Here is a 57,671-nt window from a genome sequence, read left to right on the forward strand (position 1 = left end):
ATAGATGGTGCCATGAGTGAAATATTAGGAGTTTACAATGATTATTTTATTGCGACATTGTCTCCTAGCATATTAAAAAAATACACAATACGACGTAATAATCTTCGCATTATTGCAGAAAAAATATCAGAAGAGGATAATCCTATATTGTGTTTATTCAAATAATCTGCAAGTGACAGCAGTATTTGTTCTAAATAATACCCTTATTATATCACATTTTTATTTTATTAACTCAAATTCATTCTTATGACAATGAAATATATTGTGCTCTCATTATCAATAATATTATTATGCTCATGTTCTAAACAAGAGCCAATAAATGATATTAAAAAACTTGTATTTAATGAAGATGTTAATCCAAATATATTCAACACTCTTACATACAAGTTCATTCCATTGGAAACAAATGATAGTTGCTTATTCAGTGAAATCAGAGAAATAAAAATTGTTGATAACAAAATATATATTATTGATGACAAAAGAAGTAAATTATTAGTATTTGATATATCCGGTAAATTCATCACCCAAATTGGCAATTTAGGAAATGGACCTGGAGAATATGTGGCACCTTCAAACTTCAATATTGACAAAGAAAAACAAATTATCACTATTGCAGATGTAGGTCTAAGCAAACTTTTATATTACGACTTGAATAATTATCAATATATAAATAGTCTAAAAGCATTCTATTTTTCCAATTGCTGCTGGTTGCCAGATGGAAATATAGCTTGGGCAAAAGAAAATTGTTATGATTCAGGTAAAAGGGATCCACATTATGTAAAAATAACAGATTCTAATTTAAACACTATCAATTTATTATATCCTACGGATTTTAAACCTGAGTACTTAATGGTTGCCGGATCTTTTTTTTACACATTCAACCAAAATAGTTTTCTTAATTTACCTTTCATTCCAACAATCTATAAAATAACTCCTCAAAAAATAACCCCAGTTTATGAATTAGATTTTGGCAAACAAAAATTCGCATCAATGGAATGGTTAAAAAGGGAGGCTGAAAAAAATTATTATGGAACAATATCCAAAACAGAATATATATCTGCACAAACAATAAAAGAAACAGATGACTATATTTGTGTTGTATATTATGCACAAGGTCTAAATGCATATATCGGTTTTTATAATAAAAAAAATGGAGAATCTTTTAAACTAAAAGGCTCTGATTTCGCAAGATATACTAATTTACATGGACTTAGCCAAGTCAAAGGCACATATGACAACTATTTTGTATTCATGATACAATCCAGCATATTAACAACATACAACAGTTATCCATCAGAATTAAAGCCTGTCGTTGAAAAAATAAAAGAAGATGACAATCCAATAATTTGCCTATTAAAGTTCAAATAAAAATCACATACTTAAATAAACACTATTCATATGAAATATATATTATTATTTTATAGCAGGCAACAAAGGCATGAACTCACAGGATTCACGTTACTGGGGATTATTGCCCGAAGAATATATTGTAGGGAAAGCCTGGATTATTTGGAAATCAGTGGATCCATATACTGATAAATTTCGATGGAATCGTTTTTTTAAAGTCATTCATTAAATCTAAAACAATGAAAAAAGCATTTATAACAGGAATAAATATACTATTAGCAGTTTTTCTTATCGCCTGCAGTTCGCCGGAAGAAAAACGCCTGGAACAAGCACTTGCCTTTGCCGGAGACAACCGGGGAGAATTGGAGACAGTTTTGAACCATTATAAAGATAACACGGAGAAACTGGAAGCTGCCCGTTTCCTGATTCGCAATATGCCCAGATGGTATGGATATGAAGGTTGGCAGCTAGATTCCATCAAGCCGGTGTTGATACAAAAAGAAAAAGGAGAAACCGTTCCTAAAGAGGTAATAGCAAAATGGCAACGGGTTTCTTTCTATTCACTGCCGAAAGTATATGACGCCAAAGTGATCACAGCCGATTACCTGATCGAAAATATCGACCTGGCCTTCGATGTGTGGAAAAGGTATCCATGGAACCGGGACCTGGGTTTCGATGATTTCTGCGAACTGATCCTCCCCTACCGTATCGGGGATGAGCCGTTGTCATCGTGGCGGAAATTGTATCATGACCATTATACAGCTATACTCGATTCATCCTATCAGGGCGACGATGTGATAGAAGCCTGCAAAACTGTAGATAAAGATTTGAAAAGGGTCTATTATCGATGGAATACGGATTTTAGTATCCCCCATCAGAGTGCAGACTTTTTATTCTATCACCGTGTCGGTTTCTGCCGGGAGGCTTGCGATGTTACGCTTTATGCCATGCGAGCCTGCGGCATTCCGGTTGCAAGTGAATATTTCGTTTATTCACCCGAATATCAGCACCCCCATTTCTGGACTACCTTACGCGATACGACCGGAAAGTTTATACAGTTCGGTTTCAATGAGTTCGAAGCTTCCCGAACGAATCCGGGGACAGACGGCAGAAAGAAAGGGAAAGTCTATCGTTACTGTTTCGGTATGCAGGAAGAACCTTTCACCGGAATCACAAGAGATGAAAAAGTCCCTGCTCTGTTCAGAGACCGCTATATTAAGGATGTGACAGCTAATTATTTCGGAGAGAATGAAGTAAACCTTTCCGTACAGGCCGGTTATGATGAGTTTATTTACCTGGGGGTTTTCAGTCCGGGCGGCTGGATTCCGGTCGATATGGCACTCAATCACAAAGGAAGCGTGACTTTCCGCAACCTGGAACCGGATGTTATTTACCAGCCTTTGATCTCGGACGGGCAAAACCACCGGGCGGCTGGTTATCCGTTTATTTATAAGAATGAAACAGCTTATTTGCTAAAACCGGATACGATTTCCATGAAAAAAGTTATACTGAAAAGAAAAATGTCGCTTATGCCAACTATTGCCGAATTTCTTTATCGGGCCATTATCGGGTCGAAAATAGAAGTGAGTACAGATCTTTCTTTTACCCAACCGGATCTGGTATATCAGTTCAATGATACACTGGATTACAATTATTACAAACTGACACCTCCGGATATTAACAAGAAATACAGATACATAAAATATATTGCTCCATCGGGAAAACGAATGGAACTCAGTGAACTTTCTGTTTTCAAGGATTCCTTATGCAAAGAACAGATTCCATTAAAACGAATGAACGACATAGAACCTGTACAGGCATTGGATCACATAACAGACGGAGATATACTCAGCTATTTTCAGGCAAGAGATACTTCTTGTTTTATCACATATGATCTGGGAAAAACGACAACGATTGGAAAAGTCGTTTTCTCACCACGCAACGATGACAATTATGTCTGGCCGGGAGATGAATACGAGCTCTTCTATCAGGACGGAGTAAACGGGTGGAAATCGCTCGGGATTCAAACCGCTACCGGCTGGGAACTGGAATACCGTGTTCCGGACAATGCGTTGTTATGGCTGCGCGACCGGACCAAAGGACGGGAAGAACAGGTTTTTATTTATAAAGAGGGGAAACTGTATTTTACGGTTGATTTATGAAATACAGACAATATATAAGTTACTCATTACTTGTTATCAGCGGAATTTTTCTGCTGTGCACCGTTTTTGCCACAGACACAGGACTGGCTAACGGGGTGGTCACAGGGAAAATTCTTTGGTTTCATCTGTCGATGTTATTTCTGGCGACATGCAGCCTGCTGGCTGCCGTGCTGACAAGACCGGGGAAACTGTTTGCTTTTTCATATCCTAAACCTCTAAGTGGTTCTATTTCAATGACAGGTATTTATTTCAAAAGAATACACGTTATTGCTATCTATACGTTTTCAGTGCAAAAGAATGGTAACCCATACAATGGAAAAACGCTAGTCGGAGCTTATCTGATTGAATGTAATGACTTAAATACCTCCGTTGCCGATAGTTTATTATTAAGAAATAAAAACAGATCAATTAAAATATTACAAAAAAATACTCTTTTCTAAATCTTTTGCACGTGAGAAGTGTATTTCTATAAAAGAAAGGAGATATATTAAAATCACTTAAAATCAACATTCAGAATGATGGTGGTATCCAATGGATACTAATATTATTCAAACATCTGAGCTGAATAAAAGTAGGCAAAGATAGAGAACAGAAACTGAATAAAAATTCAATATAATATCAAAAATATGAAAAATAAAATCCTTGGTGTAGCCATTATCGCAGCACTCACTATAACTGCTAGCTGGAATTTCCAGCAGAATCAAAAACAAACTAAGTTATCTGACCTAACTTTAGCTAATGTGGAAGCATTGGCTAGTGGTGAAGATACATCAGGAAAAATATGCTTCTATCCAGGTACTACAACTTATGATGAGTTTATACCATGTGATGCAGAATACCCCAATATAGGTAAATGCAAAGAGCGTAAATGGGGGTACTATTCTAAAGACAAAGCTCAATGTTTTGAATAAGTAATGCTTCACAATTTAGAGGATGGGGCCGTGTCTAAATTCACTACCCTGTCATCCAGGACTTGATTCATCATCGCATCTCAGACTGATAATCAATGCTTGGAATAACAAGTAGGGGTAAGTCTCCATAACGAAACAGAGTTTTGACACACCTCCACCCTTTAATTTCAATTAGATATTAATATGAGAACAATTAACATTATCATTTCGGTTGTATTTCTTAGTCTATTTATTTGTTGTAATTCCAATAATTGTGACAAGAAATATTTTAATGGAGATATTCAATATTTTGAAGAAAACAGTACAACAACAAAAGTAGTCAAGAGTAAAATTCTCACATTGAAAGGGAATAATACCGGCATGATAGCTGTATATGATTCACTGTTGATTTGTTGGAGTCCTAGTTATCAAAATCATTTCTTTAAGATTTTCAATGTGGATACAGGGGAAGAAATTGGAACCTTCTGTAACAAAGGGCGGGGCGACAATGAGGTAATATCCGTCGGTTGTATAATGCAATTATTTAAAAAAGGAAATGATATAATGACTTTACTTTATGCCTCTAATGAAGGTAAATTATTTTTATGGAATATCAGCCAATCTATAGAAAAAGGCACGACAGTATATGATGCAATTGTCCCATATAACAATGATCGCATATTCTTCGAATTTTATCAATCAGATGATATACTTTTTGCCTATAAACCTGCTGAATATTTGAACGCGAACGAAGCTGCTACTCCATATTATGAAAAACGTACGATTTCCACGAACAAGTTAATACAGGATTATCCCATTTACAAAACAAAGTCTGTACAAAACAATAATGTAAACGAGAGAAATTCTGTAAACTTCTTTTTTTATACATGGGATGCAGTGAAACCTGATGGCTCTAAGATTGTCCAGGTTATGAAACATCTTCCGCAAATAAATATCTTAGACATTCCTACAGGAAACCTTACGGGATACAGAATGAAAAACAGTCCTGATTTTTCTCTTTTGGAAACGAATATGGAGTCCATGGATGTGTTTTATAATTGTGTACATGCAGATGACAACTATATTTATGCAACTTATTGGGGGAGAAAACCATGGGATAACCATCTTGGCGTTGAACTTCCGAAGTTTAATATGATACATGTATTTGACTGGAACGGTAAACTCCTTTATAAACTTACAACTGATCGCTCTTTCTATCGTGTATGGCTAGATCCAGTAAGAAAACGATTATATACAATAAATCTGAATAATGACGAAGTGTATTATTTAGACTCAGAAGATATTATCTTTCATTAGAGAAAATCCTACTTTTTCAAGTAACATAGACAGTAACGAAGAGACAACTACATTCTCGCTACCGAAGGGAAAAGCGAGAATCCGATCATATAATTAAAAATATGGTATCTGAAACAGCAATCCCCTCGTAATCGTGGACGTAAGTACCATCTGCGGATGCACGGCAGCCACTTATGAGAAACGGCCTGCAAAATCCGGAGAAACTCTCCGCGTGAGAATCAAGATGACACCGAAGGATATAGGTTTCTTCGATGAAGTCGTGACAGTCAGGTACAACAGCATGAACAATCAAACTGTCAAAGTAAAAATTAAGGGGAATGTTCGGTGATCGAGCAAGTGGGAGTTTGCTGCACGACGGCAAAATTGTACAAGCAAACTCCCGGAGACCCCGAAAAGGAGGTGTATGATGGTAATATAACCGGCAAAACAGAATGATACAGATATCATTCGACTATCTAAATCCGAATAAGGTTGACAAAGATAGAGAATTACCTGCAATGAAAAATAACGAAATAAATTTATAAATAAGATGAACAAGAAATTCTTTGGCGCAACACTCATAGCTGCACTCGCAATTACAGCAAGCTGGAACTACCAGCAGAATGAAAATAAAATTGAAATGTCAAATTTAGCACTAGCCAATGTGGAAGCACTGGCTAACGAAGAAGGATGGGGACCTATAGTAGAAAAAACTTGTTATACTGCTTTTAGTGGATATGATAGTAATATCTATTTAACATGTAGTCAATATTCAACTGACGAATCCGTAAAATATCCCTGTGGTGCAGCTACTTCACAAAAACCAGCTTGGGGTATAACACTGGTTGGTAAATGTTACCAATACATTTAATACTGGTAACATTTGTGCCAATAATGGTATTTGTGATTAATAACACCACATATTAACCTTTATCATCTAAGAAGTTATGGTATAATAACTTTTTAGATGATATTGAAACAATAGAGAAAATTAACGATTATGAAATATGCATTTTGTTTGTTATTCTGCTTTGCATTGATGGGATGTAAAAAGCAACAAAGTAATTCTTTCGATATAAAATACGTAAAAGAAGAGATGACGGAATATGAGGTATCGCCCCAAATATTACCGATTGATCTGTTAAATCCAACCGGCATCGTTTCACTGGATAGCTTTTTAGTTTTTGTCCAACGACATGAAAGTAAAATCTTAAGGATTTTCGATTTGGAAGGACGCAAGTTGTCCGATAATATTTTAAGCAAAGGAAATGGACCGGACGAAATCGTCTTATTCACACGTTTCAACCAGTATTATCAACAAAATAACCACTCTTTTATTTGGATACAATCTTTTCCTAATTTTATGGGTTTACTGGATATTAATAAGTCCGTACAAAACAATAGGGTAGTATTTGAGCGAAAAGTCAATTTTGTTTCCGGCAAATCAAAAGCCCTATTTGAAGAATCCAATGCCGTATTCGAATTAAGCGATTCTGTTTTTCTACTGACCAAAGACCCGATTCGGTCTCAAACCATAAAAGAGAATCCCAACCCTTTCTATGTAAAATGGAATTACCATTCCAACGAAGTATATGACACAATTTACATCAACGATTTGAAAGATATATCTTTAGAGAATCGTTTAATTTACAGTGCCTATCCGGCCATTCGCCCCTGTCACAAAGATAAAATAGCTTTGTTTTATACCTATATGGATGCCATTGTTATTATCGATCTAAACACGAAGAAGAAAACAAAATTAGGTTTATCGGACAATGGGTTAAATTCTCTTTTAGCAATAGAACAAAAAAATCAAATACATTACGAGGCTTTTGCCACAGACTCTTTGATTTGGGGATTAAGAAAAGACGAAGCTGCAAAAACCATACTGAATGTGTATGATTGGGATGGAAATTTTAAATATAAAGTTCGTTTAAATGCCAATGTATCCTACTGCTGTATCAATGAAAAAAATAAGACCCTGTATGGTATAGACGAAAACGATCAAATATTGGCATACAAGTTAGATTTCTTATAACAAAAATTTGCTTCAATATAGAATAGACTTTACACACAAAATCATGATACGGATGAAGTGTACTATATTGATTTAAATGAATTAAATTTATAATAATCAAATGAAATACTCACTATTTCTACAAACAATCCTCATCCTGTCTTTTTTCCTGACAGCCTGTACCTCTCCAGATGACCTACGCCTGGAACAAGCCTTGGCGTTTGCTGGGAACAACCGAGGAGAGTTGGAGAAAGTACTCTCATATTATGCCGGTGATTCTTTGAAACAGGCTGCCGCCCGCTTCCTGATTATGAATATGACCGGACACACGGGATATGATCCTTCCATTATCCCTCTCTTACAACCGGTTTACCAAAAGCATGTGGCCATTTCCCAAAAATACGATTGGAAACGACCGAATGACTGGAGGAAAGAGATCAATGAATTGTGGAATGAAGAAAGAGTGAAAATCAATTTATATAAGTATCCCAACATACAAGATGCCCAAACGGTTAAAGCGGATTGGTTGATCAAAGAAATAAATTTGGCATTCAAGGCTTGGAAAGAAAATGTTTATACAAAAAACGCCCCTTTTGAGGAGTTTTGCAAATATATCCTACCCTACCGATTCAGTGACAAATTCTGTCTCGATAATAACCGAAAGACTTTTTATGACCGCCATCATGGGATATTCGACGATGTGTCAAAAGATTTCAGGGAGGTAACCGATTCGTTGCACTTTTTGTATAGCGATATAATGAATAGTGCCGGTTATGCGGCTTCCATGCCGATATGCAATATCGCGGGATATGAACAGATCAAAAGAGGAATATGCGATATGCAAACCCAATTCAACGCGCACCTCATGTCTGCTTTGGGAATGGCTGTCGCCATTGACTTTGTACCAATGTGGGGAAACCGCTCGGAAGGACATAGCTGGAACGCATTAATTGTTGATGGAAAAACTCATCCCTTCGAACCGTTCTGGGATGAAGACAGATGGAAGTACGACAAACTGTACAGCAACAGTGATTTTATCGATCTGAAAGCATCGAAGTTCAGGCTGCCGAAAGTGTTCCGAAAATCATACGAATACTATCTGACCGGACCGATGGCAGACAAGAGCGAAAAGCCGAACAACATTCCTAATTTATTCAAAAACCCTTGGATACGAGATGTCTCTACCGAATACTTCCAAACGTCTGACGTAACGATAGACTTGTCGGAAAACATTCCCGAGAATACCTGTTATTGTTATTTATGTGTCTACAACGCCCTGAAAATGACCTGGCATCCTGTTCAATGGGGGAAAATAAACAAGAAAAAAGTCATTTTCAAAAATATGGGACGTGGCATCGTGTATTTACCAGCTTTCTACCAAAACGGAGAAGTCATACCTGCCGCTCCACCTTTTATTCTTGATAAAAACGATAAATGCAAACAGGTTACTCCCAACCGACATGAAAAAGAAGAGATCACGGTCAACACGATAACTCCTTTAAGTACCGGTCTCACCCACACACTTGTCGGTGCCCATTGGATCGGATGCTATATATCCGGTAGTGAAGAACGGAAGGATACTTTATGTACATTGACAGATTCGATAGATAGCTACTGCAATTATATCACATTTGATACCTCAAGAAAGTACCAGAAGATTTGTTTGGCTTTGCCGCAAAAGACCATTGCCCTCAGTGAAATTACGTTTTATGAAAAAAACGAGAACCGACCAGAAGAAATACCGGATATCCGCGTAACCGCAAATGTTTCGAAGGATTCAGTAAAAGAACTTTATAAAATCGTAGATGGTTTATCCGGAACCGGCTTTCTGGGTTCTTTCGATAAAGATACCCCTAAAGAGAAGATACTTACATTCGATTTGGGCAAAGAAACGGAAATAACTGCCATATCAATTATTCCCAAGTCGGGAATACAGGTGGATAACCGGACAAACTACACTTTGTATTATTGGGACAACAAGTGGATAGAGGAAAAAACAGTCAAAGGCAATGGGGAAAACATCACTTTCAAGAACATTCCATCCGAGGCATTGTATCTCATAAAATCCGACAAACCGGCAGATCCGTATTTTACAGAAAGAATTTTCACCTATAAAGACGGGAGGATATATTGGTGGTAATCAGAAATTTATCGCATTCCCGGTTTTAAAAGGATAAAACGCAATGATATTCTGGTTTTCAATTTTCCACATCCAAACAGTTGGGATAAAATTGAAATGCATATACTCAAATATTACATCAAACGGTGTGTCGGAATACCGGGAGATACCTTATCCATCCGAAACGGATTCTTTCATGTGGAAGGCGTACAAATGCCTCTCGGCAACATGGATTCACGTTACTGGGGATTACTGCCCGAAGAATATATTGTAGGGAAAGCCTGGATTATTTGGAAATCGGTCGATCCATATACTGATAAATTTCGGTGGAATCGTTTTTTAAAAGTCATTCATTAAATCTAAAACAATGAAAAAAGCAATCCTGAAAAGAAAAATATCATTATGCGGCGGTTACAAAGATTTTCCGCACCGGGGAATCATTGGTTCCCAGATGGAAAACAGTACTTTACGGTTGATTTATGAACTAGAATAAGTCTGATTTATTTTAAAGAAATATTTTCAAAACGTATAAATAATGAATACATTTACACCGATGATCTGATTTTAATATAGCAAACAGTTAGATTTAGATGAAAAGAGTTGACGTAATTTTAGCTATATTCCTGATAATAGCAACAGGGTGCGGAGGTAATAAAAAATCGAACAGCTCCAATAATAACACCAGCACAGTTGCTACACAGGACACTTTCATCACGGTTGATGTCAGTAAGAAATACCCCCTGAAGGAGTTAATTCTTCAGGATATTATGGATGTAGAATATATTCCGTTAGAGTCTACAGACGAATTTCTTTGCCAAGGCGTTGTACAAGCTATAGGCAAAGAAATTATATTAGTGAAGAACGTCATCAACGATGGTGACATTTTTATCTTTGACAGAAACGGCAAAGGTTTGAGAAAGTTCAACCGTAAGGGACAAGGCTCTGAAGAATATATATTTAACCTAAGTGTTTTCTTGGATGAGGATAAAGGCGAAATATATGTTGACGAAGTTATCAGAAACGTATTAGTATATGATTTATATGGAAATTTTTTAAGAAACATCCATAGAGACAAAGTTAAATGGATTAATGCAAGTAATTATAACTCAGATTTTTTGATCGCCAGAGAATCACCATCTGCCCAGAAAGGTAAAGATACAGATAATCAACTATTTGTGCTTATATCCAAACAAAATGGAAATGTTGTCAAAGATTTTCGAATCTATTTTGAAAAGAAAATAGAATGGGGAATAACCAACCATGCAGGAAATACAGGAGCTGCACCTCGCCCTTATCCTATCATCCCTTATCACGATGGTTGGCTTCTTATGGAACCTTCTTCCGATACGATATTCAGAATCTCACAAGATTATAGTTTATCCCCTTTTATGGCAAGGACACCGTCCATACAATCCATGAAACCTGCCGTATTCCTCTTGCCCTGCATTTTTACCGATCGCTACCATTTCATGGAAACAATAACAATGGAAGCCAATTTGTTAAGAAACGAAGGATTCCCGAAAACGCAGTTGGTATATGACAAAAAAGAAAATTCATTATTTGAATATACTATGCTCAATAATGATTTTCCTGAAAAAGGCCCTGTGAATTTTACAATGCAGGAAACCACTAACAGTGAAATCGCATTTTGGCAAAAAATGGAACCCCATGAACTTATTGAGGCTTATGCAAAAGGACAATTGAAAGGGAAATTGAAAGACATTGCAGCGGAACTGCAAGAGGATTCAAATCCTGTAATAATGTTAGTAAAATACAGAAAAGTTACCTTATGATACCCCAAAAAAGAAGAACTGATCTTTATTTGTTTAATTGGACTATAGTATTGATAGCAATCATTTCTTTCATTTCATGTAAAGATCACAAGACAATTTCCTTCAATCAAGATTATTCGATCGATACAGTAAAGGTGTCGATCGGAGACAGTTGTCTTCAAACATATACTACACAAAGAAACAGAGTCTATGGAAATAACTTCTATTGTTTCAATAAATTACAACATTGCATCGATATATTCGATCTATCGGCGAAACAACTCATTAACCAATTAAAGATAGACCGTGAAGGGGCAAATGGAATAACAAACATAGAGGCCTTTTGTGTTTGCGGTGATTCCATTTTCATTCAAAATGAAACGAACTATATACTAATGAATCATCGGGGAGAAATCATCAGGAAAATATCCAAAGACAAATTAAACAACCTTATCGATCAAAACATATATTCTTTTTTCCCTACAAGTATTACATTATCCAATTTTGAAAATCTCATATTCGATAAAAAATACAATGAATTAATAATACCCATCAATATAACAGATCCGTTGGCACTAAAGGATAAATCCTGTATTGCGACAATAGATATAGAAAAAGAGACTGTGAATTTACTTCCTGCGTATTTTCCTTCTACCGTAACAAATAAGTATTATGGGAAATTAGCGACTGCCCAGATATTAAGCAAAGGGGATAGTATTATATACAATTTTGCAAACTCATCATATGTATATATATACGATCGTACGAATAAACAGACCTATGAATATAATATAAAAAGTGATTATACCCCCAATTTATCTGAAAGCTTAGACAAAAACGCCAATATGGAAAGGGTATTTGACCACTATTTACATTCGCTGTTTTTTCATAATATGCAATACGACGAGTATAGAAATCTTTATTACCGCATACATACAGATAAAAGTAACGACAAATCGGCATTTAATAACAAAGAGACATTTCTTACTATCATAAATTCGCAGTTTGAGAAAATCAATGAAATAAAATTACCGTCCAATACTTATCCCGTATTCAATATAGCACCTAACGGGCTAATATTCGTTTTCATGAAAGGTCTGGATGAAGACTGTTTCAGTTATGCAGAACTAACAAACTCCAACATTTACAAAGTGCCCAGTCCATCGCAAGCGAATATTCTCCCCCTGGAAACTGCTGTTAAAAACAAAAACAGCCAAAACCCCAAAAAGGTATCAACTAAACCGGGAAAGGCTCCTGTAATGACTTCTGAGAAAATCGGTAACTTTATAAAAGAGAATATGATATATCCTGAATATGAATTAGAAAACAAGATTGAAGGATATGTATATGTTGTTTTAGAAAGTGATAGTACAGGAAATGTTATAAGTTACAATATATCTGAGATAGCAACAACTACCGATAATGAGAATTTTCGTAAAGAAGCGCTCAGGATAGGCCACTTAATCAAACAGATTTATCCCAACATCACTTTTGCTTTCCATGTACCTTTTCTTATTGACAACTACCTGGAGAATCATAAAAATAAAGTCAACTCATATGAGAATAACGAATAAATCATGTTATTGAGATGTTACCGATAGATGCTATTCCTCTTTAATCCTTCTTATTCCCATCTATTCCCTGATAAACCGTTTTGGTGTTTTGGAGAGGGGTTACATTTGTAATGTTTTCGAAAACAAGCAAATTAATTCTATTAACACTAAAAAATGTAAGATTATGTCAGTAAAGTATCGTTTAGTTGAGCGCAAAAATTTAGGGAATGATAAAAATCAAACTCCGGTAAAGCTATATGCACAACCTGTTTATTCCGATCTGGTCGGGTTTGAAGAGTTATTGGGTGAGATTAGTGAAGCCGGTATCCCCTCCAACCAGGTGAAAGGAGTCATCGACCGTATGAACTACCTGATAAGAAAACACCTGGCTGCCGGAAGACGGGTACAGTTCGGCGAATTCGGAAATTTCCGCTACGGGGTAGGTTCGACCGGTTCTGCCACGGAAGATGAATTTCAAACCAATATGATCAAAATTCCGAGAATCATCTTCAGTCCGGGTACTACCTTGCGTAAAGCCCGCAAAGACACCGGCTTTGAGAAAAAAGGAGAAACGGTTGTAAAAAACAACGGAGGTAACAGCGACAGACCGGAAATTGAATAAAGCAGTCGGCACGGTAAATTGAACAATCTAAAAGAGGGTATGCCAAAAAATCCCGGCATACTCTCTTTTTATGTTCATTTTGAGCACTTTATCCGGATATTTTATTTACATTTGTATACACTTATTCATCAGTTATTTGGTTATGAAAACATTAAGGGAGTTACACGCATTCTATTTCATTTTATGCTTTGTCCTTTGCTCCTGTCATACCCAGGATACATATCGCTGGAAGAATCAGGATGACAGAATGGTTCTCATGTCCGGAAAGACCATTGTAGGAGAACTGAATCCATCTGTAACCAAAGGAATGAACCGTACGGATCAGATTGAAAAACTCGATTCCTGTACCTTTAAGATCACCAGCCAGTATATTGCGCTGGAAAATATCGAACGAGCCAGGATCTGTCTGGATTTCGTGCACAGATCTGCTTCAGATTATTGGATGATCCCTTCCGTCTCCTACAACGGGAACAACTGGGGACGTGGAAAAGAACCCAAAGGCGCACAACAGAACGGAGAATGGAGAACGTATTCTTACCGCAGCACGCCCATACCCGGGGCAACCTACTCGGAAGGAACCCGATTTGCCGTTGCCATGTGGAGCGATGTTCCTCAAAATGAAAAAGAAAGTTTCTCCTGTTCGCTGATGCCGGACAAACAAACCACTACACACCGGCTGATATGGCCGGAAGAGGAAAAACCTGTTATGTATGCAGCCAGAGACCGGTACAAACCCGGATATCAAAAACAGGAAAAACTATCTGCAGGAGATACGATCACATTGACTGCCTATCTTACTGTCAGCAACCTCCAGCCGCACCATTACGCTATACGCCACTTTTTACGCGAAGCCTGGGACCGGGCAGACAAGCAGGGAACAGATATTTATCCTCCTGAAAAAATCTGGAACTTAGGTCTTCGGTATGCCAAAGAATATCTATGGGTGGAAGACGGAGCTTTCAGAGGCTTTACGATCGGTTTCTCGCCGGACAAAAGCGGGGGATGGAGCAAGCGGAAAGGTTATGAGATCGGCTGGTGCGGACAAAATGCTTCTTTTGCCAATTCCCTCCTTTTCGATTACATTAAATATAAGAATAAGGAATCCCTGGAAAAAGGATTGGCAACCCTCGACGCATGGGCCAAACTCTGCCAGCTACCCAACGGGCTTTTTATCACGAATTACGACCGCGTCTCCAATCAGAAAAATCTGAATGACAACATCGTTTTAGATGCCTGTAACCTGGGAACGGCAGCCCTTAATTATTTTGAAGCAGCCGACCTCGTGAAAGCATGCGGATTATACAGGCCGGAATACGAACGCCTGGCTTTCGGTATCTGCGACTTCGCCAAAAACGACCAGCAGACCAATGGCGTATATGCCCGGGGCTGGTACTCGAACGGAGAATGTTTCTACCGGGAAGGTACGATCGGCTGTTTCCTGGTCCCTCCGATGCTGGAGGCTTTCACAAGATCTAAAGACAGCACTTATTTTGTTTCGGGTACGAGGGCATACGATCATTATGTCAGTGAACTGAAAACGAAAGGATATTCTACCGCCGGTGCTCTGGATACCTGGTGTATCGACAAGGAATCGTCCATCTCCCTTCTGCGTTCGGCCCTGAAATTATACAAGCTGACAAATAACAAAGAATACCTGGACGATGCCGTTGCTATCTCCTACTATTTATCGACCTGGCTATGGCATTACAACGGTGTTTACCCGGAAGACGATAATTTCACCCAATACAATTATAAGACATTCGGTGGTACTTCGGTTTCCGTACAGCATCACCACCTGGATCCATACGCCCTGTTCTGGGTGCCGGAATGGTTGGAACTGGCTAAACTGACCGGTGACGGCCAATGGAAAGAAAAAGCAATCGCCATCTGGAATAACGGTTGCCAATTGATCTCCGACGGAACATTAGTGATCAACGGACGTGTCCGCCCCGTCGGTTCCCAGAATGAAGCCTATCTGCAAAGTCACTGGAACTGGGATGCAGCTCCCCGTTTTGACAGGATCAATTCATGGCTGGTCGCCTGGCCCGGAGCTTTCAGATTGGAAACATTAAGAAAGTTGGACGCTATCGATCTGCCACAAATAGAGTAGAATATTTGTAGAAAAAACAATTATTACCCTATTTTGATCGATAAATCCCCTATTTTGACCGAATAATGATACTGTGGTTTGGAAAATATAACGTAATTTTGACACGTAATAAAAAAATCACAGTATCATATCATGAAAAAATTATTCATCAGTGCCCTCGCTTTTCTGGCATTACCCTTATTTGCCCAAAAAGAGGCAAGTATCCGTGTGTATCCCCAACAGGGAACACAACAGATCAGTAAACATATTTACGGACAGTTTGCCGAACATCTGGGAACCTGTATATACGGCGGACTTTGGGTCGGTCCCGATTCTGATATCCCCAACACACAGGGATACCGTAACGATGTTCTCAATGCGTTGAAAAACTTACAAATCCCTAATCTTCGCTGGCCCGGAGGCTGTTTTGCAGATGAATATCATTGGATGGACGGTATCGGTCCGAAAGAGAACCGTCCGAAAATGGTAAACAACAACTGGGGCGGAACGATTGAAGACAATAGCTTCGGGACCCACGAGTTCCTCAACCTCTGCGAACTGCTCGGATGCGAACCTTATATCAGTGCCAATGTCGGTAGCGGAACCGTGGAAGAAATGGCGAAATGGATTGAATATATGACTTCGGAAGGCGACAGCCCGATGGCACGCCTGCGCCGCCAGAACGGTCGCGACAAAGCATGGAAGGTCAAATTCATCGGGGTAGGAAATGAAAGCTGGGGTTGCGGCGGCAGCATGCGTCCGGAGTACTATTCCGATCTGTACCGGCGTTACTCTACTTATTGTCGCAATTACGACGGAAACCGCCTGTTCAAGATTGCCAGCGGTGCCAGCGACTATGATTACAACTGGACGGAAGTGCTGATGCAAAACGTAGGCGGCCGTATGGACGGGCTTTCCCTGCATTACTACACCGTCGCAGGTTGGAACGGAAGCAAAGGATCGGCAACGGATTTCAATAAAGACGATTTCTACTGGACGATGGGCAAGTGCCTGGAAATAGAGGATGTGATCAGAAAGCACATTACCATCATGGATAAATACGATCCGAAAAAGAACGTCGCCCTGATGCTCGATGAATGGGGCACCTGGTGGGATGAAGAACCGGGAACGATCAACGGACACCTGTATCAGCAAAATACAATGCGCGATGCCTTCGTCGCCGCTCTTTCACTGAATGTATTCCACAAATACACCGATCGCCTGAAAATGACCAATATCGCCCAGATCGTCAACGTGCTTCAATCCATGATCCTCACGAACGGCCCGAAGATGTTGCTCACTCCGACTTACTATGTTTTTGAAATGTATAAAGTACATCAGGATGCCACATATCTTCCGATGGATCTGATCTGCGATAAAACGAAAGTACGTGACAACCGGGAAGTTCCTATGTTGAGCGCATCTGCTTCGAAAGATAAGAACGGCTCGATCCATATCACACTCGCCAATGTGGATACCGACAATGCACAAAATATATCCCTCGACCTGCAAGGCGAGAAGATATCCGGGGTAAGTGGCCGGATACTGACATCCGGTTCCATCAACGACCATAACACTTTCGAGAAACCGGACGCAGTCAAACCGGCAGTATTCAACGGCGCCAAAGTAGAGAAAGGCCGACTGAATATCAATCTTCCTGCCAAATCGATCGTCGTACTGGAAGTGAAGTAACTTTTTCATCGTATTTTACCATCCTGCCGGTAAATTCGTGCCGGCAGGATGGTTTGCGCCTCCTTTAAATTGTATACATTTGCGGGATAATAATCTCACTCGAATGAAACTCTTACCAAAAATACTACTGGCATGTTTATTAACGGGGCAGACCGTTCATGCTCAAACAGAATTCCGGATTTACGATACTATACAAGTCACCCACCACAATCTGCACTTCGATATCCGTAATTTCAAAGACCAGACATTATACGGCAAAGCGGATATATCCATCCGGAGTAAGATGGATGACCTGAAATATGTTCCTTTGCTTTTGCTACAAATGGAAATAGACAGTATTTGGGTGAATGGTTCGCTCCTTTCCGGTTATCAATACAATGATACTTTGCTGCGGATACCATTGGTTTCCCCTCTGAATGAAGGTGACAAATCGGTGGTTTCCATCGCATACCACGGTACCCCGGCCGCTGCCGAATTTGGAGGATTCTTGTTTAACGACAGTCTGCGAATGGCATATAATATGGGAGCATCGATCAATGATATCCCCCATAGCTACGGACGGGGTTGGTTTCCCGCCGTCGATGATTTCCGGTCGAGAAGTACTTTCGACCTTCATTTCAGAGTTGAAAGCGGCCTGAAAGCGATCGGGAACGGATTGCTGAAAGATACGGTCTCCAACGGGGACGGAACGACCACATGGCATTGGACTGTCAACCAGCCAATCCCGGAATATCTGGTCAATGTGGCGGTCGGTGATTACCGGAAAATCGAAATGAGCCACCGACAAGCCGGCAGAACACTGCCTATCGATATATACGTTTTACCCCAGGAGGTCGAAAATGCCAGGGAAGCCTATGCGATCGTCCCCGGAATACTGGAGAGCATGGAAAAACGATTCGGCGAATATGCGTTCGACCGGGTAGGATACGTATCCGTCAACAGTCCCGGAGGTGCTATGGAGCATGTGGGGAATATATCCATGCCGATGAATCCACAGCCTACCCTCGATTATCAGTTATATATCATTCACGAATTGATACACGGATGGTTCGGGAATAAAGTGACCTGTGCCACAGCCGGAGACATGTGGTTAAACGAAGGGATCACGACCTTCTGCCAGGAACTGGTATTTCAGGACCTGTTCTCACAACAGGAGGCAAAAAACGATTCTGAGGGTAATCTTTTGTTCGTTCTTTCCAGTTCCTTAAACTACGACGGAGGTTATTATCCTTTACAGGGAATGCCGCAGGAACACACCTACGGCATAGCGACGTACTACAAAGGAGCTGCCGTGATGCATACGCTACGTTATTATCTCGGTGACGACCTGCTGATACCTGCCCTGAAAGACTATATAGATACTTTTGCCTTCCGGCATGTCACAACCGACGAATTCAAAGACTTCCTGTCGGCCCATACCGGGAAAAACCTGGATGATTTTTTCAACCTGTGGATAAAACAACCCGGATTTCCGGCGTTCGAGATCGATTCTATCGTTTCCACACAGGTGAACGACGGATATAAGGAAACGATTTTTCTGGAACAGAAATTATGCCATGCCAACGAATACGGGCATAATGTACGTGTCCCGATCACTCTGTTCGACGAAACATGGAAAGAAAGCACGGAGATAGAAGTGACGGCGACCGGAGAAAAACCTTCGTTCATGACGCAAACTCCGTTCAAACCGGCCTATTGGGTCGTCAACAGAAACAACGATGTAGCATTGGCTTCTTTTACCCGGCAGTTATCAATCAATAATTCCGGCCAATATTCTCTGCCCGGGTATAACCTTGAACTGGAGTGTAAGCAGGTTAAGGACCCGGTAAATGTCTATTTACAACATTATTGGGTGGCACCGGACGCCATGCAGACAAAGTCGGATATTCTTTTATCGGATACTCATTATTGGTGCATAGCCGGTCATATCCCTGCTTCCTGTTCGTTAAGCGGAATGTTTTCGATCGATAAAAAGTATCTGGACAGAGAACTGTTGAAAGACGGCCCGGAAGAAGTGCTCGTCATGTACCGTCCTACCCCTTCCGACAACTGGCAGGAGCTTTCTGCAGGTTCGTTGGAACAGGGATATTTTATCGTTGCCGACAATCTCAAACCTGGGGAATATTGCCTGGCTGTTCGAGTTTTAAACAGAAATTAATCACAAATCACAATTGTGTATTATCAATTGTTTTCTACCTTTGTCGGCAGAATGAAAAATACACTATCTAATTAAAATAAAAGAATTATGAAACCTACATTATTTCTACTGGCCGCCGGTATGGGTAGCCGCTACGGAGGTTTGAAACAGTTGGACGGACTGGGTCCTAACGGGGAAACAATCATGGATTATTCAATCTACGATGCTATTCAAGCCGGTTTCGGAAAGCTCGTCTTTGTTATCCGTAAAGATTTTGAACAAGATTTTCGTGATAAGATCATTTCTAAATATGAAGGTCATATTCCTTGCGAATTAGTATTCCAGGCTATCGATAATCTTCCCGAAGGATTTACCTGCCCGGCAGAACGTACAAAACCATGGGGTACGAACCATGCCGTTATGATGGGGGCCGACGTGATCAAGGAACCGTTCGCCGTAATCAACTGTGACGACTTCTATGGCCGCGATTCTTTCCAGGTAATGGGCAAATTCCTTTCAGCACTGCCTGACGGTTCTGAAAACACGTATGCAATGGTCGGTTTCCGCGTAGGAAATACGTTGAGCGAAAGCGGTACCGTTTCCCGTGGTATTTGCAGCACAGACGAAAACGAGTTGTTGACTTCTGTTGTTGAACGTACCAAGATCCAGCGTCTGGACGGTGAAGTTAAATACATCGGCGACGACGGCGAATGGGTGGCTACTCCCGACACTACTCCGGTAAGTATGAACTTCTGGGGCTTCACACCCGACTATTTCGCATACAGCAAAGATTTCTTCAAAGTGTTCCTGAGCGATCCGAAGAATATGGAAAATCTGAAAAGCGAATTTTTCATTCCTTTGATGGTCGATAAGCTGATCAGCACCAATACGGCTACTGTAAAAGTATTGGATACGAACAGCAAATGGTTCGGCGTAACTTATCCGGAAGACCGTCAGGAAGTTGTCGATAAGATCCAGGCATTGGTCGATGCAGGTGAATATCCAGAAAAGCTGTTTTAACAACTGAACAATCATACAAAATTCCCGGTAGAGCTGTTATTTTTCAGTTATTCTACCGGGAATTTCTTTTTCTCACCAAAAATCTGTAATATTGTTCCAAATTTTGTAATCGCACACATGGGGATCAAAGAAAAAACAGACACGGAATTAGCCATCTTACTCACTCTTAATGATGAAGCGGCTTTCAGTGAACTATATGTGCGCTATAAAGACAAATTGTATTACTTCTGCCTCCATTTACTCAAATCAAAAGAAGAAGCCAACGATATCGTTCAGGAAATATTTATCCGTATCTGGGAATCACGTAACTTCATCAACCCGGACCTCTCTTTTTCTTCTTTTCTCTATACAATGGCACGCAACAGGATTCTTAATTATTTCCGGGATATCGATATCGATGAAAAGGTAAAAGAAATACTTGCCACACAAAAAGTTACGGAGGAAGAGGCGATCGACTCCAAAATAATCTACACTGAATATCAGGTGATCCTTCAGAATGCAATCAGCCAGCTTCCCCCGCAACGCCGGAAGATATTCAACATGAGCCGCATCGAAAGTATGTCTCATAAGGAAATTGCAGCCGAATTAGGTATTTCGGTCAATACCGTGCAGGAGCATATTTCAGAGGCGCTCAAATTTATAAAAGCCTATTTCAGCAAACATGCGGATATGTCCATAAGCCTGTTGCTGGCAGCTTTTATCCTGTATAAATAATACTTAGTTATTACTGAAAAAGTCGCCGGTTGTTTTAACTTCTTCCAGCTTTTCTTCTATCAGGGCCGTCAATTCCTTTACTATATCCGGATATTTGGTAGCCAGATTATATTTCTCCGAAGGATCGGCATTTATGTTAAACAGTAAAGGCAATTCACCTTTAAAATAATCCAGTCCCAACTGGCTGTATGTTTTCACATGCAACTTCCATTTGCCTTTCCGTACCGCCATCAACTGATGGTCGATACCAAAATAGAAGAATGGCGTTTCCGGTTTCGGAGCCACACCTTCGTATCCCAGGTAAGAGGCTACATTCTTTCCGTCGATGACCCGGTCTGTCGGAATAGCTGCACCGCCCATCCATACGGAAGTGGCAAAAACATCCATGGAAGTTATAACCTCTTCATTGACCTGACCGTTGAGATGGCCCGCCCAGCTAACAAAACAAGGTACACGGACACCCCCTTCCCAGGTACTGCCTTTACCGTCGCGGAAGATACCGGCCGATCCGCCTTCCTCGTTCCGGGGCAGCCAGGGCCCGTTATCGCTCATAAACCAAACGATCGTATTCTTATCAAGACCTTCTTTCCTTAGAGCAGACAAAATCTCCCCTACTCCCCAGTCGATCTCTTCCACCGCATCGCCGTAAGTACCCCTCTTGGATTTGCCGATAAAGGCTTTTCCGGGATATAACGGAACATGAGGCATTGCATAAGGGACATAGACAAAGAAGTTTTCTCCCTTATGCTTTTTAATGAATGATATCGCTTTTTCCGTGTAAAGCGCTGTCAGTTCCGACTGGTCGGGATTCATTTTGAGCGTATCATTTCCACACATCAAAGCTATATCCGGATATTTCGGGGGGATCATATCATTGCTGTACGGAAGACCTACATATTCATCGAAGCCGTTCTGCAAAGGCAAATATTCCTTCTTCGTACTTCCCAGATGCCACTTGCCATAGATAGCCGTAGCATATCCCTGCTCTTTCAGCAATTCGGCCATCGTCAGTTCGCGGGGATGAATACCTCTTTCTGCATCCGGGCTCAGTACCCAGCGGAAGCCGGCACGCACCGGATAACGTCCTGTCAATAAGGAATAACGGCTTGCTGTTGAAGCCGGGGATGCACTGTAATAATTCGTAAAGCGCATACCGTCCAGAGCCATCCGGTCCAGATTAGGAGTCTTTATATCCGGATGTCCCGTCACACCTATATCTCCATACCCCATATCGTCACAGTAAATAATAACGATATTCGGGCAAGTGGTCTTGTTTTCTTTAGCGGCTGCCTGGCACAAAGGTACCGGCAGCAATGCTAAAGCTATTTTTATATGATTATTCATTTTTGTTTTCTTTCCTGTCACTTTTCCTTATTACTTAAATACCTGTAACATCGGACGGCCGATCCATACCTGCGGCTGTTTCAGATTGAAGATATGAGCGATAGTGGCTGCCGTGTCAAACTGCATCATGCTTTCAGAAAATTCATAACCTTTCTTGATTCCTTTTCCGGAAATAATGAAAGCTGTTTCCATTTCCTGCATCGTCTTACCACCATGTCCTTTATTGATCCCCCCGTGGTCGGAAGTAACAATAAAGATCGTATCATCCAACATACCGGCATTTTTTACAGCTTCTACGATCTGAGCGATATAACCATCCAATACTTTCAGCATATTATAATACTCCGGGGTGTCATGGCCATCCGCATGACCGATATGATCCGGGTTATCAAAAATGACCGCACACAGGTTCGGTTTGGCCGATTGGATATAGTCGACAGCATAACGAGCCGTAGCATCGGGTTCTTTTGAAGCCTCGGCCACATGCTTGTCGTAATTCAGCGCCAGGGTGTCCACAACATAACGGATCCCTTTCCATTCGCAGACACAACCTATCTCAGCCTTCGGTTCCGATTCACGCAACAGGCCAAATACAGTCGGGAAAATACCGTCTTTACTCAATACCCGCGAAGGAAGTTCCGGTGTTCTCGATCCCCATTCCGTATATCCGTGTAATTCAGGACCTGCCCCCATAAACATGGATGCCCAGTTCACAGCACTGGAAGATGGCAGTACACTTCTTTTCTTCAACGTATAGGAACCATCCGCCATCAATTTCTTAACCGTGGGCATTTCCGCTTTCTCCACGCTATAGGCTCCCCAGCCGTCGAGACCGATCAATATGACATGTTTAGCCTTCCATTTGGCTGCAAACGAAACATTGGCAAATAAAAAAATAAAAGCAACGATATATAAATATTTTCTAGTATCCATATTTTATGTATTAAATAATAAAGGTTGTTTCTACGACAACACAGTCCGGAAACAACCTTTAAGAGAGTATTGATATTAATTATTCGGCAGTTTCCCAACCCGGGTTTTGTTTTAACTTAGGATTCAACGCTATTTCCTGAGTAGGAATAGGTTCCAGATAATATTTTTCCAGCCATCCCGACGGTTTTGCGAACAGGATAGAATATCCCTCATCAGCCCCATTAAGAATATTGAGCTTACCACCATAGTTACTGCTCTTCACCCATGCGCCTAATGGTTGTTTATTCACATATTCCCCTTTCTTCCAACGTTTCAGGTCACGGAAACGGAAACCGTCACCCATCAGTTCGATACGACGCTCACGACGGATTTCCCACAACACGGGATCTACGCTCTGGTCTCTGTTCAAATCGAAGGAAGCATCTATTTCCGATACATTCATAGATGGAATAACCGCACGAACACGAAGTTTATTGATAGTGGCATCAGCTACGGACTGAGAAAATTCACCTAATTCAAATTTAGCTTCAGCATAGTTCAGCATCACTTCTTCTATACCAAATAGCAGATAATCGACAGTAGAAGAACGCAACGCCATATTATCGACGTGACGGTTATAATATTTCCAGAAATAGAACCCTAAATGGCTAACAAGGAATCCCTGTCCGTTCGGGAAGTTACGGAAATGGGGAAAACCGGAAACCTGATACCCGACGAAGTTAGATACCGGTAAACTCTTGCCTGTCGCCGAGCCACCTATTTCTTCCATATAGTCAATATATTCACGATCACTGGCAACTCCGGTATGCTCCCAACCGAATGATGTACCGGCGGCACCTGTCAGGTTCACTTTATACGGAGGAACTACCGTCCAATATAAACGGCGGTCACGGTGACGGAACTGGGCATTCAGATCCTTATCGCCTTCATACACCTTACTGGTAGAAACCGGACGTCCGTCTGAACATAGATAACTGTCAACAGCATCTTTTGTCAGGTCGACGTACCATGCCGAAGAGCGGATCACGCGTGTGATACTATGCGTTACCATATCCGTTTCATATTGTTTAGCCAGGATCACCCCTGTTTTTCCAACCAATTCTTCCGAATTATAAAGATCATCATAATTAGACATGATAGCAGGATAAGTATTCATCAACTTTTCTGAAGCATCTGCACAAGCCCGCAGGTAAGTTTCGCTATCATTCAGTCCGTGATATTTACGCCATGTACCTTCAAACAATCCGAAACGGGAAATCAGGGCTCTGACAACATGAACATTGATCGTATTTGTCCCTGTACCATCCTCTTTGATATGTTCTTCTGCCCATTGCAGCTCTTCCAGAATATGTTTGGCGACTTCGTCTCTCGGAGTCCGCTCACAATAAAGTTCTTCCGTATCCGTATCATCCAGCACTCTGTCGATCCAGGGCACATCGCCATAAGCCGCCATCATATCGAAATAACGTAAAGCTCTGAAAAAGTAACCGACACTTCTCCAGTGGTCTTTATCGACATCACTCATGGAAGAACCATCGATATTCTGCAACATTATATTTACACGACGGATAAACGTAAAGCTCCAGGAATTGCTGGTCGCCGGTAATTTTTTTAACTGATATGCATAATCGGACTCTCCTCCGGAATTGGCATAAATTATATTATCCGTATCATACTCACTCGATATATTGGCCGGCGTATAACCACCATCCGTTGGAAATCCGTCGAAATATTCATACAACCCCCAGGCATACGTTTTGAAGTTATCATTCGTTTCAAATGCAGTCGCTTCAGTCTGCTGGTCCAAAGGGATTTTATCCAAAAAATCACTTGAACATCCCGTCAATCCCAAACCGGTTAAAGCGATGACCGGTAATACGATATATTTTTTCAAATTCATATTCTTTCTTTTTAATAGTTTCATAATAATACAGAATTACAAGCTTACGCTGAAGCCAAAGGCATACGAACTCATAAACGGATAGCCCAGTCCGTTCGCTTTACTTTCGACTGCCGGGTCGAGACCTTTAGGCATATGATCGAACGTAAACGGATTTTCTGCTGAAACATACACTCTCAGGTTACTGATACCAATTTTAGAGATTACACTCTGAGGGATTGTATATCCCAGTGTCAGATTCTTCACCCGCAGATAAGCTCCGTTAGTCAGATACTTTGTCTGGGCACGAACATTCGCTGCATAGTTCGTATTTCTCATACCTGTTTCATACAAACGAGGGAAGAAAGCTCCGGTATTTTCAGGAGTCCAGTAATCCAATTGATGTTCATAGATCGTACCAAATTCATAATAATACGGGAAGATCAAATCGTTTGTCAACCATTTGTCACATTTTCCGACTCCCTGTAAAAGGAAAGAGAAGCTGAAGTTATTCCATGACAAACCACCGTTTATACCATATTGGAAACGTAATGAGTTATTCCCGATAATCTTACGGTCGCCCGGATCATAAATCGTTTCATTTCCTGAATTGATGATACCGTTTCCATCCAAATCCTTGAACATCATATCACCCGGATTCGGTTTCACACCTTCCACATGAGGAATACCGTCTTTCAGGGTACCATTTTTCAGATTCGCATCCAAAGTTCCCTCTACAAAGTCATCGACCGTGTACAACCGATCAGTTACATATCCCCATATTTCACCTAACTGTTGTCCTTCCACATAGGTTTTATTATCAGAAGTACGAATCACACCGGCTACATTATTTTTAAACTTTGTGATATAGGCTTTGTAATCATACAGGTTGAAACCGATATTATAATGTACTTTACCGATCTGGTCACGCCATGCCAATTCCAGTTCGAAACCGGTAGATTTCAAATCGGCTACATTCTGTAAAGGAGCTGTTGCACCCAAAGTAGCAGGCAATTGCGATCCGCTGGTCAACATATCCTTCGTATCGCGGCGGAAAAGGTCGAAGTTGGCGGAAAGACGGTTCTTCAAGGCACTGATATCGAAACCGAGGTTTAAGGTACGAACCGTTTCCCATGTGAAATTTCCACTTACCAGACCCGGCTGCTTCAGAGTAATAGGCTGTGTATTATTATCCAACCATTTCGACTTTTCAGATTCCATACTTGGTACAAACTGGTAGGGATCGATATTCTGATTACCAACCGTACCGATTGATCCTCTGATCTTAAATTCAGGAATATAATCGCGCAACGGTTCCATAAAACTTTCTTCCATCACTCTCCATCCCACAGACAGAGACGGGAAGAATCCCCAGCGACTACCCGACGGGAATTTGGAAGAAGCATCATAACGTCCGTTCAGCTCAAGCAGGTAACGGTTTGCGTAGTCATAATTCAAACGTCCGAAAAATCCCATCACCGTATATTCGGTAAACTTATCATACGCTTTCTGTACACCCACAGACTGGGAAATCGAAGGCATATCGTCATTGATCATATTTGAAGTTTCAGCTTTCAGATAATCATAATGATTGGATTCCTGGTTATATCCTAATAATAAAGAGAAATTATTATCGGCAAAACTTTTGGCGTATGAGCCGTAAATGTTCAAAGCCGTATAATTTGTAACAGCACGTTGGCGGCTATACGTTGAATAATCAGAAGTGTATTCTTCCGAGAATTTATCAGCATTGGCAAAACGGATACGTTTTGAATACTTTGTCTCGGTTTCATTCAGGTTATCATATGTAAACTCTGCATTCAAAACCATGTCTTTGATCGGCGTTGCTATCAACTTGGCGAAGACACGCGTATCAGAGATCGCATTCGTGTTCTGACCGCCCAGACGAGTCAGGTTACCTGCTGTACCGGAATATAGATCTTCGTCATTGATCGTGATCATCCCTGTCGGGTTGTAAGACGGAGCCCACACCGCTTTGGAATAGTTGGCACCGCTGGGCATGCCTTTATCCGATTTATAGAAACTAAGATCCAACTGTCCTGTCAGCCAGTTCGTTATTTTCGAACTGATAAAACCTTTCGCATTATAACGTTTATAGCTATCCATATCGGTTGTCATGATACCATCGGAACCCGTATATCCCAAAGAAATACGGTATGAAGAACGTTCGGTACCCCCGCTCACAGAGAAATCATGTTTCTGCTGGAAACCTGTTTCCGACAAGAAATCCTTCATTATATCCGTTTGTGCCAACTGATAACGCATGCCACCTATATCTGCATATCCATCCGGATAAGCAGACGGATTAGAACCGTATTCATGAAGCAGATCCAGCCATGTATCCACAGTCTGACCGGAATAATATGTTATATAACCCATATCCGAATATGCCTGAACGGTCTGGAGCGGATTCGCTTTTACCGGCAAATTCGTCGGCTTTGAAAAAGAAAAATTATTACTGTATGTCAGCTGTACTTTCTGTTCTTTCTGGACCCCTTTGGTTGTAATCAGGATAACACCAAAAGCAGAACGAGCTCCGTAGATAGAGGCAGATGCCGCATCCTTCAGGACTGTAACCGACTCGATATCATTCGGATTGAGTAAGTTCAACGAACCGGAGAACGGCACATTATCGACAAGAATAAGGGGGTCGCCGTCATTGATACTCGTTGTACCGCGAATATTAAAATCCAAACCGCCACCAGGCTCACCGCTACCGGAAGTAACCTGTAATCCCGGAACTGCTCCCTGCAACAAAGCACCTGTAGTCGGAACCGGGCGATCTCCCATCACCTCATCCATTTTAACGCTACTTACGGAACCGGTCAGGTTGGCTTTTTTCTGTTTCGCAAAACCGACTACTACGACTTCATCCAGAGCCTGTGTATCCTCAATCAATGCAACTTCCACACTCTGTTGTCCTTTTCCTATCGGCATTTCTTTTGTCAGATAACCAATGTATGAAACAACCAAGGTACCTTTCTCCGGTACTTCCAGAGAAAAATTACCATCCATATCGGTCACAGTACCACTGGTAGTACCTTTTACAAACACGTTAGCACCAATAATAGGCTCGCCATGATTATCACGGATAGTACCGGTTACTTTTTTGGCATTTTGTTCAACAGCCGGAAAAGACGCTTTAGCTTGTCCCCGACTGACCGATATCGTATTATTGATCTTTTTAAAAGACAATCCCGTCTGGCGGGATAATTCATTCAGAATAGCATCTATCGAACCTTCTTTAATTTGTACACTTACATTTTTCAAGCCTTTTAAAACGGATTCGTCATAAAAGAAATTAAAGCCGGTGATTTTACTCAATTGTTCAAAAGCGTCGCTGACTGACGTCTGTTTCACCACATACGTGATGTCGCTTTCTTTAAGACTTTGCCCTAAAGCTCCTTCCGCGCAAAGTAACTGCGACGACAGAGCGATAGCACAAACGGTTAACGAAGTTCGCATAAGAGTCTTGTTATAGATTAGATTATAATTCATACATTTGTAATGTTTTAATAAATGATGTTTGTTAAGACAGGCAGAGATACTTTACAACCCAGTGGCTCAATACTGTTCTGAAGATCCCTGCTGAAAATCAGTGAAGGCAGTAGTGTAGCAGCACTACTGCTTTTTTCATATATTTTATCATCTAGTGTTTATCATAGGCATTCCGTTTTTTTAATGTTAGACTTAATGTTTATCATATAATATAATATTATCTCCTTCGAGTCGGCTTCGAAGTCCTGTCGTAAAGCAGATGGCTTCAATTACAGCCTCGATACTTTTGTTATCATGAGTACCCGTGATGCGATACTCACAATCTTTACATTGCAAAATCACTTTTCGATTATAAGTACGGTTGATTGTTTTAATTACTTCACGGATCGGTTCTTTGTTAAAATACAGGGAACCATGTATCCACTTTATATAGTTGTTTTCCTCAATGGTTTCCTTACGAACGTTCCCGTCTATTTTATTGATCGAAAGATGTTCATTCGGTGAAACAGCCAGCTGAAGGTCCTGGTCGGCAACATTTACCCTGACTTTTCCTGTCGATACGGTTAGTTTGATAAATTCATCTTCTTTGTAAGATTTGAAATCGAATGAAGTACCCAATACCTTTACCTGGGCCTCTCCGCTTTTTATAACAAAAGGTTTATCCGGATCGGGAGTCACATCGAAGAATCCCTCTCCTTCTATCTCTATGGTACGTTCTTCTTTATTAAAATTATTGGGGATGCGAACCTTTGTATCAGAATTAAGAATAATCTTCGTGCCATCTGCCAACCGTATACTTTTCTTTTCGCCTTTTGCAGATATTTTTTCCGTATAAGTAATCATCTGTTGCGGACGGTCATAGATTTTTAATAAACCGAACGTCACACTGAAAGCAAGAATTAAAATAGCAGCAATCCGATAAAAACCGTTCAAACGGTTTTTATTCCTAACACTGGTGTTAGCGGATTTATTTTTATGTTCGATCTTTGATAATAAGGAAGAAACTTCTTTGCGTAATTCTGTTTCCCTTTCTGAAGTCGGTTGGGCCATATCCCTATCGATAGCTTCCCAAAGCGGCTGGATAACAGAATCCAGCCCGGCATGGCTGTCCGGAGATTTCAGCCATTGAAGCAATGTCCGCAACTCCTGTTCCGAACATTGATCTTTTATATATTTTTGAAGAAGCGATATGATGATCGTGTCTCTCATAAGTATCTTTATAAAATGACTGTTTTTAAGTCTGTTTATAAAGGATACACACAAAAGATTTCTGTCTAGGGGTCAACGAGTTTTTATTTAATATACATTAACAATTATAACAAGAAAATCTTGTCACCCTGCGCTTAAAACGCGATGACAAGATTCCCATTCAGTAACTTTTTATATACTTAATCTTTTAGAAACTATACTGTACTGCCAGATTCATCCGGTTGGCATGGCGTGTCTGATCGTTGAAATCCGTACGCCATCCTCTCAGGTATTCGGCACCCACCTGCAGGTCGGGCGTTATATTCCAGAACAGGTTTGCCACCAGATACTGGCCGTAACGGTATTGTTCGGAAGGAGTGACAGGGTAATCGTTGTCACTGTACAGGCGGGACTGGCTGTAAGTACTTGAAACAAATACTTTCGGAGTGATATTGTACTGCAAACCGGCATACCAGCCCATCATCGGAAGCACCTGCATGTGGCCGGATTTGGCCGGATCGGGAACAATATCCACATTGAGGTTACTCAGGTCGTTCATGTACTGGCTGATACCTTTTCCGTAAACACCTTGTCCGTACACCTGCACTTTGCTGCAGACATTGAAAGTCGTGGAGAGTAAAACACCCCAACCGGTTTCCGATTCGGCTTTATTGGCTACCAGGTTATCATAGGTCATACTTCTGACGATAGCGGCCGCACGCAGATGACTTTTTGAGTTCCATCCGTATTGCAGATAAGCCGGGAAATTCGGCATACGTTGTGAACCGATACTCAGCTTGTCATTGGTGATCCCGTCCACAACCGGCATTTCCACACCGATACCGGCTTTCCATCCTTTTCCGAAGGCACGTTCATAACGGAACTGCGTTGCATGATAGATAGCCATCCCGTTCGGTCCGGCAAAGTCGATCGTCGGAGGAATAGCCGACAGGTCCATAAACGAACCGTAGTCGTATCCGAGTGTGAAACCCAGTAAAGATGCATAAGCATTTCTCAACTCAAACCCTTTACCGTCACCGCGGAAATTACCGGCGGTATAGACTACGAAGTCACCTAAATGTTTGGTATGCCCTACCAACTTCAGGAAGACCGTACTGGTCGTTGCATCCATCTGGAACTGGTTTCTTACGTGTGACGCACCTTTGTTGGGGATCAGTGCAGGGTAGAAATCAATATCCTTGGAAATACCGCCGAAGTCGTATTCGGCTGTTGCCTTTACATATCCGCCGATACCCAGGGCGAAACGGCCTTTGCGGTCGGTCAGCAGGAAACGGGGAATACCCGGTTCGTGGAAACGCTGATTCTGGGTTTCGTTCAGTATCCGGATAATCTCATCGCCCGCCTTGTCACGGGATATGAACAGGATTGAATTCGGCTCCTCATCCTTGATGATCACTTTCTGAGCCTGGGCATGGGTAGACAGTAGACCTAACCCGAGCAGTAAGGCTGCTCCTTTAACAAATGCTTTCATAAATGTGTTTTGTTTAGACGTTTTACCAGTAAGGAACAAGCATTGCATGAAAAGGTTGTGTTAAAAGGTTGCGTTAACGACTAAAAGTAACTATTTTTGTTGCCTTAATAACAAAATAAAACGAAGATGAAAAAGCTGTTTGCTATAGGTTTACTCCTTATTGGAATATTGTCATCCTTTCATTTGCAAGCGCAGGAAGTTGAGACACTTGTCCTGATCGATACCGATATGGGAAAGATCAAAGTGAAGTTATTTAACGATACTCCACAACACAGGGATAATTTTATCAAAAATGTGAAAGAACACCGTTACGACGGATTACTTTTCCATCGTGTGATCAAACAATTCATGGTACAAGGAGGTGACATCAACTCGAAAGATGCTCCTATCGAACAGCATCTCGGCGACGGAGATCCGGGTTATACCATCCCTGCAGAGATCGTCTATCCGAAATATTTCCATAAACGCGGCATGTTATGCGCTGCCCGTACCAGCGACGATGAAAATCCGGAACGTGCCTCATCCGGAACGCAGTTCTATATCGTCACCGGAAAGTTCTATACGGAAATGGAACTGGATAAGATGGAAAAGGCCGAAAACAGGACATTCACTCCGGAAGAGCGTCAGGCTTACATGCTGGAAGGTGGTGCTCCGCACCTGGATAACAAGTACACAGTCTTCGGTGAAGTCATAAAAGGTATGAAAGTTGTCGATAAAATCCAATTTGTCGAAACAAATGAAGACGACAGGCCGTTAAAGAATATAAAGATCAAGACAATGAAAGTTGTCGATAAATAATCATTAAACGAAATTAAGAATGGAAACGCAAACAAACGAGACACAGGTGTTGATGAAAACCAGCCTGGGTAACATCAAACTGAAACTATACAACGAAACACCGAAACATCGAGATAACTTTATCAAGCTGGTAGAGGACGGAACTTACAACGGCCTGCTTTTCCACCGTGTGATCAAGGATTTCATGATCCAGGGAGGCGACGTCACATCCAAAGATGCTCCGATGAACAAACAGCTTGGTGCCGGCGACCTGGGCTATACGGTTCCTGCCGAGTTCGTTTATCCGAAATATTTCCATAAAAAAGGTGCACTCTCTGCTGCCCGTACCGGCGATGAGGTGAATCCCGAAAGAGAATCTTCTGCATCCCAGTTCTATATCGTAACCGGTAAAGTCTACAAAGATGCCGAACTGGATCAGATGGAGAAACAAAAAGAAGGCCGTCTGAAACAATCTATTTTCGCCCGCCTGCAAAAAGAAAATGCAGCAAAGATCAAGGCGGCTTACCAGAGCGGAGACAAAGCGGAACTGGCTATCATCCGCGATACCCTGGTAGGTAAAACCGAACTGGAAGCGGAAAAACGTAAAGAGGAAGCCAAGCTGACTCCGGAACAACGCGAAGCTTACAAAACAATCGGCGGTGTTCCTTTCCTGGATAATGAATATACGGTTTATGGCGAAGTGGTAGAAGGACTGGACGTAGTGGATGCCATCCAAAATGTCAAGACCAACCGACAGGACCGTCCGCTGGAAAATGTGGTTATCGAATCAGTTGAAATCATTGAATGATACAATTCTCTGCTTATAAAGAACATTATAAAGAAACAATACGCCTGGGTGTCCCGATCATGTTGGGACAGCTGGGCATTATTATTGTCGGGTTTGCCGATAACATTATGGTGGGGCATCACAGTACAGCCGAACTCGCCGCCGCCTCATTCGTCAATAACTTCTTCAACCTGGCTTTTATTTTCGGAATGGGTTTTTCATACGGCCTCACTCCTATTATCGGCGGGCTGCATGCCAACAAAGAATATCGCCAGGCCGGTGAGACACTGAAGAACAGTCTTTTTATCAATTTCATCGTCGGGGTCCTGTTGAGTTGCCTGATGCTTCTGCTTTTACTGAATATCGATATATTAAAGCAGCCGGAAGAGTTGATGCCGTATATCGTTCCTTATTATATCCTGCAACTATTCTCGGTAATATTTGCCATGCTGTTCAATTCGTTCAAACAGTTCAGCGACGGTACGACCGATACGGTCACGCCGATGTGGATCATGCTGGGGGCGAATGTGCTGAATATTATAGGTAATTATTTCCTTATCTATGGTAAATGCGGCATTCCCGAACTGGGACTGACAGGGGCCGGTATTTCTACGCTCGTCAGCCGTATCCTGACTTTTATCGTTTTCTATATTTTATTTACCCGAAGGGAAAAGTATAAGGAGTTTTTAGTGGGGTTCAAAAATGGGGTTGTCAACCGGCTGAATCTCTCTAAACTGATACGTTTAGGTTTTCCGGTAGGACTGTTGATGGGAGTTGAAACAGGGTCGTTCAGCCTGAGTGTTATTATGATGGGATGGTTAGGAAGTACGGCATTAGCCGCTCATCAGGTATTGGGTGTTATTACTACGCTTGGGTTTATGGTTTACTACGGGATAGCTGCGGCAGTTACGATACGGGTCAGTGTTTTTAAAGGGTATAGCGACTGGCTGAATATTCGTCAGGCTTCTTTTGCCGGACTGCATCTGATCATGGGGGTTGCTGTCCTGTTCGTTTCATTTATTATGTTATTCCATAAGAATATGGGATATTTGTTTACTCCGGAGCATGAAGTGGTGGCAATGGTGGCTTTGTTGTCCTGGTCGGTTGTTCTGTACCAGTTCGGCGACGGATTACAGATATTGTTCGCCAATGCTTTGCGTGGTATTTCGGACGTGAAATATATGGCTTACTGCGCTTTTATCTGCCACTTCGGGCTGGCGTTGCCGATCGGGTATATTTGCGGATTTATCTTTGACTGGGGAGCGATCGGTATCTGGTGCGGGTTTCCGATAAGTCTGACGACGTTGGGGGTATTGCTTTGGAGACGGTTTAATAAACTCACTCTGAAACCTATAAAACAACAATAATAAAAATCCCTTTTGCAATCGATTATACACTACAAAATCGATTACAAAAGGGATTTTTTATCTCTATTTACTTTACTATTTCACGATCACTTTGCTGCTTTTCACATCTCCCTTTTCGGTTGAGACCTTTACGACATAGACGCCTCCTGTCAGATAGAGGCGTTTGACCGGTTCGTTTATTGACTGGAGACTGAGTTGTAATCTGCCGGAAAGATCATATACCCGTACCGTCTTCAGTCTGTCAGAGGAAGAGGTGGCAACTACAATTTCACCGGCTACCGGAGAATAGATGGCAATATCGCTTTCTGCCTGTAGCCCCTCTTTTCCACTGTTCAGGAAATAGCGGCCATGCGTAGAACCGGGAACAGTTACCTGTGTGTTCAGGGCATCCAGCCGGATACTTTGATCCAGCAGGGCATCATAAAGGTAAAGCGGACTGTCGAACTGCTCGATGCCCTCGAAAGTGAGGGTTACATCTTCTGCGTTATCGCTGTAAATGCCCAGCGGGATGTTGGTAATAACCGACGTTTGATTGATAACCACCGCCTGATTTCCGGCTACGCTGTACAGAGCAGGATGCTGTTTTTCGTCCGTATCCAATAATACGGCTGCATCCTCGCCGATGCGGTAGTCGGTATCAGCCTGTTCCCGTTTGACAATGGAAATAGAACTACATTCGTCATTCCGTTTGGCTGAGATGTAAAGAGTCGGGAAAGTTTCTCCTTCGGATGAACGGGTTGAAAGCGAGGTATTATTATCTGCCGACATCATTTCCGGAGTAAAAGTGACAGTAAGGGATTTCGCCTCAACTGCATCCTGTTTTCGAACAAAGAAGCCTTGCATGGGTTTCAGAAAACCGCCAGTACTACCGTCTGTACTTACCGTTTCGTTATCTTTGTTTAATACAAATGCGTCATATTCCGTCCAGTAAGTTCTAATCAACTCTCGATTTCCTTCAAAAAACTTTTCCATATTCAAATAGGTCATAAACGGATTGCCTACAAAGAAGAAGTAGCCGTTGGTAGCATTTATGACTTCAGCTTCTAACTCCGTTACTCCCATATCGAAACCTAATCTACCACGTTTATCCTGAATACCCTGAGGAATAAAATACGTATCGCCTTTACCACTGGTTCCACCATATTCGTAATAATCATAAGTTTCATCATCTTTAGGCAAACGAACCAAAGCCATATCATTATTAAAATTCTCCACACTCCCGTAAAAACCGGTACCCGGTTCATAAGGGACTGAAACATCATTATATTCTACACTCCAATTGGAGGCAACAGCGTCATAGCTTTTATCCTCCTCATCTTTCAAATACATCTTAGCACTATGATCCCATGTTTTCTGATAGAAAGCAGGATTAAAACGATTGTAGCTTCCTCCTTCCCAATCTATATTACTAAAAGCCACAGTTTCCTGTTTTGCAGAACTTTTCCATGCATACATATCACCAGCTATCACCCCCTGCAAAGGGGATGACAAGAAATATTTCTGGTTCTTCACCATCTCAAACTCAACTCTTGCCTTCTTGTAAGTCAAGTAATCCTGCCTCATCAATGTTGCTCCAGGCTTAAAGTAAATTTCTTTACAACGGTTTCCATTAAAAGCTACTGCTGCATACACACCATCATCAACCTCTTCCGGTGTCATCATATCATATTCTATGCGATCAGTCGCATCTCCAATTCTGTCAGAATTATCCTCCGGTATCATATTCAATGACTGATCACTACTTCCCTTTGCCGTCAATTTATACAACCATGAACTGTTTTCAGGCTTAAGTATTGTCACGTATGAAAAGTTCATCGGAGCAAAAGCATACTCCAAATCATTCCGGTTCAGGCCATCCGAGTTTGCATCAGCGTCTTCTTCGCTACCCATATAAAGTTCTTTTTTGTTCGAACGCCTCCACAAAGCATCGTTATTCCAGTTACGGGAAGTTCCGTCACTGATCCATGTCAAATATTTAGGAACTATTTTAAGCGGAAGATACACGATACCGTCACAAGTCTCTATACGATTATTGTCTATCGTCCTCTCTTCGAAATGAATCATCAAAGTATAGATATACCCCTCGAGCGGCTCAAAATCCGGCAAGAAATTTAAACGAATATAATTATCGCTTCCATCCCTCTTTGCTTTCATATCTGTAAGCACCGCGACAATCGGAAGTTCCTCAACGACATCACCATTTATTTTGTATAGCAAAACGGAATCTTTCAAATCTACCGACGAAATACCCAAGTGATCTGCGTTTGAATTATCTGTCAATTCAATATGGCGCACCGGTATTTGCAGAGAAGCCTTTAAGAAAGATGATTCATCCCGTCTACACTCTTTAATCTGTTCCAGACCAATACGTAAAGGTACTTCCGACATATCCTCCGGATACTGTATGTCGGTAAGCCCAAGTTTCATCACAGGAGCCTTCGTCGTTGCTTCAAGCTCTACTTTTTGAGGCTCCAAACAGAGTAACGCATTCGAGCTACCTGTCACAGATTCTATTTCTTCCTTTAATTCCTGTTCGTCTACCGTAAAAGGCAAAACATAAAATATTCGATTCTCTTCAGTCAACGTAAATTCCGGACTATGGACAGATAATAGCAAAGATCCTTTCTCCACTAAACCTATCAACTTTTCCTTTATAAACTTCAAGTTATCTGACCCCGGATTCCATGCTTTCAAATCTTCAACATTCCCTTTCTTGGGTTCACCACTTACATCTTTGTTCAAATCTTCCCTGAATAGTTTTAAGTCAGCAAACAAAAGTTCTACTTCATCCGGCCAAAGATTTCCATTTCCAGTCTCTGCATCCCCTTTGTCATTCCCCTCACCATCGGTATCATTATCACCAGAAGCTTCATCTTCATGGAAAAAATACCAATCAAAACAATAATTCTCCGGTTCAAAATGAATAACTCCACCATCCGGCTTAGATGCCTGCAAAGTAGCATCGATATGCACTGGATTGTTAAAACAATATCCACTTTGGGTATAATCCGACTCTCCATTGATAACAAGACGAAGCGGAGGCAGCACTGAAAACGGAGCAATCAATGCACAAGGAGAATGCGGATCGGCATTACTCCCGTCGGAAACATCTTGTTGAGAGCCATTAATCAACATCGCGTAGTATTCTGTTCCCGGAACTAACTTATCACCACCATCCGTATCTTGCCCTTCACGGGCTGTCTTGATATCAGCCAGAAAAATATACCCGGTATCGGCGTCATTGCCTTCTGTGGAAACTTTCCAGGCACAACTGATAGGAGCCAGTCCCAAATCAGCAAATAGTTGATAAGCTGTTTCTAAGTCGTTTACTTTATATGAATCAGGATCTTTTGCATCATGTAAGTCTATAATATTTTGCTCTGCTAATTGTTTTAATGCTGAATAATTTTCCTTGTACTCTTTCAATGCTTCCAGATTCAAATTTGCAGCCATTTCTTTCGCATCTTCCTGACTTGCCGGAATATACTCTTCTTTTGTCGGCACAATAACACGTCCGAAACGCCCTAAATGACCATTTCCATTATAATCCAATTCCAACCATTTATGCGTACCATCATCCACACTTCTTGTAACCGGGGTTACATGAAAATCTTCCAGGAAAGAGAAATACAGATTTTTAAAATAGTCACTTTTCTTCAGACCATCAGTATCATCATCTAAGCCACTAAGCCCAAGACGAAGCAGTATATATTGCTCTTTGTATTCATCATCTAAATCCGCATCATCCCCCCAAACCGGTTCATCTTTTGTCACACCCAGATTATACAACAGCATTTCATAATCAGACCTCAGCAGGACTGAGCTTGCATCACAGGCAGCTTTTCGGCGCACATTGATATTAGGAGTCGAGCGATAGACCCTGATTTCGTCAACAGCATAATCGGCACCATCGGAGTGCTGACAGTTATTAGCCAGCTCCAACCGATAAGATTCATAATCAATATTATCAGGAATGGTAAATTCGAAACAAACCTGCTGCCACTCCAGACGCAGAGGCAATTCACGATCAGTCGCCTTTGCCGGAGTATGCCTCATCGAACCGGTATAAAACTTATATAAGTCCTTAACTTCTCCGTCGCTTGTAAATCCCTTGAAGGTAAAGCCGATATCCCCTGCAATACTGTTAGATGTCTTCGCTTCCATATTGCAAACCCACGCCGTCACCAGAAGTCTGGTTCCTTTACAAAGCTGATTTTCCACGGGTAAAGAGACAATTCTTCCAGGCTCATCGATAGCATCCAAATATAAAAAATACCCCATTTTACCAGGGGTCGATTCCCCCTTCAGAACCAAACGCTCATATAACCGATCATACGCCTTTACATAATATGATCCATCTTTACAAAAATAGTCATTGTACCCTTCCTTTCCTACACGACTGATACCAGCGACATTCAATGTTTTATACAACACATATTCAGAACGGGAGAGAGTACGTGACTTGGGAGTCCTCAGATTTTGATCATAAGCACTCAAATCGGCAAATGCATATTCGGACGATTCTTTGTTCAAACGGGTCGGTCTGTAATTTTCTTTCGGATCCTTAACAACCTTATTTCCATCCACCTCAGGATCATCGAAATTGATTTCGGCAATCAAATCATAGCTCACATCCTCATCCAATAAGTCCTGGCTCCGTTTACGATAATTATAATCCTTTGCTTGTTCCAATTCCCCTGCAGTTCTGGGATCCGAATAAGGCTCCAGCTTAACAGTGATCAGGGCCACAGGAAACCAGTTCTCTTTATCGGCAGAGACATCGGCTGTAATGTATCTGGTTAAAGATTCTCCTGCTGTTTGTTTAGTGATAGGGCCTTGCAAATTCATACAATAGAAAACAGCTGCATTGGTAATAATACTTGTATTTTTTCCAGGTTCATCAGTGCCTTTCCCTGTATACTCAGAATATTTACAGCCCAAAGTCGGAAATTCATGCTCGACAACATATCCGCCTGTAGGAACATCTTTGTTTGTACTACCGTCTCTTATATCACAATAAGCTACAGCCTTTTTATTTTCATCAAACACTCTCCACCGAACATATTTTGCACAATGATAATGAATGCTATCCTGAGACTCACTACTATAGTCTTTGACATAATAATTTGCCAGACTCTCCTTCAAACGGAAGTTAACACCGGTTTCCCAGTCTTTCGAACCATGATTCTTTTCAGTACGAAGAGGTGTATGTACTTCATATTTTTCAAAGTAACCGTCTTCAACAAGCGCATCATTATCCCCCTTTGTCTCAGCCGACTTTTGATATGCTTCCTGTGCCGCTTTCAATTGCGCATATCTTGCCTTTGCATCTTTGATAATAAACTTTCGACGAATATTAATTGCTGTCGGCAATTGGTTGATATAATTCTGACCATTCTCCCATTGCCAATCATTCCACGCACTTCCGTCCCAGGCTAAAGAGTCGATAATACCGGAACTATCTGTTGTCTGCCCGTCATCCGCAATATATTCTACATAACGATAATGAGGCTGACTTGCCGGTGTCGACTTATCATTTGCAATATAACAGTTTAGCTTCTCGTCATATTTAAAACCACCTGGATTTCGGGGCAACCATGTAAAATGCGTCTTATACCAGCTCTCATCCTTTGCCTCATCTCCCAATCCTATCCAACGTGAAAAGCCATAAATACCTCCGTTAGCCTTGGTTTGTATAAACATACGAGTATGCTCTCCAGGATACACATATACCGTATCCACCTTTTCATGCCAGATATGTCCACGCTCATACTCCCCTTCCTTTGTCTGAGCATAAGCGATACAACTTATTGCCAACAACAAATGTAAGAGATAAGCCGGTCGTACTATTTTATTGTATTGAGACCTTTTCATATTTACTTTTTGTTTATTTATAAATAAGTTCTATTGTATATGAGATTTCCTTATTGTTTTCTGTCACTGCTGTAAATGACAACTGGGCACTACCTTGCTTATGAACCATTAGTGTCACTTGAGTGACCTCATCCCCCTCATTCGGCTGACTATCTTTCCAGGTAATAGCATCATTTCCATCCGATGTCAACTGCCAATCCTTTGTTGTGAACTGAACGCCACTACCTCCGGTTCCATCAAGGTTCTGTTGTATCAAAGCCAGTTTGATTGTCAGCTCACCCGAATTCTTGATCGAATAGGCCAAGCTAGGTACAAGAGACATTTCGTATGTAAAAGGATACCCTCCTATCGGAGCCCGCTGCTCGCTGACTGTCACTTCCAAAGAGTAATCACTAATTACCAAGGGAATGATCAACAAGTCGTTACGACGTACATAAGTAAAATGGGTTACACCGGTCAGATTCTGTTCTTTTTCTTCCTGTCGTTGAATAGTAGTCTGCACTTTGATATTATCTTGTCCATCCAACATAGACTCATGCACATAAAATATAGCCTCTCTTTTATCAGCCGTAGCTAATTCAAAACTACTTTCCTCACCTTGCTCGAAAAATATCTTATCTACATTACTAAATCCAGTAGCATCGTTATCTGGAAATAAAGGGATATCCTCTTCTTTTATATTTTCCAAAGACTTATAAGGAAGCATATAAATCTTTCTATCATTCTGGAACTTTTCCAAGGTCATCTTCGACACAGCAACCTCTCCGGCTGTCTTATTCTCGATACTCATTTTCACCTTTGCTATCATACGATACAAAGGTATTTCCACCATTTCGGACTCCAATTTGTGGGGATGACTGGACATAGGGATAGAGTTCCGCTCATCCACTACTATTTTAACATCATTCTTTATTTTTGCATCAGGAATACTACCATTTAAAATACCTTGCTCATCAAATGAGACAGGCAGCGTCTTCCCCACCTCCAACGCCTCCAGAATATGTTCTTTGTTCTCCAACAACGGACTATTCAAATTAGAAAAAGCATACACATAAGCTGCTTCTTTCGGGACTTCCATTGAAAAACCTTCCTCTAATATAGCCTCCTTCCCCTCTTCCCATTGTAAATCTTCCTCTTCTCTCTGCAATATTTTGCCATCGTTATCCGTAATAACTACAAGGATATTACGCATACCTTCATATTGCGTTGTATTTTGGGAGTTTTCCTCCTGACTGGCAGAGAGCATGAGCCGGAAGTCGACTGTCTTAGTGTCTCCCGGCAGGAGACCGTCTGGTTCTTCGTTTGAACAGGCAAATAAGAAAACCAATAAAAGCGAGAAAAAGAACGTATTTCTTAATCGGTACTTCATATGCACTTTCTTTATAGGTTATAACTCCGTTTCATTCAAACGTATCACCCAGTCTTTTACCTGGATGGTGTAGCACGCATAACCGATGACCGGATCAGGATCAGGTGTCGGGTCGGGATCTGGGTCGGGGGTTGGCTCAGGATCGGGGTCAGGCGTCGGATCAGGATCAGGATCGGGCGTTGGGTCAGGGTCAGGCGTTGGGTCAGGATCAGGATCAGGGCAATCCGGACAGGTAATCGGGGTCAGGAAGAAGATGATAGAATATTCATCCTGACGATCCAGATATTCCTGGGCACTGATGTCATGGCCTTCCATTTTGGTGAGCAAAAGGTAATTGTTGAGGTTGATATTCAGCACATCTTTTTCCCAGCCCTTATGCTGTACGATCAGGCGATAGTTTTCGCCCGCCATCAGACGCATGGTGTTCATTTCGGCTACGGCAACCAGCTGGTCAGAGACCGTAGACTCAGGATCGGGATCGGCAGCTATCTCTACGTTTTCAGTATAGTAAGGGAGATAGCTGATTTTCGGGTCGGACAGCAAGGAGTTGTCGTAGTCCATGTAACCGTTGTCGGCAATGATGCGGAAGGTGAAATCGTCAACGTCCATATTGTCGCCTTTTACGTTTTGGAGAACGAAGCGCAGTTTGTTGGTGTCCTTGGCCAGTCCTATTGTCTGCTCCTCATGGGCAAGGCCGGTCACGACGATGGTGTCGAGGCTATGCCAGAGAGGATGAAGTTCGAGGGGTTGCGTACCGTCCGGCTGACGAAGGGTACGAACGCGTATATCTTCGACCGAAGAGGTGCCGAGTGTCAGCTGAGGCAGGCGGTAAGTACCGTCGTCGAGTCCCGCCCACGAAACAAGATGGTAGGTACCGGGGGACAGGTCTAGACGGATATCATTGGTTTTCAATTCGTCGCCTTCTATCTGTCGCTGCTGAAGAAAAACACCTTGGTCGTCGCAGATAAAGAGGGTGACCTGATCGACTTCATGCTGGAATGCGTCGGCGAATTTCATATTATAATCGTACACGTAATGCAGGCGAAATTCACACGGCGGCAATGAGTCGTCGTGAATATAATCGCAGGCAGACGCTCCCAGCAGCAGGAGTGAAGAGATTAGTCGGGTATAAGTTTTGATAAATCGTTTCATGTTCGATCTGTTTTAATTGCTTGTTTATATGTTGTCAGTCAGCAGACTTGATTTATTTTCTTTTTCATCAGAATTGGAATCACCATCCATCTTTTGTCTTTTACCTGTTGATATATAATATATACACAGGTGAAGGGTTGTCTTTTTTCGGCGTCACCGGATTTGAAGCTATTCATTCATCGAGGTGACGCCGGAAAGACAGGGTCATTCACCCTTATATTGTTTGATTATCAAGAAACAGTGCACAAGGGTGAATGAAGTGACGCTGTTTTTGTAAAAACTTTATTCTGAGCAGGTATCAGGCGGGTATTCCACCGGTAAAATCCGCTCCGGCTATGGTTTCAAATGGGTCGGCAACTATTTTGAATGGGTGCCTACTCATTTGGGGACAGGTGCCTACTCATTCAGGAAAAGCTGCCGATCCGTTATTGGAAATACGTACGGCTTTTTATCCAAAAGCGTACGTATTTTTTCATGCCTGCCGGACTAAGATTGTAGCACGATAGTGTTGGACAGGCGGTGACTATAGTACTATAAAGGTCAGCCTTATAGTGCCGGGGAGGTCAGTATGGTAGTGCTGATTCACCCAGGACAGACTGGTTAAAGTTCGATGTCACCGTTCTCACGGACTACCCAGTCTTTGACGTAGATTTCGACGCTGATGTAATGATCTTGTCCTTCATCGGGATTTTCCGGATCAGTAGGTTTGAATGGAGATTCACCCATACCTGAAACTTTCGTAACTGTCAGGTCGTATATATTATTACGAACGATAGCGAATTCCATAACACCCATTACATCAGGGTCATTATTATTTGAGTGCCTGATCCAATATTTATAATAGTTCTTACCGTCAGGGTATGCAGAGATACCGTTTTCATAGAGATCTGCCCCAATTTTATTAAGATTTTCCTTATCCTCATATTCACTGAATATTAATTGTTCATCTAATGTTGCTTTTAAATAGCCTGTTGGATCGCTCTCTTCTATACCTTTTAGTTCATCTTTGTCCGTTGATGTAAGGCCCTGAGTGGCAAACAGCTCCATATAATGTTTATACTTTTGATCTTTGTCGTCGCCTTTATCTAACATTCTCTCTACATTAGCGTCAAACCAATCAGCAAACACAGCCCAAAGACTATTGTAAACCTTTGTATTGTAAACGTAATAAGTTGCTCCATCACTACTACCATAATTATCATTAGCTGCAGGTTGCTCACTAAGCTTATAACTGTCATTAGACATCACATACCAGCTTTTCGGAACATACACCCCTTCAAAGATAGCACCTGTTGAATATCCGTTCTGTTGATTTGCTTTAGAGGTAGTATTTTCCATGGTGTAGACAGGTTCAGCATTAACAATAGAATGATTATTTCCGTTATCCTTAAAGAAATCACCATACAGTTTCTCTGATGCACCCTGAACCTCTTGGTTTGTAAAACTGTTTTTGTATAAAATTTCGTAGTTCGTTTCTCCAGCAGTTGTATTATATTCATCCTGCGCTCTTGTTATCATATTAAAAGAGCCAGTTTTTCCACGTGTCCATGGATCTATGACAAAATTTGTTGCCAAACCACTTGGTGTGGGTGTTTCATCTCCAATATAAGTATCGTTATCATTTGAAGTGTTAAGTTCATCCATTATTCCCGTCACACGTTTCAACAGATAAGTACCAGCCTGTAACTGGTTGACGATAGTGAAGTTCTTAAGGAAAACTTTCCCTATTTCGTTTCCATCTTCCTTTCCTGTATCAGTTATTGTATAACCGTCATCTCCACCTGTTTTTTTTACCTCTATCTTCGCAGCCAGACGTTCAATAAAAGCAGTAGTCACAGCCGGATTCGTTTCATTATTTCCTGTACTGATACTTACCTTGGAAGTACCCAGGCCATCAATACTCATCGTATGAGTAGACATGACAAAACGATCTTTAGCATCTCCTGTTATGTCTTCGATCTTGCTTCCAACAAGATAATCTCCTAACTGCCCAACTGTTTCAATCTTTTTACCAGATTCTCCAGAAATTGCCTTCTGTAACTGTTCCCCAATGTTAGCCACACAAATCAAACCAAACTCCTTATCAATAAGTGAATTCGGAATTAAAGACTTTATTTTAACTGTCACACTTGAATGATTATTACCTCCGGGATGAGCGATCTCAGGATTATCCAATTTATGATATCCTACTGCGACAATTTTTTTTTCAGCAGTCACTGTTTGGTTCCAATCTGTTACACTATTTAAACTCCCACCGTCATTATCTCCATACAGAATCACTGTCACATCATGGATCTTTCTTTCATCCTGTGTTCCATCATTAAAACCATCCCCATTTTCACCACCATTAGGATTCGCCTTCGTTAAAGCTTTTGTCGTAGGTGAAGAGATAGTGACAGCCACATAAGCCTCTTCGCCTTTGCCATCACCCCTATCATTAATGTCATCTCCTCCATCCAATTCTTCAGAGCAACCTCCTGCCATCATTAACAGCGCGGCCACCCATAAGCCATAAAAGTTTTTCTTTTTCATTGTGTTATAGAATTACGTTATTAATTTTAATTATTCTTCGCGTTTCAACTTGATCTGCTTCAGGTTGCCACGGGCAGCCTCGGCCACCGGTGTATCTTCGTGTGCGGCAAGCGGGGTGAGCAACTTCTCTGCCCGATCCAGATCGTTCTCAAGCATACAGATAGCCGCTTCCGCCAATTGCCGTTGGGGTGTATCGGTTGTCTTTGCCAGATAACGCTTTGCCTGCCCTAGTTTACCCTCACTGATAGCGATATTGGCAGCATTCAGGTTAGATATCGGATCGTCCGGATACATGCGGACCGCTATTTCGAACACTTCCTTGAAACGGTCGCTGCCCGGCTCGTAGGTCTGTGCCACCCGAAACATCTCCTCCAGACTCAACTGCCGGGGATCAGTGTAAAGCAACTCCTTCGCCTCTTCTACCGTAAAGTTGCGTATCGTGTACTTCACTACGTAGTCCGAATGGCGCAAGGCCGGATATATATCGCGTAGCAATATCTTATAAGGCATTCCGCCCGCAAGCATCTTCAATCGCCACTCACGTTTATCCCAATCGGCCGGTTCATCGGCTCGGATGATCGCTAATATTTCTTCCTTTTCCGGTAGATTGGAAGCTTCGACACGCAGTTCGAGCCCCTCCCAATCTTCCGGTTCGAAATTAACCTGCATACGGGCATTCCCGAAGTCATACATATTACGTACATAATCCAATAAAGCCTTAGCACGGTACTCTGCCAGATAAGCATTATTGGCATATCCGCCTTCAGGTGAAGCATATCCTTTGATATCCACTTCAGTGATCGTTGCGTATTTATCATTGCGCACCGATTCGATAGTCTCTCGTATCTTACTCAGTTCCTGTGGATTCTTACGATAGTCCGGATAGATTTCCGTTTTGTTGACAGGGAAATCAAGAAAGGCACTGCCCTCCAGTGAACGACTTTTTACGGCTTCGGCCTGCGGAGCCACATAAACCAGTTGTGGAGCCAATACGACCGGTTCGGCCAAATTGACCGGGAATAAGACAGTACGATCGTTCTGCAAGGCTTCCCAACCACAACCACAAAGGTCAGTTAGTAAAGCAAATTCGGACTTTTCCATCCATTTACAGAACGGAAGACGAACATGATAATCTAGCCGCTGTTCCTGCTTATTATAACGACGTACTACAAAACGGGATTCCGGCCGTATATCGTGTTCCTGCCGTTCATACAGGATATGACGGTCGCGCCCATTGATAACGATCGGGGGCAACAAACGTAGGCTGTCTCCCCGCTGAAGCACCGGAGTACATACGACTGAACGGTTGCGATCAACCTCTATACTACTGATATTGACAGTCATATCCACAATCAGAAAAGAATCGGCCTTTTCTACCAGTTTCCGTTCTACTAAAATTGTGCCTTCCTGCACGGCTCCAGAGACAGTCTCCTGAGCCGACAGGATCGTTGCGGCACCGAATAGCATGGTTGTTATAGTTAGTAAGCGTTTCATAAGGGAGTTCTTTTAGAATAAATAGATAAAACTTACCGCAGCCTGTGTCGGACCGAAATAATGTTTCTTTACTTTCTCAATCTTGCTGCCACAATTGGTACAGGGATATTTATCCGATTCAAGGTATAAATAACCTACGCCTACCGTAGCTTCCAGGTTCCAATGTTTCGACAGTAGCCATTGGTATCCGTAACTGATACCGACACCGGTACCCCACCCCTGATGACGCTCGCCTTCGGTATCCAACAATTTAATGTCGGATACATTATATAATATATAAGGTACGTGAATACCGATAAAGCTCTTGTAAAAGCTTTCGCAAAACCAATAGCGAAGTTCCGGATGCAGACGCAAATGTTTCAACGACTTGCCGTAGCTACCATCATCATTCTTGCCGGAAAAAGGATTCAGGCCGGCCTCGAGCTCCAATGTCCATTTTCGGGCTAAACGAAATTCGACACCGGCATTGAAAGTAGCTGTAGCCCAATAAGGGATATTGGTCTTTATTGCAACCACTGGTCCTCTGTCCGTTTGTATGCCTTCTTTAGCGGAAACGAAGCTGGTATAACAGATTAGAATTAGTAATAAAACGTTTCTCATAGATACTGTACTTTTAGTTCTCTTTATATTTACCTGTGTTTCAGTACAGATAAGCCATCAATAAATACTTTTTCGAAATATCATGTAAATCATGACATTTCGCGTTTTACAAAAATAAATATTCGAACAATAGGCAGTCACTCATATCTGACATATGGTATCAGATTGGAGAAGTTTAGTACAAATTCAGGGGAGTTTTAACATAGTTATTCGAAATAACATGTATTTCATGACATTTCAAAGAAAACAAATAAAAAAAGGATTGCTTCGGTCATCTGCAATTTCTTACAGAAGACCGAAGCAATCCTTATATTGAAAACGTAGAAGTACTAAATATCCTTCTACCTTTATTTTACTTCTTCACCCACTTATCCAGCCATTCGAAGAATGTGCGCTGCCACAATACACCGTTCTGCGGTTTCAATACCCAGTGGTTTTCATCCGGGTAGATCAACAGTTCGGCAGGAATGCCACGAAGTACGGCAGCATTGAAAGCAGCCATCCCCTGACCGGCAAGGATACGGTAATCTTTTTCACCGTGGATACATAAAATAGGCGTATCCCATTTATCGACAAAGCGATGCGGAGAATTGGCAAATGTACGTTGAGCCACCGGATTATTCTTTTCCCAGTAAGCGCCCCCCATATCCCAGTTGGCAAACCACATTTCTTCTGTTTCCAGATATTGCATTTCCATATTGAAGATACCGTCATGAGCAATGAATGCTTTGAAACGTTTATCGTGATGACCGGCTAACCAGTAAACAGAGAAGCCTCCGAAGCTGGCACCGACACAACCCAGGCGGTCGTTATCGACATACGGTTCTTTCGCCATTTCATCGATAGCCGTGAAATAGTCTTTCATGCACTGGCCGCCGTAATCGCCGCTGATCTGTTCGTTCCATTCCATACCGAAGCCCGGAAGACCGCGACGGTTCGGGGCCACGATAATATAATCGTTGGCTGCCATGATCTGGAAATTCCAACGGTAAGACCAAAACTGGCTGACCGGACTCTGGGGACCACCTTCACAGAACAGCAAAGTCGGGTATTTCTTGTTCGGATCGAAATGAGGCGGATAAATCACCCAGGTAAGCATCTGCTTGCCGTCGGTTGTCTTCATCCAGCGTCCTTCCACCTTACCCATCTCCAGCTGATCGTAAATCTGCTTGTTTTCAGTCGTCAGTTGAGTCACCTTATTATTATCTGCCAGGTCGATCGTATAGATCTCATCTCCCATGCTCATGGAATGGCGTTTAGCGATCAACTTATTTTCCCCCAGCAGGTTGACAGAGTCATAGTCATACATACCGGAAGTCAGTGCTGTCAATTTATAACCGTCATTCAGATCGATCTTATATACCTGCGATTCACCATGCCATACACCGGTAAAATAGATTGAACGCGCATCGGCACTCCAACAGAAACCGTCCACATTGGAGTCGAAGTCCTTGCTGACAAATGTCTTTTCACCAGTTTCCAGGTTCATTACCATCAGGCGGTTCTGATCGGCTTCGTAGCCGTCACGTTCCATACTCTGCCAGGCAATATATTTACCATCAGGCGAATACTGCGGATTCGTATCATATCCCATGATTCCCTCACTGATATTGACCGTCTGCTTTGTATTCAGGTCATACACATAAATATCCGAGTTGGTAGAAATAGCATATTCCTTACCCGTTTTCTTACGACAGGTATAGGCTACTTTATCGGAAGTGGTGTTCCATGCCAACTGTTCGATACCACCGAAAGGTTTCATCGGCGATTCAAACGGTTCGCCCTCCAGCACATCGATCGGGCTACCCACTTTATTTCCGTCGAAGTCGGCAATAAACGGATGCGGAGCCGTTGTCACCCATTCATCCCAATGCTTGTACATCAGGTCGGTCACGATAATACCGGTCGCTTTGTCCAGATCCGGATATTTATCTTTTGTACTCGGTACGGTCTTCACCTGAGAGATAAACAAAACCTTCTTCTCATCCGGTGAGAAAGCGAAACCTTCGATATCGCCGTCGTAGTTCGACAACTGGCGGCGTTCGGTCCCGTCCGGATTCATTTCCCAAAGCTGGCTACTGCCACTTTCACCGGAAAGGAAAGCGATCTTCTTGCCTCCTTTGATCCAGGTCGCTTCGTTCTCCGAAAAAGGAGTGTGCGTAATCTGTTTGTTATCAGATCCGTCGGCATTCATAACGAATACTTCACGGTTGCTGGTGTTGAGAGGTACACTGTAATAAGCTACGGTGTAAACTACTTTTTGTCCGTCGGGCGAAACATTCATTCCTCCGATACGTCCCATGGCCCAAAGAGCTTCGGGCGTCATCCGACCGTCGGCAATTTTGATTTCCGAACGTCCGATAACCGGTTTTGTGTCTTCTGCTTTCTTAGCTTCCTGATTACAAGCACCTAGTAATACGGATGTTGCCATAACCATTGTTGCAATAGATTTATTCATGTACATTATAATATATTATATTCTGTGTGCGAAATTAGTAAATATAATTTATATCTTTGCACAAGTAATTTAAGAACTGAACAGTATGAATAAGATTTGGTTATTTGGAGCCGCTATAAGTATGGTATTAGCATTCGGCTCATGTAAACCTAAACAGAGTGCTTATAAGGCTGCTTACGAACAAGCCAAAGAAAAAGAATCTACAGCTCCTGTTGAGGTAGTAGAACAAGAAGAAGAGATTGTTGAAGAAGTTGCACCGGTTTCTAAACCCAGAACTTCTACGGCAACGACTCGCTCGGAAAGAATCAGCGCTGCACAGGGTGAAGACGCCAGCCGTCTGAAACGCTACAGTGTTGTTATCGGTAGCTTCAAAAACAAGACAAATGCTTACTCTTTGAAAGAGCGTATGCAGAATGCAGGCTACAATGCGGTATTAGGTGAAAACGAACAAGGTATGTTGCGTGTAATCGTTGCCAGCTTCGATGATAAAGCTGATGCAGCCGACAGCCGCGATGCTATCAAAGCAAAGTATGCTCCTGACTTCCAGGATGCATGGTTACTGGAAAGACAATATTAATAAGCTATTCGGCTAAATACAAAAGGGATATCCATCACGGATGTCCCTTTTCTTTTGTTACCTGTAAATATAAAAAAGCCCGGATATTCCGGGCTTTCACCAACCTAAACTAAAAACCTAAAAACTAACCATCTTTTTGCCTTAAACTATAAAAACCTATACATACATGAATTATCTTTCTTATTCGTAAGCCGGCCATGCTCCTTTGCTGGAACATACGAAGGCCGCAATCTTCACAGCATATCTGTGGGCATCTTTCAATGTACCGCCATTGAGCAACGACATGATCAAAGCGGCTGAAAATGCATCTCCTGCACCTACCGTATCGACTACCTCTACTTCCGGTATAGGTAATGTTGAAACTTCATCCGGAGTATAAACCGTACTGTAAGAAGCTCCTGCGGTAAGGACAACCATTTTCAGGTTATATTTCTCCATAAACCAGGCTGCTATTTCATCTTCTGTCCCGTTCAGTCCGAATAGTTCTTTCAACTGATTCATCTCATCGCTATTCATCTTCAGGACATTGGAGAGATATAACGATTCTTCTATCAATCCTTTATTATAATAATGCTGACGCAGATTTATATCGAACAAACGATAGGCTGTATCCGGAGCAAATGACAGGATGGCCTGAATAGTTTCACGCGACTGTGTCGAACGTTGTGCCAATGCTCCGAAACAAATGGCATCCGCCCGCTCTGCCAGATCGACTGCATCCGATGTGGGCGACATATGATCCCAGGCAACACGTTCTGTAATCGTATATTCCGGTATCCCGTCTTCCTTCAGTTCTACTTTGACTGTTCCTGTAGGATAAGGGACTTTTTCGATCAGGTATTGAATAGAGTTTTTATCCAGTTCTTTCAAGATATCTACTCCATCCTCATCATCACCAATGGCACTGACAGCATATCCCTCTGCTCCCAGACGGGATGCATGGTAAACAAAATTAATAGGTGCACCACCTGCTGTTTTACCGGTGGGAAGTAAATCCCATAAAAGTTCACCTATACCGACTACTACCGGTCTTTTGTTTTGTTGCTTTATCTGTTCCATGGTCTACTAATTCTTTATAATATAAGATTTTCTTTTCCCTTAGTTTTCGATGATGCAAAACTAGAGGATACAATGGAGACAAACGATAACACATGCTACAAAAAGAATAATCCTCGTTACATAAAAGAGTTATTTACAGAGAGATTATACTCACGTTACACGTATGTAACAATTGTTATTCCTTTTCCTGGTATTCGGTAGGTGTAATGTTATAGGCCGCTTTAAAACATTTGGAAAAATAAGGAGGAGAACTAAAACCGGTAGCATAAGCTACTTCATTCACATTGCGACCTTTCTCCCTCAATAAGGCTGCTGCACGTTTCAAACGATAGTTACGGAGAAAGTCGGTTGGCGTGACACCGGTCAGTTCCTTTACTTTCCGGTAAAGGTGCACACGCGACAACCCCAGCATATCACTCGCTTTCTCTATACTGAAATCAGAATCAGGATAAGACTCTTCGATCAAAGCTATAAACTTACGCATAAATAAATCATCCATACTTTCCGTTTTGCCTATTTTCAGGTTGGAAATGGCAGGCGACTGAAGTTCCTGCGTAAAGGCATTCCTCAACCGGGCACGCTCTTCCAACAGGCGGACGATACGAAGTTTCAGTTCTTCGATATTGAAAGGTTTCTGGATAAATTCGTCGGCACCGCTGGCAATACCGTACATCCGCTGCTTATCATCAGACAAGGCAGTCAGCAATATAACCGGGATATGACTGAATGCGATATTCGATTTAACCTGTTTACACAGTTCATAACCATTCATTTCTGGCATCATCACATCACTTATGACCAGAGATATATTTTCCTTTGCCAGAATATCGATAGCTACGACTCCATTTACAGCCGTCAGGATACGGAAATTCGATTTCAGTTCTTTCTGCAGGTAAGCATTGATATCCGGATCGTCTTCAACGACCAGGATCGTATAATCATATGTCCGGTTCACGATCTCGTCCATCTCGCGGGTGTCCAGATTAGCTACCCCGCTCGACAGCTCGGTGACGGAAGGGGCAAACGTGCAGGTTTCATCAAAATGAGATTTTCCTTTGGGTAACTCGACAAAAAAGACAGTGCGTTTTCCCGGTTCGCTTTCCACATGAATACTGCCTTTGTGCATACTCACAAACTCATGGGTCAGATGCAGTCCGATACCCGTTCCGGTAAGGTTATCGCCGGTAAAGAACTGATCGAAAACAGCAGAGAGATTCTGAGGCTGGATCCCTTTCCCGTTATCTTCTACCGAAAGTGTCACATACCCGGCATGATCCTGTAAACGGATCGTAATAGTTCCGCCATCAGGCGTAAACTTAAAGGCATTCGACAGCAGGTTGGCCAGAATCTTTTCCATTTTATCCGTATCTACCCAAAGGCGTACAGACGATACATCGTGCTGAAAAGTATATTGTATCTGCTTACTTTGCGCCATCGTCTCAAAATAAGACTTGACATCCTCTATAAAAACAACCAGGTCTATTTCCGTTACCCGCATATTCATTTTATTACTCTCGACCTTACGGAAATCGAGCAACTGGCTGACAACCCGTTTCAGGCGGTCGGCATTCTTTTTTATCAGATGTATGTCATCTGCGATCGGCGAATCGGGAGGCAGTTCTTTAGATAGCTTATTCAGCGGACCAAGTATCAGCGTCAGCGGTGTTTTGATCTCATGGGAGACATTGGTAAAAAACTGTAACTTTCGTGTTGTAGCTTGTTCGATCTTGCGGTTCGCTACAGCTAGTTCTTCCCGTTGCTGTTCAACCTGTATGTTCGTTCGTTTCAACTCATGGTTCTTTCGTTGTACTTTACGAAAGATATGTATCACATAGAGAGCCAGCAAGATCACTATTCCCAGCAACAACAAGATCAGACCGACCGAATTTTGAAGGAAACGATATTCCGAAAACATCTTATCCAGATTATTGCGCTGTTTCTCGATCTGATCCTGATAATCAGCCAATTGTTCGGTTTGTAGATAGATGGTTCCGGCATTATCCTTATCGATCAGGGCCGATGTCAATGCATAATGTTTGGAGACAGGCATTCCGTTCAGGATCTGCCAGGCTACTTTTATAGCGGTACTCCCCCCTGTAGGATAAACAAATGAAGCGGTCAGATAACCGTCGCGAACCGCTTCAATCCCTTTCCCCTTACCGGGTAAAGCATCTATACCGATAAACTTGATCCTTTCCGCAGCTTGCGGATCGACTTCCATAATCGCCTCCCGGGCAGCCAGTGCCATCGGATCATTATGCGCATACACGATATCTATATTCTCAAAAGATCCCAATGCTGCAATATTAACCTTTGCTTCATCCCTGTGCCAGCGACCATATACGGTTTTCACAGTTACATTGTTATTATGAATAAGAGCATCGCTAAATCCATTATGGCGGTCAAGGGCAGAAGAGGAACCTTCACGCCCCCATACTTCGACGATTGTCGTCTTCTCTTTTTTCAGCAAGGAATTGACAAACAACCCGGCAGCACGACCGATTTCGTAATTATCCGCCCCGATGAACGTGGTATATTCCTCCGAATAGATTTTTCGGTCTATTATAATAGTCGGAATTCCAGCCCGGTAGGCTTCGACAGCTGCCGTTGTTATAGGTTCCGATTCATTGGCGGAAATAATAATAAGATCAACCCGCTTTTTTATCAACTCACGAATTTGTTTGATCTGAGTATCATTATCTTCATCAGCGTCCTTCACATCAAGAGTCATCCCCGGATAGTCTGAAGCCTTCACCTGCATATCCAGCATCATCGCTTTCCGCCAGCTATCGTTAATAGAGCTATGGGAAACACCCACAACAAACTCCTTTTCCTCCCCTCCCCGCCTACAGGAAATTGTTAGGGACAGAATAAATATCAACAGACAAAGACGGTATATAACGGGTTTCATGAAGCAGCCGATTTTCAGGGTTTCGTACAAAAGTACGGATTATCGGCATAACAGACAAAATTTATTTTGTACATTCGTCCCACAAACAATTGTTGCATAACATGAAAATAATCGATAAACAACTACTTGACAAGACTTCTGAACAGGCAAAGCAATCGCCTCGTCTCCGTATGAATTACAACTTCCACGAACGGTTGGACGATCCGGTCAATCGTTTACTGAATGCAATGGAACCAGACACTTATATCCGTCCGCACCGTCACCTGAATCCCGACAAAGACGAGATATTCCTGCTACTTCGCGGAAAAGCAGTCGTATTCATTTTCGACGACCAAGGGAATATTACGGAAAAAGTTCTACTCGACCCGTTGGCCGGTTCGTATGGTGCGGAAATCAAACCCGGTATCTGGCATTGCCTGCTGGTCCTGGAACCGGATACAGTTGTCTACGAGGTGAAACCGGGACCTTTTGCCCCTCTACATCCTGAAAACATGGCATCATGGAGTCCTGAACCGGACGATAAGAAAGGTGTCAAAGAATATATGACTTATCTGGCCACTCAAATATAAAAGATGAAAAATAGCAATAGAATCAGTCATACAGGAAAAAGGGTAATATCAATCGTAACGATTCTGTTTTTTACCCTTATTGCGACCTCATATGCAGGTAACCCGGAAGAGAACACCTATCCGACAAGCGAAAGACTTTTCCATATAGCCCGGAGTACCAACAAAAACCTGGTCTGCTACGATGTGAATCTGGAAAACGGCAAGCTGAACACTAAAACTCCCCTCAACGTCTACTGGGTCAACCGGGAAGAACGGCCGGGAGAAACCAACGGTTTAAGTTATTTCCAACGAAAGATGGCATACGGATACAAACTGGTTTCGGAAGGAGACGATTTCAGTGAAGTGACACTGACAGCCTATTCTGGTAAAAAACTAAAGATCTGCAAGCAGGATTCAAAATATGTCTGTATGACAACGATCGACAATCAACCGGCCATACTGGAATCTCTCTATGTACAAACCAAATCCGGTAGTCCTTTAAGTGTCGAATATGTAGAGCTACAGGGAATTTCCACCAGTACGGGAGCCAAAGTTTCTGAAAGAGTCAAGAAATAATAAAAGCGAGTGTGTTTATAACAAACAGACTCGCTTTCTTATTTATTTTACAGACAAACCGCTTTTACACCAATTTATGAATAACCAGCCCCGAACGTAATTTCGGTTCGAACCAGGTTGTCTTAGGAGGCATGATATTTCCGGTATCGGCTATATCCATCAACTGTTTCATAGTTACAGGATATAGGGCCAATGCCACTTTCATTTCACCACTGTCTACACGGCGTTTCAATTCTCCCAATCCACGGATACCTCCAACAAAGTCTATACGTTTGTCCGAGCGCAGGTCTTTAATACCTAAAACTTCGTTCAGGATCAGATTTGAAGAAATAGTAACATCCAATACGCCGATCGGATCGTTATCATCGTAAGTGCCAGGTTTAGCAGTCAACGAATACCATTTACCACCCAGATAAAGCGAAAAATTATGCAAAGCCGTCGGTTTATATATTTCCGTACCTTTCTCTTCTACAATAAAATTAGCTTTTAGTTTATTCAGGAACTCTTCTTCCGTCAATCCATTCAAATCTTTGACCACACGGTTGTAATCGATAATAGTCAACTGATTTGCCGGGAAACAGACAGCCATAAAATAGTTATATTCCTCATCTCCACGGTGATTCGGATTTTGCTTAGCCTTTTCCGCACCCACCAAAGCAGCAGCTGCCGAACGGTGATGTCCGTCTGCAATATACAAGGAAGGCATTGCTTCGAAAAGTTCCGTGATACGGGCAATATCATTCTTATCATCAATAATCCAGAATGTATGTCCGAAACCATCCAACTCTGCAACGAAATCATATTCCGGAGTTTTTGCCGTATATTTCTTAACAATAACATCCAGTTCCGCATTATCAGGGTAGGCAAAGAATACCGGCTCAATATTGGCATTATTGACACGTACATGTTTCATACGGTCTTCCTCCTTATCGCGACGGGTCAACTCATGTTTTTTGATATTACCTTTCAGATAATCATCGACATACGCGCAGACAACCAATCCGTACTGCGTACGTCCGTTCATCGTCTGGGCATAAACATAATATTGTTCCTGCTGATCCTGGACTAACCAACCTTTATCCTGGAATTTCTGAAAATTCTCTGCCGCCTTTTCATAGACAGCCGGATCATGTTCATCTGTTCCCTGCGGAAAATCAATCTCCGGTTTGATTATATGATATAATGATTTTTCGTTACCTTTTGCTTCTTCACGCGCTTCTTCAGAGTTAAGCACATCATAAGGACGCGAAGCTACATCTTTTATTAAATCCTTCGGTGGACGGATACCTTTGAATGGTTTTATTTTTGCCATAGTTTTAACAGTTGACAATTGACAGTTGACAGTTGACAGTTGGGGATGATAGGAACGCGAAGCCCATCTGTCAACTGTCAACTGTCATCTGTCAACTTATTTATTGACTCTGAATTTCTCGTTACCGTTCTGCAGGAAATCAACGATCTGTTTTGCAGCAGCAATACCGGCATTGATATTAGCCTCAGCAGTCTGGGCCCCCATCTTCTTCGGTGTTCCGAAATAACGGTCCGGATATTTGGCAGCCAGATCGGTATCGATAGCCGGCTTGATATCCGTGATATATTTAAAATCAGGACGTTCTTCCATCATCTTTGCCAAACCGGCCTCGTCGATCACTTCCTTACGGGCTGTATTCACAACGATAGCACCTTTAGGCATCGAATTCATCAATTCAAAATTGATAGAACCTTTTGTTTCGGCTGTTGCCGGAATATGAAGAGATACAATCTGGCAAGTCTTGAACAGATCGGCTGTAGAAGCAACTGCTTTT

General features: G+C 41.9%; 39 protein-coding genes and 3 pseudogenes (1 of these 42 running past the window's edge). 25 read left to right on the top strand and 17 right to left on the bottom strand.

Annotated features, from left to right (window positions below; translation table 11 throughout):
- The first annotated feature begins 246 nt into the window (after positions 1-246).
- The 19 genes and pseudogenes from DWW23_RS24210 to DWW23_RS24300 all read left to right on the top strand — a co-directional run bounded on the left by DWW23_RS24210 (position 247) and on the right by DWW23_RS24300 (position 21,430).
- Positions 247-1,368: a 6-bladed beta-propeller gene (locus DWW23_RS24210; RefSeq protein ID WP_122356962.1), complete on the top strand. Its 1,122-nt coding sequence runs from the start codon at positions 247-249 to the stop codon at positions 1,366-1,368.
- A 43-nt stretch (positions 1,369-1,411) separates the two neighbouring features.
- A pseudogene (locus DWW23_RS26840) lies at positions 1,412-1,576 on the top strand (S26 family signal peptidase); the annotation flags it as partial.
- 10 nt (positions 1,577-1,586) lie between these two features.
- A complete protein-coding gene (locus DWW23_RS24220; protein WP_122356964.1) occupies positions 1,587-3,509 on the top strand; it encodes a discoidin domain-containing protein in 1,923 nt (640 codons plus the stop codon).
- Positions 3,506-3,949, top strand: coding sequence for a hypothetical protein (locus DWW23_RS26845; RefSeq protein ID WP_233564443.1), 444 nt, complete (start codon positions 3,506-3,508; stop codon positions 3,947-3,949). The genes DWW23_RS24220 and DWW23_RS26845 overlap by 4 nt, the downstream gene beginning before the upstream one ends.
- 186 nt (positions 3,950-4,135) lie before the next feature.
- Positions 4,136-4,420, top strand: coding sequence for an NVEALA domain-containing protein (locus tag DWW23_RS24230; RefSeq protein ID WP_122356966.1), 285 nt, complete (start codon positions 4,136-4,138; stop codon positions 4,418-4,420).
- A 183-nt stretch (positions 4,421-4,603) separates the two neighbouring features.
- Positions 4,604-5,716, top strand: a complete 1,113-nt coding sequence (locus tag DWW23_RS24235) for a BF3164 family lipoprotein (RefSeq protein ID WP_122356968.1) — start codon at positions 4,604-4,606, stop codon at positions 5,714-5,716.
- Between the two features lie 118 nt (positions 5,717-5,834).
- Positions 5,835-6,044: pseudogene (locus DWW23_RS24240) on the top strand (DUF1573 domain-containing protein); the annotation flags it as partial.
- Between the two features lie 201 nt (positions 6,045-6,245).
- Positions 6,246-6,566, top strand: a complete 321-nt coding sequence (locus DWW23_RS24245; protein ID WP_122356970.1) for an NVEALA domain-containing protein — start codon at positions 6,246-6,248, stop codon at positions 6,564-6,566.
- Positions 6,567-6,695: 129 nt separating this feature from the next.
- On the top strand, positions 6,696-7,733 hold the full coding sequence (locus DWW23_RS24250) for a hypothetical protein (protein WP_122356972.1): 1,038 nt from the start codon (positions 6,696-6,698) through the stop codon (positions 7,731-7,733).
- A gap of 100 nt (positions 7,734-7,833) precedes the next feature.
- A complete protein-coding gene (locus DWW23_RS24255; protein ID WP_199664174.1) occupies positions 7,834-9,852 on the top strand; it encodes a discoidin domain-containing protein in 2,019 nt (672 codons plus the stop codon).
- Positions 9,853-10,188, top strand: a pseudogene (locus DWW23_RS24260) (S26 family signal peptidase); the annotation flags it as partial.
- Between the two features lie 233 nt (positions 10,189-10,421).
- Positions 10,422-11,624, top strand: coding sequence for a 6-bladed beta-propeller (locus tag DWW23_RS24265; RefSeq protein ID WP_122356974.1), 1,203 nt, complete (start codon positions 10,422-10,424; stop codon positions 11,622-11,624).
- Entirely contained in the window at positions 11,621-13,177 is a 1,557-nt protein-coding gene (locus tag DWW23_RS24270; protein WP_122356976.1) for a DUF4221 family protein, read from the top strand. The genes DWW23_RS24265 and DWW23_RS24270 overlap by 4 nt, the downstream gene beginning before the upstream one ends.
- 163 nt (positions 13,178-13,340) lie before the next feature.
- On the top strand, positions 13,341-13,778 hold the full coding sequence (locus DWW23_RS24275; RefSeq protein WP_122356978.1) for a DsbA family protein: 438 nt from the start codon (positions 13,341-13,343) through the stop codon (positions 13,776-13,778).
- 142 nt (positions 13,779-13,920) lie between these two features.
- Entirely contained in the window at positions 13,921-15,888 is a 1,968-nt protein-coding gene (locus DWW23_RS24280) for a hypothetical protein (protein WP_233564444.1), read from the top strand.
- Positions 15,889-16,020: 132 nt separating this feature from the next.
- A complete protein-coding gene (locus DWW23_RS24285) occupies positions 16,021-17,559 on the top strand; it encodes an alpha-N-arabinofuranosidase (protein ID WP_122356982.1) in 1,539 nt (512 codons plus the stop codon).
- 103 nt (positions 17,560-17,662) lie between these two features.
- Positions 17,663-19,717: a M1 family metallopeptidase gene (locus DWW23_RS24290; RefSeq protein WP_122356984.1), complete on the top strand. Its 2,055-nt coding sequence runs from the start codon at positions 17,663-17,665 to the stop codon at positions 19,715-19,717.
- A gap of 87 nt (positions 19,718-19,804) precedes the next feature.
- Positions 19,805-20,716, top strand: a complete 912-nt coding sequence (locus DWW23_RS24295) for a nucleotidyltransferase (RefSeq protein ID WP_122356986.1) — start codon at positions 19,805-19,807, stop codon at positions 20,714-20,716.
- Between the two features lie 117 nt (positions 20,717-20,833).
- Positions 20,834-21,430 carry an RNA polymerase sigma-70 factor gene (locus DWW23_RS24300; protein ID WP_122356988.1) on the top strand — a complete coding sequence of 199 codons (597 nt, stop codon included), beginning with the start codon at positions 20,834-20,836 and terminating at the stop codon, positions 21,428-21,430.
- A 3-nt stretch (positions 21,431-21,433) separates the two neighbouring features.
- Here the strand turns inward: DWW23_RS24300 and DWW23_RS24305 are convergent, their stop codons facing one another.
- The 6 genes from DWW23_RS24305 to DWW23_RS24330 all read right to left on the bottom strand — a co-directional run bounded on the left by DWW23_RS24305 (position 21,434) and on the right by DWW23_RS24330 (position 31,785).
- Positions 21,434-22,774 (bottom strand): sulfatase, encoded by a 1,341-nt coding sequence (locus tag DWW23_RS24305; RefSeq protein ID WP_122356990.1) that lies wholly within the window; start codon positions 22,772-22,774, stop codon positions 21,434-21,436.
- 30 nt (positions 22,775-22,804) lie between these two features.
- Entirely contained in the window at positions 22,805-23,707 is a 903-nt protein-coding gene (locus DWW23_RS24310; protein WP_122356991.1) for an alkaline phosphatase, read from the bottom strand.
- Positions 23,708-23,786: 79 nt separating this feature from the next.
- Positions 23,787-25,607: a RagB/SusD family nutrient uptake outer membrane protein gene (locus DWW23_RS24315; protein ID WP_122356993.1), complete on the bottom strand. Its 1,821-nt coding sequence runs from the start codon at positions 25,605-25,607 to the stop codon at positions 23,787-23,789.
- 36 nt (positions 25,608-25,643) lie between these two features.
- Positions 25,644-29,072, bottom strand: a complete 3,429-nt coding sequence (locus tag DWW23_RS24320) for a TonB-dependent receptor (RefSeq protein ID WP_229800971.1) — start codon at positions 29,070-29,072, stop codon at positions 25,644-25,646.
- A gap of 225 nt (positions 29,073-29,297) precedes the next feature.
- Positions 29,298-30,314, bottom strand: a complete 1,017-nt coding sequence (locus DWW23_RS24325; RefSeq protein WP_122356997.1) for a FecR family protein — start codon at positions 30,312-30,314, stop codon at positions 29,298-29,300.
- A 187-nt stretch (positions 30,315-30,501) separates the two neighbouring features.
- Positions 30,502-31,785, bottom strand: coding sequence for a DcaP family trimeric outer membrane transporter (locus DWW23_RS24330; RefSeq protein WP_122356999.1), 1,284 nt, complete (start codon positions 31,783-31,785; stop codon positions 30,502-30,504).
- Positions 31,786-31,911: 126 nt separating this feature from the next.
- On the opposite strand from DWW23_RS24330, the gene DWW23_RS24335 reads away from it, so the two are divergent.
- From DWW23_RS24335 to DWW23_RS24345, 3 genes are read left to right on the top strand one after another with little or no spacing between them, the layout of a single operon-like run.
- Positions 31,912-32,583 (top strand): peptidylprolyl isomerase, encoded by a 672-nt coding sequence (locus tag DWW23_RS24335; protein WP_122357001.1) that lies wholly within the window; start codon positions 31,912-31,914, stop codon positions 32,581-32,583.
- 19 nt (positions 32,584-32,602) lie between these two features.
- Complete coding sequence (locus DWW23_RS24340; RefSeq protein ID WP_122357003.1) at positions 32,603-33,370, top strand: peptidylprolyl isomerase; 768 nt, start codon at positions 32,603-32,605, stop codon at positions 33,368-33,370.
- Positions 33,367-34,716: an MATE family efflux transporter gene (locus tag DWW23_RS24345; protein ID WP_122357005.1), complete on the top strand. Its 1,350-nt coding sequence runs from the start codon at positions 33,367-33,369 to the stop codon at positions 34,714-34,716. Before DWW23_RS24340 ends, DWW23_RS24345 begins: the two co-directional genes overlap by 4 nt.
- 75 nt (positions 34,717-34,791) lie before the next feature.
- Here DWW23_RS24345 and DWW23_RS24350 read toward each other — a convergent pair whose 3' ends face one another.
- From DWW23_RS24350 to DWW23_RS24380, 7 genes are all read right to left on the bottom strand, one after another.
- On the bottom strand, positions 34,792-40,590 hold the full coding sequence (locus DWW23_RS24350) for a T9SS type A sorting domain-containing protein (protein WP_122357007.1): 5,799 nt from the start codon (positions 40,588-40,590) through the stop codon (positions 34,792-34,794).
- Between the two features lie 13 nt (positions 40,591-40,603).
- Positions 40,604-41,959, bottom strand: coding sequence for a hypothetical protein (locus DWW23_RS24355; protein ID WP_122357009.1), 1,356 nt, complete (start codon positions 41,957-41,959; stop codon positions 40,604-40,606).
- Between the two features lie 18 nt (positions 41,960-41,977).
- A complete protein-coding gene (locus DWW23_RS24360) occupies positions 41,978-43,111 on the bottom strand; it encodes a FimB/Mfa2 family fimbrial subunit (RefSeq protein WP_122357011.1) in 1,134 nt (377 codons plus the stop codon).
- A gap of 600 nt (positions 43,112-43,711) precedes the next feature.
- Positions 43,712-45,643 (bottom strand): Mfa1 family fimbria major subunit, encoded by a 1,932-nt coding sequence (locus DWW23_RS24365; protein ID WP_122357013.1) that lies wholly within the window; start codon positions 45,641-45,643, stop codon positions 43,712-43,714.
- 30 nt (positions 45,644-45,673) lie between these two features.
- On the bottom strand, positions 45,674-47,137 hold the full coding sequence (locus DWW23_RS24370; RefSeq protein WP_122357015.1) for a DUF3868 domain-containing protein: 1,464 nt from the start codon (positions 47,135-47,137) through the stop codon (positions 45,674-45,676).
- A 12-nt stretch (positions 47,138-47,149) separates the two neighbouring features.
- Positions 47,150-47,737, bottom strand: a complete 588-nt coding sequence (locus DWW23_RS24375) for a DUF3575 domain-containing protein (RefSeq protein WP_122357017.1) — start codon at positions 47,735-47,737, stop codon at positions 47,150-47,152.
- A 352-nt stretch (positions 47,738-48,089) separates the two neighbouring features.
- Positions 48,090-50,195 carry a S9 family peptidase gene (locus DWW23_RS24380; protein ID WP_199664175.1) on the bottom strand — a complete coding sequence of 702 codons (2,106 nt, stop codon included), beginning with the start codon at positions 50,193-50,195 and terminating at the stop codon, positions 48,090-48,092.
- 85 nt (positions 50,196-50,280) lie between these two features.
- Here DWW23_RS24380 and DWW23_RS24385 point away from each other — a divergent pair, with 85 nt between their 5' ends.
- The gene (locus tag DWW23_RS24385; protein ID WP_007652658.1) at positions 50,281-50,772 is read left to right on the top strand and encodes an SPOR domain-containing protein; all 492 of its coding nucleotides are present in this window, start codon (positions 50,281-50,283) and stop codon (positions 50,770-50,772) included.
- Between the two features lie 180 nt (positions 50,773-50,952).
- Here DWW23_RS24385 and DWW23_RS24390 read toward each other — a convergent pair whose 3' ends face one another.
- Positions 50,953-51,831, bottom strand: a complete 879-nt coding sequence (locus tag DWW23_RS24390; RefSeq protein WP_122357022.1) for a carbohydrate kinase — start codon at positions 51,829-51,831, stop codon at positions 50,953-50,955.
- Between the two features lie 175 nt (positions 51,832-52,006).
- Positions 52,007-54,742, bottom strand: a complete 2,736-nt coding sequence (locus tag DWW23_RS24395; RefSeq protein WP_122357038.1) for a substrate-binding domain-containing protein — start codon at positions 54,740-54,742, stop codon at positions 52,007-52,009.
- Positions 54,743-54,843: 101 nt separating this feature from the next.
- On the opposite strand from DWW23_RS24395, the gene DWW23_RS24400 reads away from it, so the two are divergent.
- Entirely contained in the window at positions 54,844-55,311 is a 468-nt protein-coding gene (locus DWW23_RS24400; protein ID WP_122357024.1) for a WbuC family cupin fold metalloprotein, read from the top strand.
- Positions 55,312-55,314: 3 nt separating this feature from the next.
- Positions 55,315-55,866, top strand: coding sequence for a DUF4833 domain-containing protein (locus DWW23_RS24405; protein WP_122357026.1), 552 nt, complete (start codon positions 55,315-55,317; stop codon positions 55,864-55,866).
- 64 nt (positions 55,867-55,930) lie between these two features.
- On the opposite strand, the gene DWW23_RS24410 is transcribed toward DWW23_RS24405, so the two are convergent.
- Both DWW23_RS24410 and DWW23_RS24415 read right to left on the bottom strand, forming a co-directional pair.
- Positions 55,931-57,178 carry a DUF1015 domain-containing protein gene (locus DWW23_RS24410; protein WP_122357028.1) on the bottom strand — a complete coding sequence of 416 codons (1,248 nt, stop codon included), beginning with the start codon at positions 57,176-57,178 and terminating at the stop codon, positions 55,931-55,933.
- Positions 57,179-57,274: 96 nt separating this feature from the next.
- Positions 57,275-57,671, bottom strand: the end of a protein-coding gene (locus DWW23_RS24415) for an NAD(P)-dependent oxidoreductase (RefSeq protein ID WP_122357040.1). The gene runs 527 nt beyond the window's last position; 397 of the gene's 924 nt are visible here — the last part of the coding sequence; the start codon falls outside the window, past its right edge; the stop codon is at positions 57,275-57,277.

Origin of the sequence: Parabacteroides sp. AF14-59, from assembly GCF_003479515.1 — a bacterium.
GTDB lineage: Bacteria > Bacteroidota > Bacteroidia > Bacteroidales > Tannerellaceae > Parabacteroides > Parabacteroides faecis.

Coding starts and splice junctions, on each gene's coding strand:
- DWW23_RS24210 (WP_122356962.1), top strand. CDS start 247: ATGACAATGAAATATATTGTGCTCTCATTATCAATAATATTATTATGC.
- DWW23_RS24220 (WP_122356964.1), top strand. CDS start 1,587: ATGAAAAAAGCATTTATAACAGGAATAAATATACTATTAGCAGTTTTT.
- DWW23_RS26845 (WP_233564443.1), top strand. CDS start 3,506: ATGAAATACAGACAATATATAAGTTACTCATTACTTGTTATCAGCGGA.
- DWW23_RS24230 (WP_122356966.1), top strand. CDS start 4,136: ATGAAAAATAAAATCCTTGGTGTAGCCATTATCGCAGCACTCACTATA.
- DWW23_RS24235 (WP_122356968.1), top strand. CDS start 4,604: ATGAGAACAATTAACATTATCATTTCGGTTGTATTTCTTAGTCTATTT.
- DWW23_RS24245 (WP_122356970.1), top strand. CDS start 6,246: ATGAACAAGAAATTCTTTGGCGCAACACTCATAGCTGCACTCGCAATT.
- DWW23_RS24250 (WP_122356972.1), top strand. CDS start 6,696: ATGAAATATGCATTTTGTTTGTTATTCTGCTTTGCATTGATGGGATGT.
- DWW23_RS24255 (WP_199664174.1), top strand. CDS start 7,834: ATGAAATACTCACTATTTCTACAAACAATCCTCATCCTGTCTTTTTTC.
- DWW23_RS24265 (WP_122356974.1), top strand. CDS start 10,422: ATGAAAAGAGTTGACGTAATTTTAGCTATATTCCTGATAATAGCAACA.
- DWW23_RS24270 (WP_122356976.1), top strand. CDS start 11,621: ATGATACCCCAAAAAAGAAGAACTGATCTTTATTTGTTTAATTGGACT.
- DWW23_RS24275 (WP_122356978.1), top strand. CDS start 13,341: ATGTCAGTAAAGTATCGTTTAGTTGAGCGCAAAAATTTAGGGAATGAT.
- DWW23_RS24280 (WP_233564444.1), top strand. CDS start 13,921: ATGAAAACATTAAGGGAGTTACACGCATTCTATTTCATTTTATGCTTT.
- DWW23_RS24285 (WP_122356982.1), top strand. CDS start 16,021: ATGAAAAAATTATTCATCAGTGCCCTCGCTTTTCTGGCATTACCCTTA.
- DWW23_RS24290 (WP_122356984.1), top strand. CDS start 17,663: ATGAAACTCTTACCAAAAATACTACTGGCATGTTTATTAACGGGGCAG.
- DWW23_RS24295 (WP_122356986.1), top strand. CDS start 19,805: ATGAAACCTACATTATTTCTACTGGCCGCCGGTATGGGTAGCCGCTAC.
- DWW23_RS24300 (WP_122356988.1), top strand. CDS start 20,834: ATGGGGATCAAAGAAAAAACAGACACGGAATTAGCCATCTTACTCACT.
- DWW23_RS24305 (WP_122356990.1), bottom strand. CDS start 22,774: ATGAATAATCATATAAAAATAGCTTTAGCATTGCTGCCGGTACCTTTG.
- DWW23_RS24310 (WP_122356991.1), bottom strand. CDS start 23,707: ATGGATACTAGAAAATATTTATATATCGTTGCTTTTATTTTTTTATTT.
- DWW23_RS24315 (WP_122356993.1), bottom strand. CDS start 25,607: ATGAATTTGAAAAAATATATCGTATTACCGGTCATCGCTTTAACCGGT.
- DWW23_RS24320 (WP_229800971.1), bottom strand. CDS start 29,072: ATGCGAACTTCGTTAACCGTTTGTGCTATCGCTCTGTCGTCGCAGTTA.
- DWW23_RS24325 (WP_122356997.1), bottom strand. CDS start 30,314: ATGAGAGACACGATCATCATATCGCTTCTTCAAAAATATATAAAAGAT.
- DWW23_RS24330 (WP_122356999.1), bottom strand. CDS start 31,785: ATGAAAGCATTTGTTAAAGGAGCAGCCTTACTGCTCGGGTTAGGTCTA.
- DWW23_RS24335 (WP_122357001.1), top strand. CDS start 31,912: ATGAAAAAGCTGTTTGCTATAGGTTTACTCCTTATTGGAATATTGTCA.
- DWW23_RS24340 (WP_122357003.1), top strand. CDS start 32,603: ATGGAAACGCAAACAAACGAGACACAGGTGTTGATGAAAACCAGCCTG.
- DWW23_RS24345 (WP_122357005.1), top strand. CDS start 33,367: ATGATACAATTCTCTGCTTATAAAGAACATTATAAAGAAACAATACGC.
- DWW23_RS24350 (WP_122357007.1), bottom strand. CDS start 40,590: ATGAAAAGGTCTCAATACAATAAAATAGTACGACCGGCTTATCTCTTA.
- DWW23_RS24355 (WP_122357009.1), bottom strand. CDS start 41,959: ATGAAGTACCGATTAAGAAATACGTTCTTTTTCTCGCTTTTATTGGTT.
- DWW23_RS24360 (WP_122357011.1), bottom strand. CDS start 43,111: ATGAAACGATTTATCAAAACTTATACCCGACTAATCTCTTCACTCCTG.
- DWW23_RS24365 (WP_122357013.1), bottom strand. CDS start 45,643: ATGAAAAAGAAAAACTTTTATGGCTTATGGGTGGCCGCGCTGTTAATG.
- DWW23_RS24370 (WP_122357015.1), bottom strand. CDS start 47,137: ATGAAACGCTTACTAACTATAACAACCATGCTATTCGGTGCCGCAACG.
- DWW23_RS24375 (WP_122357017.1), bottom strand. CDS start 47,737: ATGAGAAACGTTTTATTACTAATTCTAATCTGTTATACCAGCTTCGTT.
- DWW23_RS24380 (WP_199664175.1), bottom strand. CDS start 50,195: ATGAATAAATCTATTGCAACAATGGTTATGGCAACATCCGTATTACTA.
- DWW23_RS24385 (WP_007652658.1), top strand. CDS start 50,281: ATGAATAAGATTTGGTTATTTGGAGCCGCTATAAGTATGGTATTAGCA.
- DWW23_RS24390 (WP_122357022.1), bottom strand. CDS start 51,831: ATGGAACAGATAAAGCAACAAAACAAAAGACCGGTAGTAGTCGGTATA.
- DWW23_RS24395 (WP_122357038.1), bottom strand. CDS start 54,742: ATGAAACCCGTTATATACCGTCTTTGTCTGTTGATATTTATTCTGTCC.
- DWW23_RS24400 (WP_122357024.1), top strand. CDS start 54,844: ATGAAAATAATCGATAAACAACTACTTGACAAGACTTCTGAACAGGCA.
- DWW23_RS24405 (WP_122357026.1), top strand. CDS start 55,315: ATGAAAAATAGCAATAGAATCAGTCATACAGGAAAAAGGGTAATATCA.
- DWW23_RS24410 (WP_122357028.1), bottom strand. CDS start 57,178: ATGGCAAAAATAAAACCATTCAAAGGTATCCGTCCACCGAAGGATTTA.